Genomic DNA, 57,671 nt, shown 5'->3' on the forward strand with positions numbered 1-57,671 from the left:
CACTTCCTCTATTTTTTGTTGTTCTACCTCTTTATTTAAAGCAGAATTTAAGCGATCACTCACTTTTTCGCTAATTAACTGTGCAAATGCCTTACTCACTATGTCTTTAAACTCATCTAACACAGTAGCCGTTAGTCTGCCACTGTAAGCTCTGTGCGCAAATAAACGCACAAATTCTTGTGAGGGTGTTTGTAATTCTTGGTCTATAAGGCTTTTAATTTCTCTGGTATATTTTAAATGACTGGCATTGTCGACTATTTTAGAAACATCGAATTTCGACTTGTGGAACTTTTCAATTTCTTTAGCGGTGCTTTCTTTTAGGTTTGTTATATCAAATTCTAAAAATGGTTTTTCATCCATTTTGTTGGTTTCATCGAGATCGGTATAAAAGCGATAAATAATTCCATTTGTAAGCAATGCAAATCTGGTTTTTGTGACGTGAAAATATCTGAATAATTGTGAATTATGGACATCTAAGTCTTGTTTCCAGTTTTTACATTCTACAATTAGTATGGGGTCACCATTTTGAAAGATGGCATAATCTACTTTCTCTCCTTTTTTAAGTCCTAAATCGGCTGTGAATTCAGGGACGACTTCTGTGGGATTAAAAGCATCATAGCCTAAAATATTTATGAAAGGTAAAGTGAAAGCGTGTTTTGTGCTTTCCTCTGTTTCTATTTGGTCTTTTAGCTGTTCAACTTTGTCAGCAAGTGCTTTTAGCTGGTTATATAATTCCATATTTCACGTTTAGTTTAATTGTTGCTTTTAAAAGGGCTACCAAGAAATATCTACAGCATACGAAAGGTATTGTAAGACCATTACTTAGTAGCGAGCTCAATGTAAGTTATCCCTTTTGTCTTTTATTGAGGGAAACCGTAAACGCGAGATTATTCTGTAAAAAAAGAAAAGATAATTTTGTTTTGAGTGGAATATTTAGACTAAACTATTAGAAACGTCATTTAATTACTTGAGTAAAAAAAGCAGACTAAAATACAGGTAAAACGTAATCATTTGCTTTTCTTTAGTTACGTCCAAATACTGAAAATGGTATAGCTAATATTAAATGAGCAAGTGCTATATAGGCATACGTATCATTTTCTCCAAACATTTTAAACATCCAATAAAGTTCAGCCAGGAATGGCAGAAATAACGAAATTAGGCCACTTATAAAACCGCCTTCGGTAAAGGCTATTATTACTGTCCATATGTGGGTTATAATTGCCGTAATAGCAAATACACTGTATAAAGATCCGAAAATTGCTTTCATATTATTTACGTTTTAATGTTAATGATTTAATACCAAATAAAATGGCCACTATTATGTCTATCGGTACCCACACTGATTTATTATTGAAATAAACGGGAATAATAGGATTGAAAAGGATAGCAATTAATCCAAAAACGATTAACCAAAAATTCAGCTCTCCTTGATATTCTTTTACAATAATTGTAACAGCACCAATAGTAACAATTATCCTTAAAAAGGTATAATAGCCAATCGGTAAATTAGCTATACTTAAAAGTAAAAGTCCTGAACAAATTAAAAGGATTGTTTTCATATTTTAATTCATTATTAGTGATTACAGATTGTAAATACAGCTGTTTATATTCTCGAGAGCATTTGTGATAGTTGACGTTTAGTAGTGTTTAATACTCTGTAGTGTTCTTTGTTCGAGTTTTCTTTTAAGATTTATTCATTATAATGAAAAATATAAAATTTATTCTCGTCATTATAAGTTAGATTAATCTTTAAAATATTTCCTCCTTTAAGATATGCTTTCCATTCTGTATCTGATACAATAACATACTTTCTATTATAAGTTTCTACCTGTCCATTTAAGTATGGCATTTCGTCAACTATTTGCATACAAAAATTAGAAAGTTTTGTTTTCTTATCAAAATAGTATATAAAAGTTCCATAAATCATAAATGTGCTAATGTACTTTTCTCCATCATCGTTATATTCAACCTTAAAAGTTTTCTCAGAATGTAAATCCCTAATCTCTTTTTCAGTTGTTCCTAAATGTGCTTGTGCGCTACTTAAAAATGGTAAAAACACAATAAGTAAAAAAAGTAATCTTTTCATTGTCTTAAATTTTAGTATATAAATTTTTATTTTGTCTGGTAACAGCCTATCTACTCATCACCATACAAAACAATCCCTTAAATAGTTTTGCCGGCTGTAGTAGTGTTATTATTAACTATAAAGAAATACCATCAAAAACACAATGCAGGTTCGAAGATTAGTACTTAATAGCGGGCTCAATGTAAGTCATCCCTTTTGTCTTTTATTGAGGGAAACCGTAAAGGCGCGATTATTCTGTAAAAAAAAAGGGGTAGAAAGTAGGGGAGGTAATGAAGTGGTAATAAAGCATGCTGATTTTATTATTAAAGGCTTGTTCGTATTAAAAATGTATTAAAGTCTGTATATGTATGCACTATAAAATGAAAACAGGCTCTAAAGTAGAACCTGTTTTTTTAAGCTTGCGAATTAGGATCGCTTTTATAATTTTTGTTGCGCACTGATGGGGTAGGGACAGTTCCTTAAATAGTAAACCTATTTACCTCTTAATGCTGCCCGTTTAATGTTCTCTCTAAATAAACAGCTGTTTTACTGTGTTTATTTTTAGCAACTTTTTCTGGCGTTCCTTCCGCGATCACTTTTCCACCGTCTTCTCCGGCTCCAGGGCCAATGTCGATAACCCAATCGCTTCCTGCTACTATCTGCATATCGTGCTCTACTACAATTACGGTATTGCCGGCATCGACTAATTTGGCAAGTTGAAGTTGTAATTTTTCTACATCGGTAGGATGCAAGCCGGTAGTTGGCTCGTCTAAAATATAAAGTGTATTGCCACGACTTAGTCGCTGGAGTTCTTTTGCAAGCTTTATTCGCTGTGCTTCTCCACCGGAAAGCTCCGTTGCCGGCTGGCCTAAACGTAAATAACCCAAACCAACTTCTTGCAATACTTTAAGAGGACGGCTTACGCGGTCTTCTTTCTCAAAAAAATTAGTAGCTTCATTTACGGTCATACTAAGAACTTGGGCAATATTTTTGTCGTGATATGTCACTTCTAAAGTTTCGGGATTATACCGTGTGCCGCCACAAACAGAGCAGGGCGCATAGACACTTGGTAGAAATAACAATTCGACCATAACAAAACCTTCCCCCTCACAATTGGAACATCTACCCTTTCCTACATTAAAAGAAAAGCGACCGGCCGTATAATTTCGGGATTTAGCTAATTTTGTTGTTGCAAATAATTTTCGCACCACATCAAATAAGCCGGTGTAGGTCGCAAGGTTTGATCGCGGTGTTCTACCAATTGGTTTCTGATTGACCACAACCATACGCTTTATACTTTCTGAACCTGCAGTAATTTCGCCACCCAGAGTCGCTACAACGTCTTGTTGCAAGTCGTCTTCTGCTTCCTCTTCCTCCGGAGCAATATTTTTTCCTAATTGGGACGACATTAATTCTACCAATACTTGGCTAACCAAACTGCTTTTACCGGAGCCAGACACGCCCGTAACACTCGTTAATACACCTAAAGGAAAGGACGCTTCTAGGTCTACTAAATTATTTCTTGTCACCCCACTTAATGCCAACCATCCAGAAGGTTTTCGGGGTGTGGACTTTTTGAAAGGGAGGGTGTTAAAAAGATGTTGCCTGGTTTTAGATCGCGGACTATTTTCTAAACCGGCCGGTGGACCACTGTACAAAATGTCTCCACCACCATTACCAGCATCGGGACCTACGTCTACTATCCAGTCGGCATGGCGAATAACATCCAACTCATGCTCGACAACAAAAAGCGAATTACCGCAGGCTTTCAATCTGTCTAACGTTTTTAGTAAAGCTTCGGTATCTGCGGGATGGAGTCCTGCAGAAGGCTCGTCTAATACATACACCACTCCAAATAAATTACTACGCACTTGGGTTGCTAGTCTTAAACGCTGATGTTCGCCCGGAGAAAGGGTAGGGGTACTGCGCTCTAAAGATAAATAACCCAGTCCTAATTCCAATAAAACGGCAACTCTTGCCACTAAATCTTCGGCAATGCGTCGTGCTACCATTGCTTTCTCTTGGTGTTTTTCGCTAAATTTAGCTAAACCGGGCGCCGTGCCATCACCATAAGGTGTGAAAATAGTTAGCAACATTTTAAGCGGGAGCCGCGAAATGTCGGCAATATCATAACCGGCAAAAGTCACGGAAAGTGATTCGCGACGTAGGCGTTTACCGTTGCAACTAGGGCATTCGCTACTAAGCATGTATTGCGATACACGCTTTTTCATTAAAGGACTTTGCGTACTAGCAAAAGTATGGAGCACATAGTTTTTTACGCCCGTGAAAGTCCCCATATAACTAGGTTCCTTATTTTGTTTAATGGCAAGCTGTACCGCGTCTCTATCGAGTCCAGGGTATACTGGTACTTGTGGTTTTTCGTTAGTGAATAAGATCCAGTCGCGTTCTTTTTTTGGAAGATCTTTCCACGGGCTATCAATATCGTAGCCTAGAGTAGTTAAAATATTGCGAAAGTTTTGACCTTGCCACGCCTTAGGCCATGCAGCGATAGCTTTTTCCCGAATGGTTAGGGTGTCATCGGGAACCATACTTTTTTCTGTAACTTGGTGCACTCTACCCAATCCGTGGCATTCAGTGCAAGCGCCTTCTATAGTGTTCGTTGAGAATGAATCGGCATACAAAATAGATTGTCCCTTTGGATAATCGCCAGCTCGGGAATACAACATGCGCAACAAGTTCGACAATGTGGTTACAGAGCCCACCGAGGATCGGGTTGTTCCTGAACTTCGGTGTTGCTGTAAGGCAACCGCTGGCGGCAACCCTTCGATCTCATCGACTTCCGGAATGGGCATTTGATGAAAAAGGCGGCGTGCATAAGGCGACACAGATTCTAGATATCTTCGTTGCGCTTCGGCATATAGGGTGCCAAAAGCGAGAGAGGATTTCCCCGACCCAGAAACCCCTGTGAATACTACCAAAGCATCGCGGGGTATTTCTAGACTGACATCTTTAAGGTTATTTTGTCGTGCGCCACGTACAGTAACGAAGCCTTCTTTTGGTGTCTTAATTTCATTCGGTTGTTTCATATTTGCGTTGTGTTCAAAAATTATACCAAGAATAGACCTAATAACCAGGGGTGCCTTTGAAGGTTTTATAAGTGTGTGTGTTAAAATGTTTATGCTCTATTTTGTTGGCAATAAGTTTATTTAGAGCTGTTTGTAAATGTGGGTTACTATTGATTATTGTTAATAAAAACACTAAAAGTGAGATTATATCAAAAAAGGAGAGTGTTTTTATGGCGCCTTTCAATTATGGTCAATGATATCAATAAGCACACCCATTATAATAATTATAACTCTTTATAGATCGGTGCTTTTTAAGCCCTCTGATTTTTCTATTCGTTTTGATTGAAAATTATCTGATTGAATTCTATTTAGTTTCTTACCTTTTGTTGTGCGTTAATAGTATATTTTCGAAGATTTCATTGGCCTCTAAATCGCTTATAACAAGTCGCTTTATTACTATTAATTCCTATTTTGACCTTTTTGTGGTAAAACTTACAGACACAAACTATCTCAAAATCGCATAGGTTCTAGGTGTAATCTTCAATTTATAAGTGATTTTGCTTGCTATCTTTTAGTGCCTTTTTTAAGTGTTGTTTTTCTGTTGTGGATGCGTTTTTAAATATAAAGTGGGTTAGTATCTCAATATAATCATTTTCAGACATTATTTCCATTCCTAAGTTTTTGAGGTCCTCAAAATCTTTTTGTGTTGGAACCGAAAAATAGTGTCCATCGTTAAGATTTTGTTTTTGGGATTTGATTGGACTATCGCTCTTCATTTTTTTTAGAGCCGCAATAATTAATTCCGCTCCTAGAGGGTAGAGTTGTACGATATACCAAAATAAAGATCTGTCTTTATTAACGTTAAGCGTCGCTATGTCTATTATTTCCCCGGTGTCAATGCCATTATTAGGAATGGTGTGCAGTGTACAGCCAATGGTTTTGTTTTGTTCTTTAAGGGCGTGCAAGGTTCCCATAATCCCGCGGTAGTTGGGTAAAATTGCTGAATGTAGATTTAGAATTCCTTTTTTTGGGATTTGAATAATTTCATCTTTAAAGATCTTTCCAAAACGGATTGATATAAAGAGGTCGGGATTGAAATCTTTTATTTTAGCGATGAATTCTGCAGAATTTACTGTCGTACACTTTTCAATGGGAAACGATTTAAAATCCGCATCAAAAAACTCAAAAGCCGTTTCGAGGGGCTGTTCTTTTTGAATTTTTGGGAGGGTATTATAAATATACTCTTTTTCAAAATACTCCAACTGTAATAAATCAGCGGGTTTATTAAGCGGATTTCCGACGGTATCAGAATAGTAGATTTTTACCGTATGGTTTAACAGTTCTTTTTTTAATAGATTGTAAACGATGTTGGCTTCAAGGTCTTTGTTTAGGAATAATACGATGTTCATTTTTTACTGTCGGATTGCTTTTTGTGAGTATTACTTATCAATAGCTTTATTGAATAGCTCTGCGAAGTTTGTAAATAGAGTAATGATGGGCAATATAAGAAATACGGACTCCATTGTGTTGTCGAAACAAAAAATGTGCTATTGAATGAAAGTGGCAGACGGTTTTTTGTGTAAAGGAAACAGATAAGGAGGATAGGGTGGACATAAACCGCCAATAGCTTTTAAGTAAGTTAATGTCTCACAGTCTTCTTTACTGCCTTAAATAAACACCAATGTGTTCCCTTTTAAAGGGAATCGACTTTTCGATTATGCGATTACAATTAATGCCATTCGCTAGCAGAGACGAATTCTTTTTAGTTCTTTACTTGTGTTTAGTTTAGTGTAGTGTAGTGTAGTGAGGGTGTTATTTATTTGATAGTTTTTTACGCGCCCTTTTTTTATAGTTATATTTTCTTTTAGTCTTTATTAATTTATATCTAAAATCGTCGTAAAATAAGCTTATTAGTAAGATTACAGCACCAATAATAAGCGTATTTAATTTCAAATCGGCTGTAGAGTATAACAAGCCACCCAGTAATCCACCAGCAAAAAAGAATGAAATAATATAAATTCTAAGCTTAATATTTGCTTTTAATTTTTCTCTCTGCGGATAAGATTTAGGAAAGAATAACTGAGAAATATCGATACCTAAATCTGTAAACAGACCAGTTAAGTGTGTGGTGCGCACTACGGCATTCGATATTTTTGTTACAAAAGAGTTCTGTAAACCCATTGCAAATAGTAGTAAACAAACAATGACGTTAGGCGATTTAATTTCAATAAAATTGCTTGAGAGTCCGATGGCTATTAAAATGAGCGATTCTATTATTGTGGGGAGAACGAAAACATTAATTTTTCTATTACCTCTATATTTTTCTATGAGTAAACTGGATAAGAAGGATCCGAAAAGAAACGAGAAAATATATAGAAAATAGATGGTACCTTTCCAGAATTTAAAATTGGCAACATCATAAATAAATAGTGCAAAATGACCGGTAACATTCGTGGTTAACTCTTTAAACGATAAAAAGCCTGTAACATTTACAATACCTGCTACAAAAGAGAGTACCGTGGCAATGCGCAGATTGTGTTTTAAAGTCCTACTTTTACCTTGATGTCTAAACATTTTGTTTCATTACATTCTGAATTAAAAATTTCGAATACCGTGTTTTATAAGTGTTTCGCGGTTTTCTAAGAGAGTATAAAATAAAAAGAAGCAAAACACAATGCCTTTATTTCTGATTAAAATAAACGCAGATATTGGAGTTTACTACGGGTTTATAAAGGTATGAAAACACCGATGAATTAAGCACGTTCTTTCAATTCTTTGGGAAATGAGTAATGAAACTTTTTTTTTGTTTATCTTTGCCTGACAAAATTGGCAATGAGGTCTGCCTTAAACCGTTCCGCTTGGAGCTAATGACATCTACTTTTAATGGCTTACGCCACTGTGGAATCATTTATTTAAGGCACTATGAAAGCAAATAGAATTAAAAGTTTTTTATTCTCATTCGAGCAAATCCCCTCTTTTTTATATCTTTTAAAATGGATTTTAATCTGTTTGACTTTAGGCGTTATAGTAGGAAGTATATCTGCTTTTTTCCTATTGAGTTTAGAATGGGCAACACATTGGCGCGAATCTCATTTATGGATTATAGCACTATTACCAGTTGGTGGTTTTATCATTGGTTTATCGTATCATTTATATGGAAATAGTGTCGTAAAAGGCAATAATTTATTACTCGAAGAATTTCATACCCCAAAAAAAATCATTCCTTTTAGAATGGTGCCTCTAGTATTGTTTGGAACTATCTTAACCCATTTATTTGGTGGATCAGCGGGTCGTGAAGGAACAGCGGTGCAAATAGGTGGCGCCATTGCAGATCGATTTACAAAGGTTCTTAAACTGTCAAAACGCGATAGAAAGATTATTTTAATTGCTGGGATTAGTGCCGGATTTGCATCTGTATTTGGAACGCCGTTAGCCGGAGGTATTTTCGCATTGGAAGTTTTAGTCTTAGGAAGATTGCGATTGGATGCCATTATCCCCAGTTTTATGGCTGCGGTTTTTGCTGATTATTTTTGTAGCATTTGGAATATTTCTCATACACAGTACCATATAGATACGATCGCAGAAATGACACCAGTAAATGTACTGTGGTCTTTACTTGCTGGAATTATTTTTGGTCTTGTAGCAATGCTCTTTTCTAAATCTACACATTTTTGGAGTAATCTTTTTAAAAATAATGTAAACTATCCGCCTTTAAGACCGGTTATTGGTGGAACTATACTGGCAATAGCTATTTATTTTGTGGGAACGACAAAATACATAGGGCTCGGTATACCAACAATTGTGGACGCGTTTAATGTAAACCTTAATTCTTACGATTTTTTATTAAAATTAGTATTCACATCCTTTACACTTGGTGCGGGATTTAAAGGTGGAGAAGTAACGCCTTTATTTTTTATTGGTGCTGCCTTAGGTAATGTATTAGTTTGGTTTATTCCTTTGCCAATGGAGTTGCTCGCAGGAATGGGGTTTGTCGCTGTTTTTGCCGGAGCGACTAATACGCCAATAGCGTGTACTATAATGGGAATAGAGCTTTTTGGGATCGAACCAGGTGTTTTTATCGCACTAGCTTGCTGTACAGCCTATCTGTTTTCCGGGCACTCTGGCGTGTATTCTTCTCAAATTATAGGAAGTCCAAAGCATCATCTATTTCTACGTGAAAAAGGCTTGCATTTATCTGAAATTAAAAATAAAAGAACTAAAAAATGAAAGAGTTAATAACCGTAAGAATTTATTTTGAAAACGGACAAAAAATTCAAAATCAGTCCTTTTGGAAAAAAATGTATGCTTCAGATTTTTCAACAGAACTTTTAAAAAAGGCCAAGGCTTTTGGGTTACAACAAGTTTTGCATCTCAATGTGAGTAGGGGGTATTTCAACAATCAGAGTATAATTTGGGGTACAAGTGAAATGCGCCACCTTAAACACCCGCATCTTATTGAAATAATGGACACCCCGTTTAAAATACATCAGTTTCTTGAGGAACAAAAAGAACTGTTACAGGAAATTACAACGGTGATTGTTAAAAACGAGATTTTAATTAAGTAATTACTCGGTGCAACGAGCAGTATTGTTTAAGAAAGTAGTGGGCTTTAGGAACTAAATCCGGAATCCATCTCAAATCAGCTGTAAATATAAGGTTAGTTAAAGCAGAGCCACGCCGAACTTAAATAGAATGGCAACCGCAAAGGAACTGTGTTTGTATTTTTTATTTCGCTTTTAAAATTCCAATTGATTAAAAACCTAAAAAGCTACAACGTGATCTTTAGAAGAAAACGGTAAAGATTAAATAAGGGTTAAAAACGGTTTCTATTAGTACTCTTTTACTGCGCTATCTTTTACCACTTTTGTTTTCGATACATAATCGTGAAATCCGTTGTTGGTAAAGACAAACGAAATGCGGTCGAACGGAATTAAGCGACAAAAGGTGCGATTAATAATCTCGCCACTTTTGGGCTTTTCGCCATTTAGTTTTACCACTTTGGTTTTGGTGATAAACTTACCTACCGTTTTTTGAAACTTTAATTCCATAATAGCGTAATAGGCAAGGTAGGTTCCGAAAATGAGCGCATAAATTAAAAATGAAATCATCGATTGGCTAGAGGGGGCAATAAAGTACTCAATGATAAAGCTTCCTATAAATACTATAATTAACCAAACAATAAAATCGATTGTAAAATTTAAAAGACGAACTCCAGAATCCACACTACTCGTTTTTACTTCTTGCGTTTTTATAAGCGTTGCTTTTTCCTTAAGCTCCTCAAATTCGCTGGTATTAATAGCTCGTTTTTCAATTTCAGAATGTGCAGCTTCTATCGCTGTTGCATTGTAATTTGAAGTGTCGACAGTTACTATTTTTATTAATTCTTCATTAGACCTTTCGGACATCACTTTTGTAAATTCGTTTTCCATTAAAAGGATTGTGGTTTTTTGGGATAAGAGATTTCGGCTATTATAAACAACTAATTTAATACATTAAGAGCGAAAAAAAACCGGATTGTGGTGCGAATTTGTAAATGAGTTTCTATATAATGGTATAAAATAGTTGCGGTTATTCAATTTTATTTCGGTTTTCATCGTACAAGCCCACTAACAAACTGTTGCCTTCCCTGTCTATTTTTAGACCGCCATATTTAGCATTCTCGTACTTTTCTGCCGTGCCCTCTTGAAAGAAGAAAGATTCGGCACCAATAGTAATACCGTTCCATTGTCTCGCGTTGTATTCTATAAGAAACTCTTTTCTGTTAAGCGGAGTTTTATGGTTTTGGAGACGTACTCTTTTAGCAACTTTGTTATCATCTAAAGTAACAACGCAAAAGCCTCTTTTAGAGCTATCCTCATTGTCGTAATTGTCGTTAAGATTGTCTGAGATGGCATAGCGTAAATCCATATAATCGCCTTGCATTAACGAGCGTGGATCTACTGGAGTTAATTCTAATAAAATAAGCGTTCCATCGGTAAGTAAGGTTTCCTTTTTTACTACAGAATTGTTAAATACTACCAATACAATAATAAGGTTTAGTAGTATGATGATCCATTTATATTTTTTCATTAGAATTTAGCTGTTTTGAAGTGAATAGATAGAGTAAAATAAATACCATTCCAGAAGACATTAAAAGGATCGACTTGATTAGCAAGGTGAAATGTAAGTCGTAATAATACTGAATTGTAAAATATATAAAAGCGATTATACCGATGGCTAATCCTGTTTTATAGTTAACCAATACGCTTAATAATATAATTAAAAGTGTGCCAGAAATTGCTGGTAAAAATAGGGTAGAGCTTAGTATTAAAGCACTCAATATGTAAATAATTATTTTCGTTTTAGCCTCTGCGATCTCGTTTATTTTAATAATTATGGATATTAAATATAAAATTATAGCGATTATAGCGACAGACGATAGCCAAAGCATTTGCACGGACTCTGTAGTTAAAATGGTTTCACCAAGAGTGATAAAACCAAATAGCAAAGAGAAAATAAGCGCTGTTTTTAATGGATTATAAAGTTTCGATAGTTTTTTACTTGACACTATTATTTTAGCTTCATTTAGAAAGACATAGGTGAGTAGCAAAGTGCACATTGCAATATATAGATGAACGACAGTGTAAACGTCATTTAAAACGATTAAAGCAAGAAAACCTCCACTAATTATTAGTATAGAAATAAATGAAAACATATAATTCTGAGTAACATACAAAGCGCTAAATGCTATTATTATGAATAGCACAACAATAAAATTATAACCTAAATCCATACCGTATAGGCCAAAAGCTAATAGAATAAAACCAATGGCATACATAGAAAAGCTAATCGTATCGATAATAAGTTTAGAAACTGCTTTGTTTATTGCGGTTGCCGCAATGATAAATGAGGCTCCGAAAATTAAAAGCCCTATTTCAGAGTTATATAAACCAGTAATCGCCAGAAAGCCTATAAAGAAAAGTGATGCAAATAAACCTCCAAAAACAGAAAGTACCTTAATCGCTACACTGGAAGTGTTCTCTACTTTCTGTGTATACTCTTCAAGAATAGCCTCTTCGTTACATTCAAATGTTGCACCTTCCGATAAACGAATCGTATCTAATAAGACCTTTTTATGCGCTAATTTATCCATTTTTTCTGAAGATTGATTAGGTTTTTAATAACTAAGGTTACACTGGTAATAACGAATATGGTAATTAAGAAAAACATACCAAAATCATCAGATAATTTAATGAGCAATGCAGAAATAATAACGATTACACTAAACGGAATCACTGAGAGATAAAAACCATTTCTTGCTTTTAATCCGTACCATATTCCTGCACTATAAGCTAGTAGACTTACTGTAAGTAATACAAATAAAGTACCTTTAGAGTTATCGAATAAACCAAAACTAATACCAATTGTACTTGAAGTAACAACGGCCAATGCTAAGCTATTTGTAAACCAATGTGGCGGTTTTAAGGCGTTATTAATTTTGTTTATAAATAGAGTTGCTATTAAAAACACACTATTACAGGAGAATAGTAAAGTCGTTATAAAAACAAAAGACCAGTTATGTGCTATTTGTTGCGAATATAATACGATTGTGGTGTTTGTTAAGAGGATGAAAATAAGCCACAAAGGAGCGAAATTTGAAACAGCAACCCACAAGGTTATAAGTAAAGTCCAACCCAGAAAAAAGTCGTACGCATTAGCTCCTGTTTGATAAATCTGACCAAAAACTGCAAATAAAACACCTACTAACATTGCTGCGCCAGTAAGTATTATGTTTTTAATATCATGACTTAATTTAGAGAATAAAATTACTAAAGTAGTTGCGGTTATTAAACCTTCAACTAATCCAATTTTAAAGAATTTATCGAGGTGCGCCCAATTGTAAGCAAAAAAGAAAATAATTCCTGCTATTGTAAAGCTAACGCCTAAACTGATAAAGAATAGTCTAAGGAACTTCTGCCAAGCTTCTTTAGTGCTGTAGATGTTTTCTTTAAGCGTTTGGTCTATGTTTTTTACAGACCAATTACTATGTCGACTTATTATTTGGATGTCGTCTCTTTCAATTTTTGCCATTCGTTTAATTATTTGGACCGTTTTATTATAACGCCACAGTGTGATGTGTTATGAGTATCAATTTTTATATAAAAAAAACTAGACGTCACAACAATGCTGATCACTTTGGTAAAGTACTAAAACAGGTGTTTTATATATGTCGTATCTAAATTTTTGTTGTCTTTTGCCTAAAAGAGGTATAAAAACGATTTTGCAATAGCACAAATTATAACCACGACAAAAATTATAGCACCAGCAATTATTTGAAATTTTAAGTAATTGGAGACGGTATCCCAAAACGAATTATTTTTCATAGTTCATAGTAGTGCCTTTAAATTATATAAAGATTGTTTTTTTTGATGGATTCTTGATGTTTTTTTAGCATCATTTCATTCCTATTCAACGTGTCTAAAACTGTAAAAATGCCGTTAAAAACAGACGTGTAAAAATGGTGTATCATGTTAAATACTAAACTGATGGATTTCGTTTATCGACTTTAAATTTTCTTGAATATTTCATTTTATTACCATAATAATTACCTTCTAAAACCACGCGCCAAAAAATAGAAACATCCTTATAGTTTACCGATTGTAAGCCACTTTCTTGAGGGTAATTGAATTGTATGGTAGAGGTGTCTCTAAAATCTGTTAATGGTTTTTTATGCGATGTAAAGATGGTTTCTATAGCGGTCGACGTTGATGAGCCTCTAGAATCTGTGACTTCTTCTATAATTTCATAATAGAGCGTTTGGTTAGATAAATTAAATTTCTTGGTTTTGTAAATTTTGCAATAAAAGCCGTCGTCATTTTGTAACGTTTCTAGAGATACTTTTCCCAGCGCACCTTTAATAAATTGATTACTAACAAAAACTAAAAGAAAAACTAAAATAACACCTAAAACTATATATAGAGTATTAAAATCGGGTATATAATAGCTGTATATAGCGCCAAAAATTAAGATAAAAATTAAGGAGATAAACAAATTGGTCTGCAAATAAAACTTCTCCTTAATTTCAAATACTTCATAAGGTCTGTTTTTGTTTTCGAAGTTAAAATAATGCGTGGTTTTTATTTCATTTTTAGAGCTTACTACCGCTTTTATCTTGGCAAATGCGCTTCTTTCTATTGTACTGCTATCGTTTTCATTAATAGCCAGTATAATGTCGCAACTATAAGAAAAGCTCACGTTTTTACAGCTGTAGGATTCTATGCTGTCCGCAGGTAAATCAAAAGAAAAAGGAAGGGTATACGTTTTATTTTTATACAGAGCCTGGTCGTGCGCCAATTCTATAGTTAACACGTGTTCCTTTTGACTCGTCATTCGGCCTCTGGCTTCAAAATAAATCATTCCAGTGATTCCATCGGCGTGAATAGTTTCCGAAGCCAAAATAGTGCAGTAACCCGATACCACGTTTGCCGTAGACACGCTTTCTATTATAAACTCTTGTGTAAAGATCGTTTTAGTCATTGATAGGTTTCGTAAAGATGGTTAATAATTGCTCTGTAATTGTCTTTAAATTTTTTTATTAATACCGTGGAATCCTTTACCGAAAATAGATTTTCGCATTCTAGACCTTCAGGCGATGCTAAAAGTAAACGTTTATTTAGTATCAGCTGAAGTGTTTCTGGTTCAATCCCGTTAAATTGCAACGAATATATCTTTTTTTTAGCAATTAAACACTCCCATTTTCTGGTGTAATGTGTGGTGTAAACGATGGTTTTCTTCTGTTTAAATAATTGTAAGCGTTCCTTAATTTTTAAATGATGAATACTATCTATGAAAAGAATTTCTTTAGTATGGTTTAGTACTTCTGATGCTGAAGATTTCGCATTAAGAAACACGATAGGGAACCCTTTTAACTGTTGGTGCACAGACCTTAAATGTGTCGTTTTTCCGCGGCCTTGTTTCCCTAAAAACTCAATAGTAAATAATTCTTCGGGTTGTTTAATTTTTGAGATAAGGGTTTCCATATTAAATCGCGGCACGAGAACTGCGTTGATATCCTCGGCTAATAGACCAGAAAACGGATTGTATGTTAAGTTGGTTTTCAAAGGGGGTATTTTATAAAAAGAATCTTAAATTTTTACGCGTTTTCCATCTTTCGAAATGCGATACCAGTGCTCACTTTCCCAAGCCGTATATTCACCATCGTTAACTGTTTTGCAAGTGTTGGATACTTTTGCAAAGTGGCCTTCAAACGGATAAGCACATTCAAATTGAGGTTCTATTATAACTTCTCCTTTGGTATTGGCATAACCAATTTTTCCGTTTTTAAGGATTCTAAACAATCCGCTTTCTACAAAATCAGGACCATTATCGTATTTAAAAACCTCAAATATTTCATTGGCATTACGATCAATACCCAAAATTCTTCCCGTTTCTTTTTCAACGACCATTCCTAAATCGCGAATGGTGTCGGTAAAACAATAATCGTATTTTTCCACAGGAATAATTAAATCTCCTTTAGAATTCATATAGCCTGAAGACGCTCCGGTTTTATCAGAATTACTCAAGCTAAATTTTACTAAGTAATAGTCTTTGTTCGAGGTGCAAGCCACCATAAGGCATATAATAACAATTCCTGCAATGCGTTTTTTCATATTATTTTATAATTTAAGGCACCTAAAATAGATGACTATGGGTGTGCTCTTTAAAATAAGGATTCAAAATTATTGGTTCCCTTTTAATGCGGGTTAATTAGCGGGTTCAATATAAGTAATAGTTACTTTAAATTGTTGTAAAATACGCAACGAAGAGTGTTTTCTTCATAATGACAGTTGGAGATAGTAAATAGATATACTAGGTTTTATTTTTTTAAGCACTGTGACACTTATATTACTATTTTGTTTTTATTATTTGATAGATAAACCTTTATAATCGGGTATGTAATGGAATTTATTAAAGTATCTTTGCCGATTATTACTCATTTTCGATACTAATGATCTCTTTATAGCACTGTGGCCCATTGCTAAGAATTTATTTTTGACTATTTTGAATCGATCTTTTATCCATTATATTCAGTTAAAAAAGTAGATTAGTCGTTTTTACTTCTTAATCGAAAACAATACAATTATTTATGAGCACAGATATTACTATTAATAAACCTGCACCTTTTGTTCCGGAAAAACGTTTAGAATTATTTAATCGCGCGACAGATGTTAAACTAACTATAAAAGCTTTAGAAGCAGGGAAACATGTTTTAATTACCGCTTTTTATAGCAATGGATTGGTGCTTCTTAAAGCCTTACAAGACCATCTTAAAAAGCAGTTTCCTAATAAAACATTTTTAGAGCAGCGCAAATACCGATCGGAATACCGAAAACTATCGAATCTTATAGTCATAGAAATTGCAGATCATAAATTAATAGTAAAAAAAGCACCGGTAATTGGTTGGTTGGAAAGACTGTATCCTGAAACTTCTAATTTTTTATTGACTTTTCCACAAGTACAAGGCTTAAACAGCTCTTGGCAATGGTACGAAAAAGGGGTGTTAATTCCGGTGTTAAGAAATAAATTACACCCGTATTACGGCACGTACGTGCCGACTCGTTTTGATCATTTAGAGTTGTTCGATAATTGGTTGAAGCGCTATGAAGGAGCGAAAAAAACAGCGATCGATGTTGGGTTTGGTAGTGGCGTACTGTCTTTACAACTCGTAAAACACGGATTTCAGAAAGTCTTAGGAACCGATATTAACCCGAATGCCGTGGTAGGACTAACTGAGTTTATGGGCGACACGAAGTTATCTCGTAAAATAGAATTAGACCACGGATCTCTTTTTGGTAAATTTGAGCAGCAGACAGAACTGATTGTTTTTAATCCGCCGTGGTTACCAGAACCTCGCAGGGTGGATGCTCTTGATGAAGCTATATATTACCCTAAAAACTTGTTTCCTGATTTCTTTAAAGGTGCCAAGGAGCGTCTTTTAGACGATGGTCATTTGGTACTGCTTTTTTCAAATTTGGCTCAAATTACTAACGTTACCAAAGAGCATCCCATCGAAAGGGAGCTTGCGGAGGGCGGACGTTTTAAATTGCAACACTGTTATAAGAAAAGTGTGCGAGGCGCTTCAAAACAAACAAATCGCGACCAACATTGGCGTTCGGAAGAAGAAGTGGAGTTGTGGGTGCTTGTAAAAAACTAAGACTGTTATTGGTGGTTTTACCCACAGTATCTCCCGAGGTTTTGCTTCGGGTTCTACATTTAGATACTTAAGTTTTATGAAGAATTAAGAACTATAGCAATTTATTTTTTAACGTTATCCCTTTTCTTAAGCACACCTAATAGTTGCCCAATTCCAATTCCAAAATACGTTCGGTCTTTGTTTATTTGCACCATTGGCGATAGACTAAGTCCGTAGATTCGCGTAAATGGGAATTCTATTTTTGGGTTAATAATAAGACTTAGTGTTCGGTAACGATGGTATTGATAACTGTAATTTTTATCTAACAGGTAGGCTGAATCTCTTTGCCAATTTGTGGCCTCTTTTATAGTAGTAAGGCCTATGCCCATAGAAAGATTTAATCTAATACTCCCTTTGTTATTTAACTTAATAATCCGTCCAGCTCCTATTTGGTAATTTTCCATAGTATCGAAAGGGCCAATTAATCCAAGCGTAAAGAGACCTGGAAAACCCCTGCTAAAATCATCAGGTTGCCGTTTTGGTTTTCGCAAATTTCCAGTATACCCAATTTTAAAGGAATAGGTTTCGTTGTAAATGTAATTTGCGTTGAGATCAATTCCTATATAATTTCCTAAGTTATAATCCATTGATAAATACAACGCATTGTTTTCAGACCACTGCGCATTTACCGACGGCACAAAAATAGTCAATGTAAAAAGTAGTAGTAATTTTTTCATAGGTTTTAGTCCCTTGGGGTGAATTATAATATATAATACCAGCGGAAATATTAAATTTAATGGAAGCTAAGCGAATACAGCTAAATTGAAATGTTTTCTATTGTAACCGTATACTATCTAAAAATAACGTAAAAGATTCCTCTCTTTTATTACCAATTAAAAAACCAATTTCTTCAAAAGATTCTGCCGAAAAATTAGTCATCTCTAGCGTTCTTCCGCGAAAGGAAGGATACAAGTCTTTTAAAGGAATACTAATGTCTTCCCATTCTCCCGATGTTTTAAAAGTCGTAATATAAGAATGGACATCTGTCGCTTTTGTTTTTACTCTAAACTGATAGGTTTTTCCATCACCGCGAAGTCTTAAAACAATATTCGAAAATCCTTCTACGCTAGTTTTCTCTGTATTGAAACGCAAAGACGAAAAACCGCCATTATTTTTTAAAGAGACGCTGCCAGTGAAAACACCGTTGCCATCTTTGTTGAGAGAGAAAGTGCCGTTAGAGCGCCCTCCCATAACGACATCATCTACTACGCGCCAGTTTGTAATGTTGGAAGATGTATTAAAATTGAAAATTATAGCCATTGTTTGTGTGGTTGTTAAGATTATAATATACAGTAATAATTTCATAGTAGGAGTTGTTTTTGCCTTTTGTTGTGTCTTTCTTAAATAAAGTAAACAACAATTGAATTGCTAACTAAGATAAAGAAAATACCGTGACCCTAAATTAAGGTGTCGGCGTTTATTATTCTATAGCCGTCCCCAAAGCGACCAATGCTTTAAAATTATTTAAAAAAGGTATTCAGTCTATTTGTAAACTTTAGTTTATTACCCATTTAAGCGGTGTTAAATTAATGTATAGCGACAAATTATTAAAGACTAATAATTAACTATTCGGTAATTATATTTTAATGAGGTGCTAACTTTCTTTAGGGGAAAAAGAACGGAATTTGCATAAAAAACTATGGAATTATTCTTATTAAGTTTTGGTGCCTTATTCTCGATTATGAATCCTTTAGGAACTGTACCTGTTTTTGTGGGGTTAACGCAAGAACACAGTAAAAAGGAGCGCGCTATAACGGCCTTTTGGACGGCTTTAAATGTCTTTGTTATTTTGCTTTTATCATTTTTTGCGGGCAAGTATATCTTGTCCTTTTTCGGAATCAGTTTGAATGCGCTTAAAATTGCCGGCGGACTTATTATCGCGTCCTCTGGTTTTGCTTTGTTAACAGGGAAATTTGGAGAACATAAAGGAATGAAACGCGAGCGTGTGCAAAAAGATATACATTCGCGAGATTCTATATCGTTAACACCGTTATCTATACCAATGCTGGCAGGGCCTGGAACTATCTCGCTCTTGATCGCTTATAACCAAGAATATCAGAAAATATATGAAATATGGACGCTTTTAGGAGCGATGCTTTTAGTCACGATATGTATTTATGTAATACTAAAAAGCGCCCATTTCATCGTTAAATTCTTGGGCGCTTCTGGTATTAATGCACTTTCCCGAATTATCGGGTTTATCGTTATCGCCATAGGCGTAGAGTATATTATCGCCTCGGTGGTCGATATATTGTCTCGTATCGCTCTATAACGGAATATTTCCGTGCTTGCGTTTTGGTGTTTCGATCTGCTTGTCTTCTAGCATAGCGAAAGCTTTTATTAACTTTCGGCGGGTATCTTGTGGTAAAATAACTTCGTCTATAAATCCACGTTCTGCGGCACTGTACGGATTTGCAAAAAGAGCGGCATATTCAGCTTCTTTTTCTTTCCATTTGCCGTCGCTATCTTCGGCTGCAGAGATTTCTTTCTTAAAGATAATTTCCGCTGCTCCTTTAGCGCCCATTACTGCAATTTCAGCACTTGGCCACGCATAGTTCATATCGGCACCAATGTGTTTCGAGTTCATTACATCGTAAGCGCCACCGTAGGCTTTACGTGTAATAACGGTAATACGAGGTACAGTTGCTTCACTAAAAGCATACAATAATTTTGCTCCGTTAGTAATAATTGCGTTCCATTCTTGATCGGTTCCCGGTAAAAATCCAGGCACATCTTCTAAGACTAGTAATGGAATGTTGAAGCAATCGCAGAAACGGACAAATCGTGCCGCTTTTGTTGAACTATCAACATCTAAAACGCCGGCTAAATATAACGGCTGATTGGCAACAATACCAATGCTTTTCCCGCCCAACCGTGCAAAACCGACCACTATATTTTCTGCAAAATTCTTATGAATTTCGTAAAACGAGTCTTCGTCAATTATACCGTTAATAACGCTGTGCATATCGTACGGTTTATTTGCGTTATCAGGAATTATATTTGCTAATACCTCGCGCGTTTCCTCTTTTAATTCAAAAGGAAGGGCTTTCGTTTTTTCGGTATTATTCTGAGGAAGATAGCTCATTAATTTTTTAACGTCTTCCAAACATTCAATATCGTTAGCCGATGTAATATGAGTTACTCCCGATTTTGTGGAGTGTGTGCTCGCACCACCCAATTCTTCAGAGGTTACGGTTTCGTTAGTTACCGTCTTTACAACATTTGGGCCTGTTACAAACATATAACTGGTATTTTCTACCATAAGTGTAAAATCGGTCATTGCTGGCGAATACACGGCACCACCGGCACAAGGTCCCATTATGGCTGAAATTTGAGGAATTACTCCCGAAGCTTGAACATTTTTGTAAAAAATATCGGCATAACCACCAAGCGAGCGTACTCCTTCTTGAATACGCGCACCACCAGAATCATTAAGTCCGATAATGGGAGCACCTACTTTTACTGCTAAATCCATTACTTTACATATTTTTTCGGCGTGCGTTTCAGAAAGTGAGCCTCCAAAAACGGTGAAATCTTGGGCAAAAACATAAATCAATCTTCCGCTTATTGTTCCGTAACCTGTAACAACCCCATCACCATAAAACTGCTGATTTTCCATTCCGAAATCTTTAGTTCGGTGTGTGACTAACGCTCCAATTTCTTCAAAAGAACCATCGTCTAAAAGGTAAGTCACCCGTTCGCGTGCTGTTAATTTCTTTTTTTCGTGTTGTTTATCTATACGTACCTGTCCGCCACCCAAGTGAGCTAACGTCAGTTTTTTGTTTAAATCTTTAATTTTAGAATCCATTTTTCTAAGTGTATTTTAAAATGCGCGCTTAAAAGCACATTGCATTGTTTTTTATTGTGATGAGCGCTTATTTCGTTGGTACGCGTAGCACTTTTTGATCTTCAATATATTGTTTCAGAGCTATTTTCGCGGCTATTTTTGCTTCATTCTCTTGTTTTGCTTTTATAGCTTCTGGCGAATAAAACTGCTTAACGAAATGCGTATTGAAATGCCCTGAGGTAAACGCTTCGTGTTGGCAAACAAAAGCACCAAAAGGTAAAGTGGTCTGTATGCCTTCCACTTTATACGCGCTAATGGCTGTACTCATTAATTGAATCGCTTCAGCTCTTGTGTCGCCATAGGTTATTAATTTGGCCAACATTGGGTCGTAATAAATAGGGATATCCATTCCTTGCTCGAAACCATTATCCACTCTAATGTTTTCGCCCACTGGTAATTGGTACACGTCTAAATGCCCCACGCTAGGTAAAAAATCGTTTAATGGATCTTCGGCGTACACACGTAATTCGATAGCGTGTCCTTTAATTTTTAAATCGCTTTGTTTAAGTTGAAGCACTTCATTCCTTGCGACTCTAATCTGCAATTCGACTAAGTCGGTACCCGTAATAAGCTCGGTAACGGGGTGTTCTACTTGCAAACGCGTATTCATTTCTAGAAAATAGAAATTGAGGTCGTCGTCTAATAAAAACTCCACTGTTCCTGCATTTACATAATCGCAAGCTTTAGCTACTTCTATAGCGGCTTGTCCCATCTTCTCTCGCAATTCGGGAGTCAATACAGCGGAAGGAGCTTCTTCGACAACTTTTTGATGGCGCCGCTGTATACTACATTCTCGCTCGAATAAATGAATCACATTACCGTGATTATCGGCCATTATTTGTATTTCAATATGTCGCGGAGAGGCCACATATTTCTCGATAAATACGGAACCATCACCAAAAGCGTTTACAGCTTCACTGATGGCGCGATCCATTTGCGATTCGAAGTCCGCTTCCTTTTCTACCACGCGCATTCCTTTTCCTCCACCACCGGCAGAGGCTTTAATAATAATTGGAAAGCCAATGGTAGTAGCAATTTTTTTAGCTTCAGGAATATCGGTAATCGCTTCTGCGGTACCCGGAACCATTGGGATATCGTACGCTTTAACCGCTTCTTTGGCTGCTAATTTACTTCCCATTATTTTAATGGCTTTGGATTTCGGACCAATAAAAAGGATGTTATTTTGTTCTGCTTTTTCCGCAAATTCAGCATTTTCAGAGAGGAAACCATATCCTGGATGAATGGCATCGACATTTAAGCTTTTCGCAACTTCAATAATTTTATCGCCTAATAAATAGGATTGATTTGAAGGCGCTTCACCAATTAAAACGGCTTCGTCTGCATATTTTACGTGCGGCGCATTTCTGTCGGCAGTAGAATATACTGCGACCGTTTTAATGCCCATTTTTTTTGCTGTTCGCATGACACGAATGGCAATTTCACCTCTATTTGCTACTAGTAATTTCTTCATCTTAATTTTCAAATTCAATTAATAATTGATTTTTCTCTACGGCATCTCCCGTCTTCACAGCAATAGATTTAATAATGCCATCGCGAGGTGAATTAAATACATTTTCCATCTTCATTGCTTCTAAAATTAACAAAGGATCATTTTCTTTAACCTCCTGACCTTCGCTTACATTTAAAGATAAAATAAGGCCTGGCATCGGTGCTTTAATGTCGTTTATTGTTTTGGACGCTCCAATCTCAAATCCCATTTCTTTAATTAAATCATCGAGTTCGTCGTTTATTTGAACGGCGTAAGTGGTGTCATTGATTTCCACTTTATAACTCTTTTTATTAAAATCTGAAGCTAAAATCTGTGCCTTAAACGAGGTATTGTTCTCAAGAATATGAAACGTATTGTCCGCTGTTTTTAAAGCATCTAATGTTGAAACGCTGTCTTGCGATAACTCAAAATTATAGTTAGAATTGACGCTTGTTTTATATGTTTTACTCATAAAATTGTGTGTATTTCGAACCTTAAAGATAAGGTGTTATTTGGTATTTTTAAAAATGGATATGCTTTGATGTCTTTTTATAGCCTTTCGAGAGAGTAAAACACCTATGATTAATGAAACGAAAGCTCCAACCCAAATGCCTGGAATAAAGTCTATAAACAAGAAGAAATCGTAGGCGCCGTGAAATAAAACAGCTAATAATAAACCGGTTAAATTAAGTACTATTTTGTTTTTTGAAAACTTCGCTTTTCCCATAAAATAGCCCATTAGGATTCCAAAAGTAGCATGTGCTGGTACGGCAGTAAAGGCTCTTAAGAGAGCTGTTGATGCTCCGCCTTCTAAAACATATAATACATTCTCGGTAGCGGCAAAACCCATAGACACCATAACGGCGTAAACGATGCCGTCGAACCGTTCGTTAAATTCTTTTCGGCGTTGTGCAAAGAATAATACAATAAGGTATTTGCTAAATTCTTCTGAAAACCCAACGACCACAAAAGCTTGAATACATTGTTGTACTACATTGAGATTGTCGGTAACCGGTAAGGCGATTTTGAAGACACTATATAGAATAGTCGTTATAAAAATGCTAACTATAGCGCCCAATAGAAATGAAATGAGAAGTAGCCATTTCGGCTCTCTTTCATATTTATCCTTACTATAAATATAAATAATGATTATAAAAATAGGGGCGAGGGCTAGTAGAAGTAGAGTCATTTAGTTGCTGCGTTGTTCTATGGATTTTAAAACCTTTAGGTAGTACCTATAATTTGAAGCCACAAAATGCCCATTGGTTGTACTATGTTTCAATAGTACTTTGAACGCTTCAAAAGTTACTAATTTTAAAGCCTCCACTTCCTCAACTTGAGGTACAAGTTCTGATAGCGGTACTTTCAATTCCGCCATAAAGGTATGGTGAAATTCATTATCGATAATACCATTATTATATGATTTGAAACAGTCAAAAACACCAATTTTATGCAAATCGGAAGTCGTTATTTTCAAGCCAATTTCCTCTTGAGTTTCTCTAATGCCACCATTGGTAATGGATTCGCCAGCATCGACGTGACCAGAAACGGAAACATCCCAAAGTAGCGGGTATATTGCTTTTGATGCTGCACGCTGCTGTAATAATATATAACCGTCTTTGGTGTAAAACCAAATGTGGGCGGTATTATGATACAACCCTTGACTGTGAATTTCAGATTTTAAAGCTGTTTTACCAGTGGCTTCTCCCGTTTGGGTTACAATATCTATACACTCTTCTGTCATATCAAAAAGAGCCTCTAAAAAGAGGCTCGTAATTATTTTTAGTTAAATTCAGCTTCGCTGGCTATTCAAAATAGGAGAACGTTTCGCCGTCTTCAATTTTAAGTAAGGTTTCGTAAATTAATTTAATCACGTTTTCTACATCGTCTCTGTGCACGGTTTCTACCGTTGTATGCATATAGCGTAATGGTAACGAAATTAAGGCAGAAGCTACGCCGCCATTGCTATAGGCAAAGGCATCGGTATCTGTTCCTGTTGCGCGCGATAAAGCAGTACGTTGAAAAGGAATCTTGTTAGCATCGGCAGTATCGGTAATTAAATCACGTAATTTTTGTTGAACTGCTGGTGCGTAAGCTATAGCAGGTCCTTTACCAATTTCGCAATGTCCTTGCGCTTTTTGGTTAATCATTGGTGTTGTTGTATCGTGTGTTACATCGGTAACAATCGCCACGTTTGGCTTAATACGCTCACTAATCATTTGTGCACCACGCAAACCAATTTCCTCTTGTACAGAGTTGGTAATGTAAAGTCCGAAAGGTAATTCTTTCTTATTTTCTTTTAGTAAACGCGCTACTTCAGCAATCATAAAACCACCCATTCTATTGTCTAATGCACGACAAACAAAGTTGTTTTTGTTTAAAATATGAAATTCGTCTGGGTAGGTAATTACACAACCCACGTGTACGCCAAGGGCTTCAACTTCATCTTTAGTTTTACAACCACAGTCAATAAAAATATTATCAGGTTTTGGAGCCTCCTCTTTCGATTTATTTCTAGTGTGAATCGCTGGCCATCCAAAAACACCTTTTACAATGCCATCTTTAGTGTGAATATTTACTACTTTACTCGGTGCAATTTGGTGATCACTACCACCATTTCTTATCACGTAAATAAGTCCGTCGTCATTAATATAATTTACATACCACGAAATTTCGTCTGCGTGGCCCTCAATAACCACTTTATATTTTGCATCAGGATTAATAACTCCTACCGCGGTACCATACGTATCTGTAATAAATTCATCGACGTAAGGCTTTAGATAATCCATCCAGATTTTCTGGCCACCCCATTCGTAACCTGTAGGTGCAGCGTTATTTAAATATTTTTCTAAAAAGTCCATAGACTTCTCGTTAAGAATTGTCTTTTTTGCCATTATTTTTAATTTTGCACTAAAGTAGCAATAAACAATTATACTGACTATTAATTAGTAATTTTGTAACATAATAATTAAAAGTTTGGAACGATTTTAGCGTTTGGTGTTATATGAAAAACATGTTATTTCTATTACTATTTTTTTTACTGTATTCACCGCTATATTTATATGCGCAGATAGTACCCGTAGAAAATGATTCTATTGTATTAGAGTACACGTTAATTGATGGCGATTCTATACCTGTAAATGCTATTAATTTAAATGAAGTAATGCTTTTACACCAATTGCATTTTGGTTCCTCATTAGAGCGTAGAAAGTATGTAATATTACGCCGAAAAACATTAAAGGTTTACCCTTATGCAACACTAGCTGCAAATCGTTTAGAATCGTTGAGTGAACGCTTAAATTCTTTAGAGTCGAAACGCGACAAACGCGTTTATGCCCGAAGAATACATAAGTATATTGAAAGTGAGTTCTCTGAAGAATTAAAAAAATTAACCCGAACTGAAGGTCAGATTTTAGTAAAACTAGTTCACCGTCAAACGGGCAACACCACCTTCGATCTCATTAAAGAACTCCGTAATGGCTGGCGCGCCTTTTGGTTTAATACAACGGCGAGTTTGTTTAGTATTTCACTCAAAGAAGAGTTCGACCCCGTTAATGTTAAGGAGGATTATTATATAGAAGATATTTTGGAACGTAGTTTCCAGAGTGGGAGTTTAGAACGTCAAGAGCCCGCTATCCAATTCGATTTTTATGAATTATCTAATAAATGGTTAAAATAGAAACTAATTAATGCGTATTCAAACCCCTTTCGAAGAGAAACTTAACACACTATCGCACGCCATAACAGCCGTTTTGGGTGTTTTAGGACTCGTGTTTTTAATTTTTAAAGACACCAATAAAACCGATTGGAGTTTGTTTAGTGTCGTTCTTTATGGCTGCTCGATTATTGTGCTGTTTAGTGCTTCGGCATTTTACCATTACGAAAAGAAAGAATCGAGAAAGCATTATTTTAGAATTCTCGATCACATCAGTATTTATATACTCATTGCTGGAACGTATACGCCAGTTGTACTTATTACGCTATCCGATAGTTTGGGGTGGCCGCTGTTTTATGCCGTTTGGGGCATTGCTTTTTTTGGCGTGTTTTTAAAACTGTTTTATACGGGACGATTCGAAGTCTTTTCTACACTTTTATACTTAATAATGGGTTGGCTTATTGTGTTCGATTATACGCGGTTAGCAGAATTAATGCCTACTAACGGATTGCTTTTACTCGCTGCCGGTGGTGCAGCCTATACTTTTGGGATTGTGTTTTATAGCGTCGAAAAAATACCGTACAATCACGTGATTTGGCACCTATTTGTTATTGGCGGTGCCTTGTTTCACTTTTTTATGATTTATTTCTACGTTATTTAGTGACGGTCTCTTTTAGTTCATCATATCGGCAATAATAGGTTTTAATCCTGCAAAGAAGAATTCAACAGCAATAACCATTACAATTAAACCCATTAAACGCATCATTACATTATTCCCTGTTTCACCCAATATTTTAATGATTTTTGACGAACTATAAAGAATAACAAAAGTTAATAACATTACGACAACAATCGATAAAATTAAGACGACTTTTAATTCGATTGAATTGGCGTCTTCCATCATAACAATAGCGTTTGTTAGTGCCCCAGGTCCGCAAATCATAGGAATTGCTAATGGGGTTACCGAAATATCGCTAACATAACTTTTTACTTCCGCCGGATTTACTTTTACTTTTCCCAGTCGTGCTTGCAGCATATCCATTCCCATTAAAAAGAAAATTACACCCCCTACCACTCTAAAACTATCTACAGAAATTCCGAAGAATTTAAAGAGTAATTGCCCCGAAAAGGCAAAAATAACGATAGATATAAACGCCACGATCGATGCTTTTTTTGCTATTCGAGTTCGGTCGGCACTTTCGAGATCTCGCGTCATTGTCATAAAAATAGTCATCGTTCCTAGGGGATTGATTAACGTAAAAAAGGAGGTGAATGACAATAAGGCAAAGGATAAAATATCGTTCATAATATGCAATGATAATCAGTTTATAATTAATGCGTTATAATTTTAATGCGCGAAATTAATAAAAAAAGAAGGTTATGAGAACATAATTATTGGATTAATATAAAAATCTACTGTGAGATAAAGGATTTAGTACTGTCAATTTATTAATTTCGTCATCTTAAAATAAGAAGATGATTACAGTAGATAATATAGCCGTTGAGTTTAGCGGAACAACGTTGTTTAAAGATGTGAATTTTGTCATTAATGAAAATGACAAGATTGCTTTAATGGGGAAAAATGGCGCAGGAAAGTCGACAATGATGAAAATTATTGCGGGTGAACAAGCAGCGACTAGAGGTAAAGTAGGATGCCCTAAGGAGACGGTAATCGCTTATTTACCACAGCATTTATTAACTGAAGATGATTGCACTGTTTTTGAAGAAGCAGCAAAAGCATTTAAACATATCTTGGATATGGGCGTTGAAATGGATGCTTTAAATAAAGCACTCGAAACGCGAACCGATTACGAGAGTGACGCCTATATGTCGATTATTGAAAAGGTTGCCGACTTAGGTGAGAAATATTATGCATTAGAAGATATAAATTACGATTCTGAAGTAGAAAAGGCGTTAAAAGGATTAGGTTTTAAGCAAGCCGATTTTAAACGACAAACCAGCACATTAAGTGGTGGGTGGCGTATGCGTATTGAACTGGCTAAAATTTTATTACAAAAACCAGATTTAATTTTACTAGATGAGCCTACCAACCACATCGATATAGAATCGGTACTTTGGCTTGAAGATTTCTTAGTCAATAAAGCAAATGCTGTAATGGTTATTTCTCACGATCGCGCGTTTATTGATTCTATTACCAACCGCACAATCGAGGTAACAATGGGACGTATTCTCGATTATAAAGCGAATTATTCGCATTACTTGCAATTACGCGAGGACCGTAGAGCGCATCAAGTAAAAGCGTACCAAGAACAGCAAAAATTTATTGCCGATAATAGGGTGTTTATAGATCGTTTTAAAGGAACTTATTCTAAAACCAATCAAGTGACATCGCGAGAACGTATGCTCGAGAAGTTAGAAATTATTGAGGTTGATGAAATTGATAATTCGGCATTGAAATTAACCTTTCCACCAGCGCAACGCTCTGGAGATTACCCGATAATAGTCGATGAATTATCAAAAAAATACGGAGATAAAATTATTTTTAATGCGGCTAGTTTTTCTATCGCTCGTGGCGAGAAGGTGTCGTTTGTAGGACGGAATGGTGAAGGTAAATCGACAATGATTAAATCTATTTTAGGTGACATCGATTTTAATGGTACGTGTACTATTGGACACAATGTAAAAGTGGGCTATTTTGCACAAAACCAAGCGACCCTTTTAGATCCGGAATTAACAATTTTTCAAACGGTAGATTCGGTTGCTAAAGGTGATATGCGTACGCAAGTGAAAAATATTTTGGGGCGTTTTATGTTTAAAGGCGAGGAGATTGATAAAAAAGTAAGTGTGCTTTCTGGAGGAGAAAAGACACGTTTGGCGATGGTTAAATTATTATTGGAGCCTGTAAACGTTTTAATATTGGATGAACCCACAAATCACTTAGATTTAAAATCTAAAGATGTTTTAAAAGAGGCTTTGAAATCTTTTGATGGCACTCTAATTTTAGTTTCTCACGATCGCGATTTTCTACAAGGTCTCTCTCAAAAAGTATTTGAATTTAAAGACCAACGTGTCATTGAACATTTCGAAACGATTGATGCCTTTTTAGAGCGCAATAGAATAAAAAGTATTAAGGATATGGATTTAAAAATCTAATGTACCGACGTTTATTTCAGAAATTCCAATACCATTCAATTACTATATATAAAAGGGGAGCTGTGAGAACTTCGTCTCTTTTTTGTTGACTGTTATGGCATTGTTTTAATCATTTCAATAGCCTCTTTTACACCTAGAGTCGCTGCTTTAGCAATTACGGTGAGGTGCTTAGAGTTTTGAATATTCGGATTGGGATCTATAAAATAAACGGGTGTACCGTCGGGGATGTAATGCCTTAAACTTGCCGCAGGATAGACTTGCATCGAGGTTCCTACTATTATTAAATTTGTTGCTGAATTACAAATGGTCATTGCGGTATCGATCATTGGGACCGCTTCTCCAAACCAGACGATATGCGGTCGGAGTTGTTCGCCCGCGTCATTATAATCACCGTTATTTAAATCGGTTGTCCACGATACTATGTCGTTTTCATTGTTGATGGATCGTGCTTTTAGTAATTCACCGTGTAAATGAATCACATTTGTGCTTCCGGCACGTTCGTGTAAATCATCTACATTTTGAGTAATAATGGTCACTTTGTAATCGGCTTCTAATTCAGACAAATCAAAATGTGCTACGTTCGGTTGTACCTCCAATAATTGTCTTCGGCGCTGATTGTAGAACTCTAAAACTAAAGCAGGGTTTGCTTCAAAACCTTCAGGCGATGCGACGGCCATCACATCTTGGCCTTCCCATAATCCATTAGCATCTCTAAACGTTTTAAGTCCGCTTTCGGCACTAATACCAGCGCCAGTCAATACGACGATGTGTTTCATATTAATTTATTTAATATTGTTTAAAGATATATTAATTTTTATTCTGTTTAAAAGGAATTGAACAATACAAAAACATTGTTTAATTTAGTACTCTGAAAAAATATAAAAATACTATGAGAAAATCGCTATTAAACCTACTCTTTATGTGCCCCCTTTTATTATTTGTTGCCTGTGGAAACGATGATGATGCACCAATTCCTGAAGATATTGTGACACAATTGGCAAGTACAACCTACGATTTAGGTGCGGCATCAGATTTAGCTATTCAAGGGTTTATTACTGTCATTAAAAATTCTAATAATACAACCACATTATATATCGAACTTTCGGGAGATTTAAATGCTGCCGACCACCCTGCACAATTACGACTTAATACTGCAGCCGAAACAGGTGCGGTTGCTTTAGAGTTAGAAGCTATTAATAACGAAACAGGAATAAGTAGCACAACAACCAGCGCTTACACTTATGAGGACCTCATAGATTTTGATGGCTACGTGAATGTACAATTTAGTAATTTTGAATCTGATGGTCTATTAGTTCAGGGTGATATTGGGCAAAACGATTTAACAACAACTAGTATTACTTACGATTTACTTGAGAAAGATGTTTTGGGTGCTTCGGGTAATATTACTTTTACAAAGCGCTTAAATGGTGAAGCTTTAGCGGTTATTTCATTAAACGGAACGCCGTCCGGAGGGATTCATCCGGCTCATATTCATAGTAATGATGCTGCTACGACTGGGCCAATTATTTTTACCTTTAATACTGTAAACGGAACGACTGGCATTAGTAAAACCAACGTTTCTGCTTTAAACGACGGCGCGCCATTTTTATATGATGATGTGCTTACGGTAAACGGATATATTAATGTGCATTTAAGCGACAGCCAATTAAATGTAATAGTGGTGCAAGGCAATATAGGTGCCAATAATTAAACACTTATTTTTAACGACGTTAAAACCTGATGCCGCCATACCATCAGTTTATTTATTTTTATTTTATGATTGATAGAGCATTATTACAACATTTAGAAAGTTATTTAACCCCCCACCGGTTGGAGCGTTTTAACTACGTTATCAACAAGCGGACGAAACATTTCACAGTCGCCACCGAAGATGTTTATCAATTACATAACACCAGCGCCGTAATTAGAAGTTGCGATGTGTTTGGTATTCAAGAAGTGAATATAGTTGAGGAAATAAACTCTAAGCGTATTGATAGAGAAATCGCGATGGGAGCACAGAAATGGGTAGATTTAAATCGCTACCATTCTATTAAAGACTGTATTGCCGATGTAAAAAGTAAAGGATACCAAATTGTGGCAACGACACCGCATACCGACGATTGTGAACTTCACGATTTTGATGTGACAAAAAAATCTTGTTTTTTCTTCGGAAGAGAAACCGAAGGGTTGTCGCAAGAGGTTTTAGATGAAGCCGATGTGTTTTTAAAAATTCCGATGTCTGGATTTACTGAAAGTTTAAATATTTCGGTATCAGCTGCAATTATTTTACAACACGTTACCACAAAGTTGAAAAAGACCACTGTAGAGTGGGGTCTTACTGACGATGAAAAACTACAAAAACGATTAGATTGGTGTACGAAAACCATTAAAAGTCACGAAGAGATTATAGCTCGATTTTATAATAAATAGAATTGAAAGTCTATGTTATATCCTAGTAGAGAAATGTAAAAGCAGTAAATTGTAATAAAATCTACTACTCTTTTTATAGGATTTTTCTAGAATTTATTTCCATTAATTTAAAGCGGTTTTATACGTTTTTAAGCAACGTTCTCGTGCTTCTTTATGGTCGACCATTGGTTTTGGGTAGTTAAACTCTTGATAATTTGGCACCCATTTTTTAAGGTATTTATGGTCTTTGTCAAATTTTTCAATTTGTGTCGTCGGATTGAAAATCCTAAAATATGGAGCAGCATCGACGCCAGTACCGGCTGCCCATTGCCAGTTGCCAACGTTGCTGGCGAGTTCGTAATCGTGCAGTTTTTCGGCAAAATAGGCTTCTCCCCAACGCCAATCGATAAGTAAATGTTTACACAAAAAACTACCAACTAACATGCGCACGCGGTTATGCATAAATCCAGTGGTGTTAAGTTCTCTCATTCCTGCATCTACAAGTGGGTATCCCGTTTCTCCATCGCACCATTTTTTAAATTCGGCTTCGTTATTTCGCCAGTCAATTCTATCGTATTTAGGCTTAAATGCGTTTGTAGTTGTTTTAGGAAAATGCCATAATATCTGAATAAAAAATTCTCTCCAAATCAATTCTTTCCAAAAGGTATCGTTGTTTTCGGCTATTGCTTTTTTTAATATTTTACGAATGCTAGCTGTGCCAAAGCGTAAATGCGGTCCTAATCGTGATGTAGCATCTAGGCCAGGGAAATTACGAGTACTTTCATACGCCTCAATTAGCGTTGGAGTAATAGTATAGGGTGCAATAATTTGCTGAGATTTTTTAAATCCAATATCCGATAAGCTTAGATTTGGTAAGCGTGCGTTTTTTATAAGATTATCTAGATACTCATTTGTATAATAAATAGTTAAATCGTGTGTTTTAAACGCCTCTTTCCAAAGCTTCATATAAGGTGTGTATACCAAATACGGTTTACCATCGCTTTTTGTAACTTCCTCCTTCTCGAAAATAACGTGATCTTTGTACGTTTTAAAATCAATGTCATTACTTTTTAGTAACGACTCTATAGCAATATCGCGTTCTTTAGCATAAGGTTCGTAATCATGATTGGTAAACACGGTACCGATAGTGTAAGTTTCTATCAGCGTTTTAAAAACACGTTCTGGAGTTCCTTTAAAAATAGCTACACTACTATTATGGTGGTTCTGCAAAGTTTTACGCATTGCTTGTAATGTGTCGAAAATGAACGTAATTCTAGCATCGTCTTCTGGTAGGGGGTCTATTATTTCAGTATCAAAAATAAAGATGGGTACTACTGGATTATCCCCGTTTAAGGCTTCATAAAATCCCACATTATCATCTAATCGTAAATCGCGACGGAACCAAAAAATATTTATAGGCGGCTTCATTGTTAGCATTATTTTGACGAATAAGGACTAGTTTTAGTAATAACTAAGATCATTATAAATTGTTAATATTTTCCGAAAAGCGCTTCTAGCTTCTGTGTTCTGTATTCAAAAATTTCTTCAAGTTTTGGTTTAACTAAAAAAGGATGCACTAGCTGCCCTAAAAAACCAAACGGTACTTTATAATCTATAATATCTTCCATTTCAACACCTCCATCAATTACATTAATAAAGTGTTTATGATGCCATAAAGCGTAGGGGCCATAACGTTGCTCATCTACAAAATACTCTCCGTCTTTTACGTGTGTAATTTCGGTAACCCATTTCGTTTTTATTCCCATAACTGGCGTTACTATATATTGTATAATTTGTCCAGCAAACATTGGGCGGTCGGCTCCAGATAAGATATTGAATCCCATATAATCGGGAGTTATGGTTTTTAAATTCTTCGGACTTGACAAAAAGTCCCAAGCTTGTTCTTTTGTAATCGGTAACTTTTGCTTTTTATGGAAAGTGTAGATTTTCATATTTGAATTCTGAAATTAATTATTGACTAAAACATAAGCATTCAATGACGTTGCGATAACTAGCCATATCATATAGGGCAATAGGAGGTAAGTTATAGCTCTGGGTGCTGTCTTATACTTAAAAAAGAAGTAAAAAATAACAACGGTTAACGCTGTTATAGTTATTAATCCCATCAATACGAGATGTTGATTAAAAAATATAAAATTCCAAATGACGTTTAAAATTACTTGGAGTCCGAATATAACTTGTACTTTTTTAGAATTGTTACGATAAAATAAATAACTGAGGTAGATTGAAAAGCACACCATAATTGTACTCCAGGCCGCACCGAAAACCCAGCCCGGCGGCGTCCAAGGCGCTTTGTTTAAACCTAAGTACCATTGGGACCGCGGTCCATTATCCATTAACCAGCTTCCGATTCCTAAAGCTGAAAAATTAATGATTAAAAAGATGAAAAATAGTTTTAAACGTTTCATAATTTTTTTGTTATTTTTTTACTTAACGGGCTCGTTGTAGAGTAATAGTAGTCTAACAACTCACCTTTAGGATCTACTAAATACTTTTGGAAATTCCATTTTACTGAAGAGCTTTTAACGCCGTTTCTGCTCTCTTGCGTTAGCCATTTATACAATGGATGTTGATTTTTTCCTTTCACAGCAACTTTTTCTGTGATTAAAAAGGTAACGCCGTAATTGACTTCGCAAAACGTTTCGATGTCTTGAGAATTTCCAGGTTCTTGATTGCCAAACTGATTGCAAGGCACCCCAATAACAACCAATGCATCTTTATAGGTGTTACTCAAAGTTTCTAAATCTTTATACTGAGGTGTAAATCCGCATTTTGACGCTACATTAACAAATAGAATGTGTTTTCCTTTATAGTTTGTAAAATCAATGGTTTTACCCGTTAGGCTATGCATTGAAATATCATAGATGGATGATTTTTCAGCTTTAATATTAGAGCCCGATTGCGTAAAAAGTGTTGCGAAAAACGCTTTAAAAGGATTCATAAGTGATTATATTTTAAAGCTGACAATACCACAATCCATTTTTAAAACTTGTCCTGAAATGGCAGCAGCCTTTTCAGAAATTAAAAAAGCTGCCATATTGGCTACTTCTTCAGGGTTTAGAAACTTTTTAAGCGGGTGGCGATCCGTAATGTTTTCTATCATTTTTTCGTTGCGCAACAGTTTAGAAGCCAAATCGGTATCGGTAACTGTGGGAGCAATGGCATTAACACGAATTGTTGGTGCTAATTCTGCGCCGAGAGATTTCATTAAACCCTCAACTCCAGATTTTGAAGCTGCAACACTAGCGTGGAAGGGCATTCCTAAAGTGGTGGCTACCGTACTAAATAATAAGATAGAAGGTTTATTTCCCTTTTTTAATAGTGGGAGATAGTGCTGAATGGTTTTAACAGCACCAATAACGTTAATTTCGAAATCCTCTCGGAATTCGTCTAGAGATAATCGGGAGATAGGCTTTAGATTAATACTGCCTGGGCAGTAAATAATAGAATCTAAAGCGTCTAAATCAGGGAGGTCATCGGTTAAAATGTCTCCCTGAAAATGGTGTAAATTATTGTGACCAAAACTTGGTGCTGTACGGCTAAAATTGTAAACAGTATGGTGACTTACTAAATGTTGAACAATGGCGTTACCAATACCTTTACTTCCGCCTACTACTAATATTTTTTTCATAATTATATGGTTTAGATAGAGTAGAGCAGAAGCTGTTAACCTCGTCTAGCTACTCTTTGGTCGACCTTTAAGTCGTTTTTCAATTTTTTGTTTTATCACTGTAAGACGCTTCATAACGTCCATTAGCTCAGGGTCCTTATTTTCTTTGTAAATTTCGTTTAAGCTAAGAATAAGTTCTTTAGCTTCACGTGACGCAACTATTCGCTCATTGGTACTTTTAAACGAAGTGCCTTGTTGTTCAAATTCGAGTGCTTTTTTTAGAGTATCCATCATTAGTCTTTTAAGTAATTCTGCAATTCAGCAATTTTGGAGGGCTGACCTAAATTGTCCTCTAAAAAAGAAGTTACTGTTGCCTATGTGCCATCTCTAATACCTCGAGATGAACCATATAAATGTTTGGCATCAATAATTACGGCAACGTCTTCTGTGCTTAGAATTGTGTGTAATTTGTTTGCTATTTTATTTGTTAACGGTTCTTGTATTTTTAGTATTATTTTATAATGTTGTACAAAACGGTTTGCTCTAAACAATCCAATAACCTTGCCAGAAGAGTTGTATGACACGTCTGCTTTTTCTAAAGTGGGAACAAAAAGATGTTCGCAATTAGAATAGAGCGCACTACTATTTTCTACGCGTATTTGGTTATTCAGATATTTATTTTCAAATAAAGCAATTTTTACAATATTTTGAGGCTTTAATCCAAAAAATATTTTACAAACTAATCTTCCAACATCGTAATTTGCAATTTTTATCCAGGAATTATTTAAAAAATTAAGTCCCAAAACAGCTATTTTATCAGCACATAAACGGATTGTTCTTACGTTTTTATCAGTATTTAACTCAAAAGAACGTGCAGTACTAAATGAAAATAGCATAGTATTAATAGGTGTCCCGCGTAAACGAGCCGTTGCCGGTAGCGGTAAGATTTCAATACTACTGTTTTTCATAGCAATTTTATCGTTTTGAAATGGATTTATTGAAAATTAGTTTTGTATAAGTTGAAATTCAAACTATTTACTGTTTTAAAGCTTTTCAGCTAGACCTAGCACATTAACTTTTTTTTAAGCACTATTATTTAGTTTCATTCTTTTAGGTTATAGTCGTGATAACCTGCAAAGCCTCGGCTTAAAGGACAGTGTTTTTTTTAGTTAAATTACTTGTTTGGTCGCAATCGCCTATAGTAAATTAGTCACGGATCAATATGTTGAAATTTATACTTTTCGTCGAATTTTAATTTTTCAGACAATAGTTTATCAAAAAATCTTTTGTTTTCTTTAAATGTGATATTATTTTTAAAATGAATATATTTTCCCTGAGCATGAATGCTTGTTCCGTTCGTTTTGTAAATTACAAGCTGATAAAAAGGAATTACCCAGGTGAAATTTGAAAGTCCTTTGGTTATGTAAATTAAAATACCTTTAGAACGCAGCTCTATACTTGCATAATTTATATCTGAAACTCTGTTAATAATAGGGCGTAAATTCGGACTAACTTCTTCAATAATCATCCGTTTAGAACCGGTACCTTTCAATTTAATACGTTCTAAAAAACCATAAGAATTACCGACCATTTTATCGATAGTTTTTAAGTTGTCTTTATTTTTATACGTTGTGTTGAATAGCATAGTTATGTTATTAATTACATCAAATTTACGAAATGTTTAAGATTTAACCTAAATAGTTAAACAAAATTTTTATAGCGTTACTATTTTACTGTCATAAACTATAGATGCCTGTTTTGAAAGCGTTTCTAGAGTAATAAAATGGTGTTATTAGTTGCGTTAGGCATCGGCTAATTTATTAATCATTCCGTTGAAGATTAAACCGTGAAATGGAAAAACGCTATACCAATATAATCGTCCTGCAATCCCACGCGGTCTAAAAACGGCACGTTGATAAATAACACCTTTTTCAACTTTAAACTCTAGCCACGCTTCCCCTGGAAGTTTCATTTCGGCAAAAAGTAGGAGGCGCCCTTCTTCTTTATCAGCTAAAAGTACACGCCAAAAATCTAAAGCATCGCCGGTATTTATTGTCGTTTGATTGGTACGTCCTCTGCGCAATCCAATACCGCCGACAAGCTTATCTATGGCGCCTCTAAATTTCCATAAAACAGTACCGTAGTACCACCCGTTTTCTCCTCCAATCGCCCATATTTTTTCTAAAGTTCGTGCTTCATTTTTCACGTTACGTTGTTTAATATCTTTAAAGCAGCCGTATTCAGGTACATTGATGTATTTAGCTGACACTCTCTTTTTTGATCGACTACTTACAAAGGAATCTTTCCAACTTGAAGCAATACTGTTTTGCTCAATCTTTTCGAAGGCTAATTTTACAGCTTTATCGTAAGACATTGGGTTAACATCCAAGAGTTGATTGATGTCACTAGATTTTCCAATAATTTCTACTCCCATACTGTTTACTAGTGTTTGCGCTAGTTTGTATGAGGTCGACGTTACGAAATACAACCAATAACTAGATAACTTTGGCGTCATTATAGGAACGGTTATAATGTAGCGTTTAAATTTTCTTACTGCGGCAAAACGTAAAAGCATTTGTTTATAGGTTAGCACTTCTGGACCAAAAATATCGTGAGAGGTATTGTATAATTCTTCCTTGCCTAAACCCCTAGTTAGAAAACTTAAAATATCGCGAATGGCAATAGGTTGTGTTTTAGTGTTTAGCCACTTTGGAGCAATCATTACCGGAAGTTTCTCGATTAGATCCCTAATAATTTCGAAAGAAGAACTGCCTGATCCCACAATAATTCCGGCTTTAAAAACCGTTAAAGCGTACACCTTAGATTGCAGTGTTTTTTCAACATTTTGTCTCGAAATTAAATGCTTAGATAATTTGGTGTCATTTGTAATTCCGCTTAAGTAAATAACTTGTTTTACATTGGTAGTCTCTATATAGCGTTTAAAATTGATGGCGCAGTCTTCTTCCATTTTCTGAAATTGGCTCACCGAATTGGACATAGAATGAATTAAATAGTAAGCAGCATCTATATCTTTGGGGATGTTATTTAGTGAGTCTGCATCTAAAAAATCGGCTTCTACAATATGCACATTGGCTTCACCTGTATATTGTTTTTCGGTTCGTAATTTACCACGAACTGCACAAACAACGGAGTGACCTCTCTCTAATAACAAGGGTATTATACGTTTGCCTATGTATCCTGAAGCTCCTGTGACTAATATTCTCATTTTATGTTTTATTTTTAGGATTCATAACGATTATTTTTGAAAACACCACGTAGCCCTTTTACATTAAAGAAACATAATTTATGCTTTAATTTCAAGAAACTGATACAATCTTAGTATATTTAACACTAAAAATTATAGCAATGAAAAAGATCTTAGCACTAATTGTTTTAGCACTAATTTTAATTACGGCTGGGTATTACACCTTTATATACTATGTTCCTTTTAGCGAGGGGACACGCTCGGGTGAATTAATTAAATTTAGTAACCGAGGACTGATCATAAAAACGTGGGAAGGAGAAATCAGCCAAGGAATTTCTGGTGCGCAAATATTTTCGTTTTCTGTTGAACAAGACAAGATAGATGTTATTAAAGATTTACAAGATTTTCAAGGTAAATATGTTAAGGTATCCTATCTTGAACGCTACGGCTCTTTCTTTTGGTTAGGTGATACTAATCACTTTATAACGTCTGTTGCATTGGAAAAATCACCACATTCTCCAACACTTAGGGCTACTGTTCCTAAATAAAATGATAAAACTATAGCGTGAGCGCTCGATTAAGCACTTATTTTGGTCGTTGATAGTGTAATCGTTTTTCTAATACTGGAATCGTGTAGGCGTCCAAGCCATTTATAGCCGCGATTTTGGCTTTCGCAAGATTAATGAAGCCGTCATTTTCTAATAAGTCGTCATTTAAATACAAACTTTGTATTTCTCCAAGAACTAAAATAGTATTATTTGCTTTAATATGATATTCTTCAACAAACTTCATTTCTAACTGTACTGGAGCGTATTTTACAAAAGGAGCAAAGCACTTACTTTTATATTCAGAAGTGAGTTCTGTTTTGTCAAATTCTGAAATATCCTCGTCGTATTTTGCCGAGGTATGGTGCGCGGCTTCAAAATTGTCTTCAGTAATATGATTAATCGTATAAAAACCTGTGGCTTTAATGTTATTGTAAGTGTCTCGTGTAGCAGTGGTTGGCCGACAGAAAAAACCTAATAACGGGGGGTGAGACCCTATGTGCGTCACCGAACTGAAAACGGCTACATTTTCGACGCCCGTTTCAGATTTTGTTCCTATTAAGTTAGCAGATTTAAAACCAGAACAACTATTAATCAGGTTTATTTTATAAAGATGGTGTAAGTTGTTTATGTCTTTATTACTAAAGTAAGCCATATTACAAGGTCTTATAATTGTTAATTTTAATATTTTGAGCTTTTAAATCGAACATTAAATTATAGAGTCCGAAAAAGGTTCTATTAATATAAATAAAATGTTTCGAACCACGGTTTCCATTCATTTTTCTCAATTCTGTACTTTTACTAAAACGTTCTCCAAAATCTGCAATAGACTTAAAAAATGAGGGATCTGAGAAGTCGAAAGTTTCGTCGTGAAATGGTTTTGTAAACAAACTTAGCATACCATAAAATAAGTCTGTAAAAAAGTCTAATTCCACTTTGGTATCTTCAGGACGTAAAATCTCTAACGTGTACATTTTTTCTTTAAATACTTCTGGATCGTCAATGTTTTCTTTTTTCGCTAACTCAAAGTAGGGTACATAAAAATCGTCCGGAACCTCTTTCATACATCCAAAATCTATGGCGATTAAATCGTTGTCTTTAGAAACCATAAAGTTTCCTGGATGCGGATCTGCGTGTACTTTTCTTAGCACGTGCATTTGGTACATATAAAAATCCCATAACGCCTGACCTAATTTATTTGCTGTTTCTTGATCGGTATTTCTTTTAGTAAACTCAGATAAATGTTCGCCATCCATCCAGTCCATTGTAATGATACGTTCCGAAGAAAGGGCTTCGTAATAATTAGGGAATTTTAAATTAGGGATGTGCTTGCACGCTTTAACAACTGCCATACTTTGCTGCAATTCTAAGATGTAATTTGTTTCCTCAATTAATTTGTTTTCGACCTCTTTAAAATATTTGTCAGAGTCTTTTCCTTTAATATTAAACATTTTCATAGCTATTGGCTTTACCAAAGCTAAATCCGTTGAAATACTATCAGCAACGCCTGGGTACTGAATTTTAACAGCCAATCTCTTGCCATCTTTTTCGGCTAAATGCACCTGACCAATACTCGCAGCATTTACCGATTCTAAGTTAAAAGTGTCGAACATATCACTAGGCGTTTTCCCGAAGTATTGCTTAAACGTTTTTGCAACCAGTGGTGCCGACAAAGGGGGGACAGAAAACTGTGCTAGCGAGAATTTTTCGACATAAGCTTGCGGTAATAAGCTTTTTTCCATACTTAACATTTGTGCGACTTTTAAAGCACTTCCCTTAAGTTGTTTTAAGCTGTCGTAAATATCTTCCGCATTATTTTTATTTAAACGTTCTTTAGCTTCTATTTCTGTTTTTGTTAGCTTATCGCCGTAATATTTTAAATAATTAACGCCGACTTTAGCACCTGTAGATACTAATTTTGAAGCTCTTTGTATTTTCGAAGTCGGTATTTTGTCTATAGTTTTCAATAGTTGTGAGATGTTAAATTAGTGGCTACTAAATTTTTCCTTATATATAAATTTACCAAAGTCTATAAGACTTTTTAAAGGTTTTATATCTAATAGATCGAAGCTTGTATTAACCGCTTTTTCAATAAAGATATCTGTTTTCATAAAAGAAGCAGAGGTGTCATCAAGCCAAAACTTCATAGTTAATAGTAACTGAAGCCAAGCTGTTTCTCGTAAAGAGCGCTGTTGTAATTTCTCTAGTCGATCTTCTTTAATATCTAACGTTTCAATATCTAAATGCTCTATATAATTACAGAACCCTGCTTTTAAATCGGTGAGAACGGTTAAAGATTTTAAACTGCCTTTGTGCTGTTTTAAGGCATAAACTACATAACTTCTATTGGCTGTTAAGTTTTCGAAAAAAGTGAAGTAGAAACTGAGTAGTTTATCTCGAGGATCAAATTTCTGGTAATCTTCATTTGCTTCCAACACCAAAAGAGTATTAGTCAAAAATGCTTTAAACACGCCTTTCTCTAAAGTTTCGAATGTACTAAAGTGTTCATAAAACTTAGATTCTTCAAAATTGTTCATTTTAGAAAAAGCATAAACAGACTTAGGCTGCTCGCTATGTTCTAAAACGTAGTCCATATAAAATGCTATAAGGTCTTGCTCTGTAGTATTTTTCTTTTTTGCCATTGTTATTGTTTTAAAGTATAAAGATACAAAATGTTTAACTATTTTTAATTAATGTTAAACAGAATAAAATGTTAAATTAAGTTTTCTATAATAGAGTAAACTTTCCCATTGATATTATACACCGCCTTTTATTTAAGATTTTGTTAACGGACTAAAGGTTCTTAATGCTTAAATTTACAGGTTAATAACCTTAATAAAAAACACTATTATGAAAAAATTACTTTTACTAGCTGTTGTTTTCTCTGCCTCTTTCGCAATGAAGGCGCAGATTGAAATACCACAACCTAGTCCATTTTCTAAAGTAGAGCAGAAGGTAGGATTAACCGATGTAACTTTAGAATATTCAAGACCTGGAATGAGAGATCGTGAGGTTTTTGGGAACTTAGTACCTTATGGAAAAGTATGGAGAACAGGAGCGAATATAAATTCTAAAATTACATTTAGTGAAGATGTGATGGTTGGTGGTAGCGATGTTAAAGCGGGTTCTTACGCAATTTATACAAAGCCTAATGTAGATTCTTGGGAGATTTATTTGTATTCTACTACCCAAAATTGGGGACTTCCAGAAAAATGGGACGATTCTAAAGTAGTAGCGACCGTAAAAGCTGAAGCTTACAAATTGCCAATGCAGATAGAAACATTTACAATGGGTTTCGATGATTTAACCAGTAGCTCGGCGCTATTAGGTATTATGTGGTCAGATATTTACGTAGGTCTTCCTTTTACTGTACATACTGATAAAACAGTATCTACATCTATAGATAAGGCGTTAAACGGGCCATCGGCTAGCGATTACTATTCGGCTGCAACGTATTACCTAGAAGAAGGTAAAGACGCTAAAAAAGCTAATGAGTGGATGCAGAAAGCTATTTCTATGATGAAAGATCCTCAGTTTTATCAACTAAGAAAACAATCTTTAATCTATGCAGCTGTTGGCGATAAGAAAAACGCGATTAAAACAGCAAAAATGTCTTTAGCAAAATCTAAAGAAGCAGGGAATATGGATTACGTTAAAATGAATGAAGATTCTTTAAAAGAGTGGGGCGCTTTATAAGCTACATTATTAAATAGAATTATACTAAAAAAGCGAACTTTTAAAGGTTCGCTTTTTTTATGAGATGTAGTGATTGAAACGTGATAATGAAGTTTAAAAACGCATTGACGTTTTCACGTTAAATACACGTGGCGTTAAGTAGTTTGGAATCGCGTATTGGCGCTTACTATAAACATCTCTTACCCACGTATTGGTTATGGAGTTCTGATTGTCGAACACGTTAAAAATTTCGAAACCTAAAGACAATTCTTTAAAAGGTTTTTTCCATCCGCTAGCAAACTGCTTCTTGGCATCGACTACTACAAACTGAAACCCAATATCTGCACGTTTGTAATCTGGTAATCGGCTTTGGTATTGGTACGGATCGGTGTAACTGGGTGAACCTCCCGGCAAGCCGGTATTGTAAACTACGTTTAAATACATTTTAAAGTTTGGTAAATTGGGCACGTAATCTTGAAATAAAGCAGCAAATTTTAAGCGTTGGTCTGTTGGACGGGCAATATAACCGCGATTATCTATGTTTTCTTCGGTTTTTAAAAACCCAAAACTAAACCAACTTTCTGTTCCGGGAACGAATTCTCCGTTTAAGCGTAAGTCCAATCCGTAGGCATACGCTTCCGCGGAATTGTTAGCGCGATACCTGATGCGAACGTTTTCAACTGAATATGGATTTACATCCGACAGTTTTTTGTAATACACCTCACTTGTAAGTTTAAAGGGACGCTCCCATATATTAAAGCTATAATCGTTTCCTACTACTAAATGAATAGATTGTTGTGCTTTAACGTTAGGTTGCACCACGCCATTGGCATTACGTAACTCTTTATAAAATGGCGGTTGGTAATAAAATCCGCCGCTGATTCTAAATAACATATCAGCACTCCAATTCGGTTGTAATGCAAATTGCGCTCGTGGACTAAATACGGTTTGCGATTGCGAAGTAATGTCGTCGCCTTTTACCGTCCAACTATGCGATCTCACACCAGCATTGTACCATACATCGTGTTCACCGATACTAGATTTTTTACTCCATTGCACATAAGATTGTAACCGGTTAATTTGTGTGCTATTTCTAGCATTTACATTCTGAAAAGCCGCTAAAGGCCCTTCGTAAGGCGTATAGGGTTGGTCATTAAACGCATCGACAGTTGGTGGATTTATAGAAAAACCTGCCGAGTCAATTACTTCCCATTCAATTAACCGGTCTCTAATATCTTCATTGGTATATTTAATAGACCATTTAAAATCGTTGTCGTTTTTGGTATATGTTCCTTTGTGTTCTAAAGTGGTGATTAAGGCATCCAAATCGTTTCTTCCGTGGTTTAATTGTCCGCCAATACCTTCAGAAAATTCCACTTCACCTAAATCTTCATCGCCAATATTAGTATTGACCTGCCCTAATCGGTATTGTGCTAAAATATCAAAATGCTCTTCTTCGGTGGTATGATAGGTAGAAGCGACCAAGTTTAAATTAAGATGCTCATTAACGTCATAGCTTCCTTGAAGCGCTCCAAATAAGGTTTGGTACGAATCGTGCTCTTGGCCTTCATAATACACTAATAAAGCTAACGGATCGGCTAATGTTCCAAAATTTGTTTGTCGCGTTTGTGGTTCGTAATTGTATTTGTTTAAAGAGGCATTTCCTAAAAAGCGCAATTCTAATTTATCATTCACTTGATAGGTGAAATAACTTTGCACATCGGCAAATTTCGGGTCGTAATTGGTTTCCGTTTCCTTTGCTTTTACTAGTAAACTATTATCACGGTAACGCACACCAACAATACCTGTAAATTTCGAGTCTTTGCTTGCGGTTTCTAAAGCGAGACTTCCACCAAGTAGACTTAAATCGGCAGACACCCCAAACTGGGTTGGTTTTTTGTATGTAATATCTAAAACCGACGATAATTTGTCGCCATATTTTGCTTGGAATCCACCCGCAGAAAACGCGATGTTCTCTACTAAATCACTATTTACAAAGCTTAAGCCTTCTTGCTGACCACTTCGCACCAAAAACGGGCGGTAGACTTCAATGCCGTTAACGTACACTAAATTTTCGTCGAAATTTCCACCACGTACCGAGTATTGCGTACTTAATTCATTATTACCACTAACGCCTGGTAAGGTTTTTAATAAGTTCTCGACACCGGCATTCGCTCCAGGAATTTTTCTAATTACAGCTGGTGAAATGGTGATAATACCTTCAATATCTTTTCGTTTTTTACCGCTAATTACAACCGTAGAGATTTGCTCGATGCTGACGTTTAAAATGGGATTAAACTCTAAAACTTCACCGTTATTCAAATTTAAAGTAGCTTTCACTTTTTTGTGAGAAATATGAGTGAACTCAATATCTACATCTATATTTGCAGGTATTTTGAGTTCGTAAAAGCCATTTTCGTTTGTTTTAGTCCCATTGATAAAGGTTTTTATATTTACGTTTTCTATTGGGGATTCCTCTGAGTTTAAAATAACACCAGTTATAGTTGCGGTTTGTGCCAAGGCAAAAACAGGTAATAAAAAAACGAGCAGTTGTAGTAAGTTGGCTTTAGTTGTCAATATGTTGGGTTTTATTTTCTGTAAAATGTAGCTTCAAATGTAGTACTATTTCCTACGTTATCTGTAACAATTACTTTTAAATTATTTTTGGTTGCTTTACTTACGGCATCGTTAAAGTCGTAGGTTAATAGTTTGGTTTTATAGTCGTACTCCATTAAAACCCAGTGGTCGTTAATGGTGGCGCGGTAATTAGAAATGCCTGTAGTTTTATCGTTTATTTTTAGTTTTAAATAACGGTACTTACTTAGCCAAGCACCATCTTTAAAACGAATAGGTGCAATTGTTGGTGCATCGTCGTCTATAGCAATAACGTAAGTACCTAAGTTTTTAGTGCGCGTGGTAAACGTGGTCCCCTTTTTTATGGTGTTAGAATAGCTTGGAAAATCATTCCAGCCCACAAGTCTCGCAATGTATAATTGCTTAAGATCTTCAGCTTTATATTGCTCTAGATTATAAGTAATGCTAAAATATTTTTTTAATGGAATAATGGGTTCGTGAAGAATAAGCGTGTCATTTTCAACTTTAAAATCTATAAAGAAGCTGTCGTAAAATGATTCACGAGGGAATTCGACTTTAATATTATCTTTTTCAAGAATATTCTCTTGGTTGGCTAAAATGTAATGTGGTGTAATTTTAAGGTCTAAAGAATCAGTAGGCACCGTGTCTAAGCCCTTAATTTCTAAATTCACCGCGGTAATATTGTTCTTAAAATCTCTAATTTCAATTTTATAAATAGAAGCGGTACTATCTGCTATGGTTACGTAACCATCGTCAATACTGTTAGTATATAAACTTAATGGATTATTAGATTCAATAAATAATTTCTGAAGCTTGTCTTTTTCATTTTTATACACTTCGTAATCTACCAAACGATTAATGTGATTGGTTTCGGCAAACGAAAAGCGTCTAAAATCAATTTCGAAATGCTGTGCACCGTTAAAGAAGGATTGTATATTGTAGACGCCATTTTTATTGGCAGCCAGATCTTGTCTGTCAATGGTTTCTACAGCGAATCCTATTTTTCCAAAAGCGGTTATGTTTTCCACTTTATAATCACCATCTTTTTGAGGAATTATACGCAGTTTTTGCTTTTTCACAGAGCCGTTAATGTGCGCATCATCACTTATTGGGTAAGCGTACACATTGCTCACTAATGGTTTTGTGTTGTCTTGCACATCAATGCCAAAAAGTAAGGGATTTATTGGGCGCTCGTTGTTGTCTCTAATTTCGAAATGTAAATGAGGCCCCCCCGAACTTCCTGTATTTCCAGAATAGGCGATAAGTTGAGTATTTATAATAGGTAATTCAGTGGGGGTAGGGAAGACTTGAATTTCGAAAGACTCACGCTCGTATTGTAATTTTTTTATGTAGGCTTCAATCTCAGGACTAAAATTTTGTAAATGGGCGTATACCGATGTGTAACCGTTGGGATGCGTTATATATAGTGCTTTTCCGTAACCATAATGTGCAATTTTAATCCGACTAATATATCCGTCGGCAATAGCTAACACCTTTTGTCCTTGTACTTGTTTCGTTTTAATATCTAATCCAGAATGAAAGTGATTAGAACGTAATTCGGCAAATGTACCCGACAAAATAATAGGTATCGCTAAAGGGGAACTAAAATAATCTTGAGGATAGGGATTTTGACTAAAAACAGTAGCGGTAAATAGGAAAAATAATAAAAATATTCTCATAAAAAGGAATTGTTATGGCTAAAATAGAAATTAGAATCCGATTATCAAACATAAATTAAAATAGGAGGCCCTAAGTTAGTTTTGGGCTTTACTATTTTTTTTTAAAATTTATGAAAAAACAATTGCAAAATATATCTAGTTTATTAACTTTGTAATAATAAGTATTGAAATTTGTGAATGAGTAATATTGAAGATATAGTAGATGCTTTAGAAGACAAAATTGGGAAAATCTTGCATAAGTTAGACACTTTACAGCAAGACAATTTAAAATTATCTGAAGCACTAAAAAGCTCTCAAAGCACCATTCAAAGTCAAAATAAGCAATTGCTAAATTGGCAAGAGGAGTATGAGACACTCAAAATGGCAAATACAATATTAGGCAGTGAAGATGATAAAAGAGAAACAAAACTCAAAATAAATGCATTAATACGGGAAATAGATCATTGTATTGGTCAGCTTTCTGAATAATGCAACATAGCGAAATATATGGCTGAAAAGCTAAAAATAAAGCTTTCGATAGCGAATAGAGTGTATCCTTTGACTATTTTACCGAGTCAGGAAGAGGGATTGCGCATTGCAGCTAAAAAAATTGACGCTATGATATCGCAATTTGAGCAAAGTTATTCTGTAAGAGATAAACAAGATGTTTTGGCAATGTGTGCCTTGCAATTTGCATCTCAAGTAGAACAGAAAACTTTAGATAATGAACATATAAGTGAGCATATAGAGGATAAACTGGAAGGTTTAAACACTATATTAGATTCGCATTTAAGTTCTTAAAACGTTCTTACAAATAAAACTAGGTTACTGCCTACATTAATTATTTTTTTGATAAACTCAACGTTAATTCTTTAAAAAGGGTGAGTTTAAGTTGTAAAAGCGAGCTGCTAGTACTATTTATTTAGGACTCGAGCAGATACTTGATCAGCTTGTTAGCCCTAAACTTGTTTTTAAGGAGTTTATACAAAATCGAAATTAGTGTAGGCTTTTTTTATATATACTAACACTAAATAACTAATGGATAATACAATTTTAATAATTGTTACAGGTGTTGCAGTTGGATCCTTAATAGGGTTTATTATTGCAAAAATACTGGAACGTAATAATGCTTCTAAGCTTATTAAAGGCGCGAAAAAAACGGCCGCAAATATCTTAAGAGATGCTAAAAGTAAAGGGGATAGCATTAAAAAGGATAAAATTCTTCAAGCAAAAGAGAAGTTCATCGAGCTTAAAACAGAACACGAAAAGGTTATCTTTTCTAGAGATAAAAAGATAACGGACATAGAGAAAAGAACACGAGATAAAGAGTCGCAGATATCTAACGAACTTTCAAAAACAAAAAAAATAAACTCAGATGTAGAGTTTAAAATAAAAGAGTACAACTCTAAATTAGAGTCTTTAGAAAAGAAACAAGACGAGGTTAATAAAATACATAAAAGTAAAATTGAGCAATTAGAAGTGATTTCTAGTTTAACGGCTGAGGAAGCTAAAGCACAATTAGTCGATTCCTTACGTAATGAAGCTAAAAGCGATGCTATGGCTTACATTCAAGATAAAATGGAAGAGGCTAAATTAACCGCTCAGCAAGATGCTAAAAAAATAATTATTAATACTATTCAACGTATTGGTACAGAAGAGGCCGTAGATAATTGTGTGTCTGTATTTAATATAGAGTCTGATGATGTTAAAGGACGAATTATTGGACGAGAAGGTCGTAATATTCGTGCTATTGAAGCAGCTACAGGTGTCGAAATTATTGTTGATGATACTCCGGAAGCTATTATTTTATCGTGCTTCGATTCTGTACGTCGTGAGATTGCGAGACTATCGTTACACAAATTAGTCACCGATGGACGTATACATCCAGCACGTATTGAAGAAGTCGTTAAGAAAACGCAAAAACAAATAGAACAAGAAATTATAGAAGTAGGTAAGCGTACGGTTATCGATTTAGGAATTAATGGTTTACATCCTGAATTAATAAAAATGGTAGGTCGTATGAAATACCGTTCATCTTACGGGCAAAATTTACTACAGCACTCGCGTGAAGTGGCTAAACTATGTGGTGTTATGGCGGCCGAATTAGGGTTAAATCCAAAATTAGCGAAACGAGCTGGTTTACTACACGATATTGGTAAAGTGCCAGATGCGGAAGCCGATATGGAAACACCACACGCTATTTTAGGTAAGCAATGGGCAGAAAAGTATGGTGAAAAAGAAGAAGTATGTAATGCTATTGGAGCACACCACGACGAAATAGAAATGACCTCATTATTATCGCCGATCGTACAGGTTTGCGATGCTATATCTGGAGCGAGACCTGGCGCAAGACGTCAAGTATTAGATTCTTATATACAACGTTTAAAAGACTTAGAAGAGGTAGCCCTTGGATTTGGCGGTGTTAAAAAAGCATATGCTATTCAAGCGGGTAGAGAACTTCGTGTAATAGTTGAAAGTGAAAAGGTTAACGATCTAAGAGCATCGGAATTATCATTTAGTATTTCGCAAAAAATTCAAACGGATATGACATATCCTGGGCAGGTAAAGGTTACCGTGATTAGAGAAACGAGAGCTGTTAACATTGCAAAATAAAGTACACAATCATTATTTAAAAAAAAATCCAACTTCCTTAAGTTGGATTTTTTTTGCTTGGTATTGTTATAGTAAATACAGTTCCTACATTTACTTTACTACCTATTGCAATGGTACCACCAAAAGCTTCAACTTGATTTTTAATAAGATATAAGCCGACGCCTTCAGAATTTTTATTGGTATGAAACGTTTTGTATAATTTAAAAACATCGTTCCCAAATTTATCCAAATCAATTCCTAAACCGTTATCTGAAACTTTAATTATTATACAGTCTTTTTTGGTAAAGGACTGAAGTCTAATTATGGGATCTCTATCGGGATGTTTGTATTTAATAGCATTCGATAATAAATTTTGAATAATACTTTCTAAGTACGCAGAATTGTAATAGATATGAACGTTTTTACTAACTCGGTTGTATATTTTTGCCTTATTCTTAATTATAATAACATCCAAGAGCTTTAAACTTTCTTCTATAAAGTCATTGAGGTTTAAACATTCTGTATTCGTTTCTTTTTTAGATTGTACGGACACAATCTGTTTGAGGTTTGTAATCGTATTGTTTAATGAACCAGCAACTTGATTGAGATGATTAATAACCTCGTTTTTTTCGGTATCGTCTTCCGCTTCGTCATAAAAACCTAATAAGCTTTCGAAGTTTGCAGCGTGTTCTTTTAAGTTATGCGTTACAATATGCGCGAAATTTTTAAGTTTTGTGTTTTGCTCGGTGGCGATATTAAGCGCATCATTTATTTTAATTTCTGTTTCTACCTGATCGGTGATATCGATATGTGTACCAATAAAACGAACGTAATTACCGTCAGCATCGCGCTCTACCACCTGGCCTTTATCTAGAATCCATTTATAAGCGCCATTTTTACATTTAATTCTATGCTTGCTTACATAATACGGTTTTAGACCTTGTATGTGATCGTTGAAATCTTTGTGGTATTTATAGCGGTCATCTGGATGAATTAAATCGTTCCAATCATTAATATCCTCACCAAAATGGGGGTCGTCCAAGCACCCCAAAATATCTTTTGAGGAATCTGAAAAAAAGAAGCTATTTGTTTTAGCGTTATATACCCACATTCCAATTTTGGAAATACTTAAAGCAATTTCCCATTTTATAGCGTCAAAATGGTTTGTTTTATGGTTTGTTTTCTGGTGCATTGAGGTTGTTTAACTAATAATTATTTCCTGCACAATTATTAAATATTACAATAATTTAACAAAATAATTAACGTAAACCCAATATAATCGGCTAAAAGATGTTTTTTTGACATTAAAGGTAATAAATACAAGGTAGTTTATGGTCTAGGGTGAAAACTCTTCATTACGGTGGTAAGGTGCTTTCTATCGATGTGCGTATAGATTTCTGTACTTGTAATGCTTTCGTGTCCTAACATTAATTGTATAGCTCTCAAATCTGCTCCATTCTCTAATAAGTGAGTAGCAAAAGAATGTCTAAAGGTATGTGGAGAAATTTTCTTGTTTAAATTAATTTTTATGGCCAACTGCTTAATTATAGTAAAAATCATTGCTCTGGTTAATTGTTTGCCATTTCTGTTTAAAAATAAAATATCGCGTTGATCGTCGGCAATGGTTTGATGATTTCGAATACCATCCTTATATATAGCGATGTATTTAACAGTAGAATCTACAATGGGCACAAAACGTTGTTTATTGCCTTTACCTGTCACTTTAATAAAGCCTTCTTCAAAATATAAATCAGAGATATTAAGATGCGTCAATTCGCTAACCCGCAAACCACAGCCATATAAAACTTCTAAAATGGCACGGTTACGTTCGCCTTGCGGAGTACTTAAATCTATAGCCGCTATAAGTCGGTCTATATCGGTTTCACTTAAAGTATCGGGGAGTCTACGGCCTATTTTAGGGGAGTCGATAGTATCTAAGGGATTCGTTTCTCGATACCCTTCAAAAATTAAATAATTAAAAAAGCCTTTTAAACCTGATATAATTCTCGATTGAGAACGCGGATTAACCGTTTTTGCAATAGCATAAATACAATCTTGTACGGTGCTTTTAGAAATTTGAATAGGAGATATTGTTATCTCATTATTTTGTAAATATTTACTAAGCTTAGTAACATCGAGACGGTAATTATTAATAGTGTTCTCAGACAATCCTCTTTCTATTTGTAGGTATAAACAGTAGTCTTTTAAGGCGTGTTCCCATTTCATAAAATCAAAGGTATTCATTAATTAAGAATTAATTCAAATTAATTTATAACTACTTGATTATAAAGGCTTAAGTGGGTAACGGTTAGTAACTATGTTAATAACTAAGAATAAATCGTTAAAATTATGATAATTTTTACTTATTTTGCGTTAGTTTAATCAATTAAAAAATAATAATATTATGAAAAAAATTATTTTATGTGCTGCAGTAGCAGTATTTGGATTTTTAAGTGTTAGCGCACAAGGACAATTTAAAGTAGGTGCTAATATAGGATTACCAGTAGGTGATTTTAGTGACTTTTACTCATTAAGTGCAGGTTTAGATGTCGCTTACTTAGTAGACGTGTCAGACCAGTTTAAAGTGGGTGCTGCGACCGGTTTTATGAATGTTTTTGGAGAAGATTTAGAAACTACTTTTGGAGAATTTACTGTTACAGCTGAAGCTGAAGACGCTCAATTTGTACCATTAGCCGCTGCTGCTAGATTTATGGCATCAGATAATTTTTATGTTGGTGCAGATTTAGGATACGCAATCGCCGTAGATAGTGAAGGAGAAGGTGGTCTTTATTACCGTCCACGTGTAGGTTATAATTTTACTGAAATGATTGGAGTTAACTTGTCATATACAGGAATCTCTAACGATGGCAACTCCTTAAACAGTGTTGGACTAGGAGTAGAGTTATCTTTCTAAGAAACATTGTAAATTAATATTAAAACCGAAGTCTACCGCTTCGGTTTTTTTGTATTTTCCATTTGTTAATACTAACTAAGAAATTCTTAAATTTTCGGTAAATCTGTGTTAACAAAAGTTTAAAGCATATCTGAATATCTTTATTAATTTGTTGCTTTGTATCGAACAACTTAAAACAGATATTATGAAAAATTTATGTATGGCTGTGGTAATTACGGCTTCTAGTTTATTTAGTGTTACGGCACAGAATACCAATCCAACAAGAGATGTACAATTTGGAGTTAAGGGTGGAGTTAACTTTTCTACTATAACCGGAGATAATTTTGATGATCTAGATTCTAGAACAAGTTTTAATGCCGGTTTGGTTGCAGAAATACCTATAACAGAACGATTTTCAATTCAGCCAGAAGTATTCTATTCGGGACAAGGTTTTGACATTAAAGAAATAGATCAAGACAATGTTTTTGATACAGATCAAAATATAGAATACCAACTAGATTATATACAAGTACCAATTTTAGCTAAGTTTTATTTAGTTGAAGGGTTAAGTATTGAAGCCGGTCCGCAATTCGGATTTAAAATTAATGAAGAAATCGATAGTCAACCAAACTCAGACGGTGGAGATACTGATATAAGTAATGAGAATTCTTCTGTAAAAGATTTTGAAACTAGTATAACTGGTGGGTTAAGCTATAAATTTACTAATGGATTCTTTATATCTGGTAGATATACTTATGGATTAACGAATCTTTTTGATGATGATTCTATCTTAAAAAACGTGGATGCTAAAAATGCAGTGGCACAAGTAGGTCTTGGCTTTATGTTTTAAGACCATTATCACTTTTAAAACGATATCTATAGTTTTATAACGCTAATTACGTTTAAACCTGAACAGTACTTTTACTGTTCAGGTTTTTTTTGTTTTTACCGATAATAGATACAAAACGTGTTCAATTGTTAAAAAAATCTAGCATAAGGCTCTGGTGTTTTTTAGCACTTAATTCTTACGCTTATTAACAATTTGAATCTTAAGTTGTTAGACATAGCGCGACTTAACACGGTCTTAAAAGTCTGTTAATTTAGTGATTTTGGGTGTTAAAAATTATTCTACGACCTTGAATATGCTCTAACTTTGCAACTTCAAAATAAAATAAACATATTATGAAAAAATTATTTTTTGCTGCTTTATTAGCAGGATTTGCATTCAATACAGCGAGTGCTCAGGACGAAGAAGGAACTAAAGGTTTTGCAAAAGGAGATGTTTTTATGTCTGGAAGTGTAGGATTTGAAAGTGATTCTCAAGGTGACACATCATTAAAAGGTTTTACAGTAGCACCTAGAGCGGCTTACTTTATCTCTGATAACATTGCTTTAGGAGCAAAATTAGGGTATACTTCGTCTAAAGAAGAAGATGAAGGTTTCGCAACAACACAAGAAACTGAAGTGACAGCTATCGAAGCTGGTGTTTTTGGACGTTACTATTTTACACCTGCTAGCCAATTCTCTATTTTTACAGAGCTGGGTGCGGGGTATGTTCACTCTAAATATGAAGAGACTGGTGATCCAGAAATTAAAGCAGATGGTTTTAACGTAGCATTCGCTCCAGGAGTTAGCTACTTTATCTCTAATAACTTTGCTTTAGAAGCCTCTTACGGTTTAATTAGCTACAACTCTGATAAAGTTGATGTTGATGGCGCGGAGTCTAGAGATCGTTTTAATGCTGGTTTAGATTTAGGAGACATTAACTTAGGGCTTGTTTACAAATTCTAATTAGTATCAAACTATTTATTATAGAAAGCCGAAGTTTAAATACTTCGGCTTTTTTTGTACCATAACTTTTGTATTTTTGGTTAGACGCATAATATCTAACCACAGATTATAAATTAATAGCAGCTATGAAAAAACTAATTATAATAAACGGCCCGAATTTAAATCTATTAGGCAAACGCGAACCCAATGTTTACGGTAGTTTATCGTTCACCGATTTTTTTGACGCTGTACAAAAAAGGTACCCAAATTTAGCTATAGAACATTTTCAATCTAATATAGAGGGGGAGCTTATTACAAAACTACAAGAATGTGGCTTTACGTACGACGGTATTATTTTAAATGCTGCAGCGTACACACACACATCGGTAGGTATTGGCGATGCCGTAAAAGCAATAGAAACACCAGTGGTAGAAGTGCATATCTCTAATACTTTTGGTCGCGAGGAATTTAGACATCAGTCGTTTGTATCGCCAAATGCCAAGGGCGTTATTCTAGGTTTTGGATTGCAAGGGTACGAGCTCGCTATAGAAAGCTTTATGTAAGTAGCTAGATGCTCTTGTAGCCTCTAGAATTACCAAAAGGTGATCTACTATAAGTTATTCGAAAGGGCATTAGCACCGTTTTGTTAAGCACTTATGTTAGAGTGTAATAATCCTTAAAAACGACTATCTTATTAGCGACCAAAATAGTTAATTAAAATGGCTATCTCAATTTCTGTTTTATTTTAACTTGCAGCAAAACTATAAAGTATACAAACAAAAAAAATGCGATTGTTTCCAATCGCATTTTTTAGTATTTAAAGGCCGTGAATTACACGATAATGTTATAAATGTATTACTTCGCCGTAAGCATCTGCTACCGCTTCCATAACCGCTTCACTCATTGTAGGGTGAGGGTGAACCGTTTTTAATACTTCATGACCAGTAGTTTCTAGTTTTCTCCCTAAAACCGCTTCCGCAATCATATCGGTAACACCAGCACCAATCATATGGCAACCTAGCCACTCACCGTATTTAGCATCAAAAATTACTTTTACAAATCCGTCTTTCGTTCCTGCAGCACTTGCTTTTCCAGAGGCCGAGAAAGGGAATTTTCCAACTTTAATATCTAATCCTTTTTCTTTTGCTTGTTTTTCGGTTAAACCAACACTAGCAATTTCAGGAGACGCATACGTACATCCTGGAATGTTTCCGTAATCTAAAGCTTCAACATGTTGTCCAGCAATTTTTTCAACACATAAAATACCTTCAGCACTTGCTACGTGAGCCAGGGCTTGTCCCGGAGTCACATCACCAATTGCATAATAGCCAGGAATATTTGTTTGGTAGTAATCGTTAACCAATATTTTATCTCTATCTACAGCAATGCCAACGTCTTCTAAACCAATACCTTCAATATTTGTTTTAATACCAACCGCACTAAGTACGATATCGGCTTCTAAAACCTCTTCGCCTTTTTTAGTTTTTACAATTGCTTTAACGCCATCGCCAGAAGTATCAACATTTGTCACTTCGGCGCTTGTCATTATTTTTATACCACTTTTCTTAAATGATTTTTCTAATTGCTTAGATATATCAATATCTTCAACCGGAACAATGTTTGGTAAATATTCTACAACGGTAACCTCTGTTCCCATAGCGTTATAGAAGTAAGCGAACTCAACACCAATCGCACCAGAACCCACAACAATCATTTTCTTAGGCTGTTTCTTCAAGGTCATTGCTTCGCGGTATCCAATTATTTTTTTTCCATCCTGTGGTAAGTTTGGCAACTCACGAGAACGTGCTCCAGTAGCTACAATAATATGGTCGGCACTATATTCTTTACCATCAACGTCTACTTTTTTACCAGGTTTTAGTTTCCCAAACCCCTTTATAACGTCAATTTTATTCTTTTTCATTAAAAACTCAACCCCTTTGCTCATCCCTTGTGCCACATTACGGCTACGGTTAACAACAGCGTCAAAATCTTTATCGTACTCTTTAACCACTAAACCATAATCGTTAGCGTGCTTTAAGTATTCAAAAACTTGTGCAGATTTTAATAAAGCTTTTGTTGGGATACATCCCCAGTTAAGGCAAACGCCACCAAGGCTTTCCTTTTCAATGACAGCGGTTTTTAAACCTAATTGCGATGCTCTAATGGCAGTAACATAGCCTCCAGGACCACTTCCAAGAACAATAATATCGTATTTACTCATTGGTAATTTTTTAATTTGTTTAAAGAAGCTACGAATTTACAAAACTAAGCGCTAATATTAAATTGTACGTCTACATTTATTTGGGCGTGCCCTAAAGGTCGTGCTTTACGCTCTATCTTTTTATCGAAAAAATAAAAAGGATGCCGCTGCAATCACTCACGCAACTAGAACTTGGTGTACTATTCAATTTTAAAGATGTTTTACTGAGATTTACAGTAGTATTTATAGCGCCGTATTTCATCATATTACAATCCGCAATTTATTTGTTAGTGCTTATTTTTACTCCTCTTTTACTACACACGGCACGAGTAATCCTATAAACAGTTTTTCAAGATTAATTTTTTAGAAACTATTATTTCTTCAAAATGGCAAACAATATATTGCAAAAATAAGGTGGCTTATTTGCTTAGTTTTAGAATTCTGAGTGCCCCTTGAATTACTAAAACAAAAACAATAATACCAATAATTAAATCGGGTTTGTTAGAGCCCAACCAATGCACCATAACTCCTGCAGTGATTACGCCCAGATTAATAATAACGTCGTTAGAGGTAAAAATAAGACTCGCTTTCATGTGTGCATCATCTTTGCTTTTCGATTTTTGTAAGATATACAGGCAAATTCCATTCGCCAAAAGTGCAAAAATGGACACAATAATCATTGTCGAAAAATCAGGAAGTGTTTCTGTACCAAAAAAGCGTCTTAAAACCTCTAAAAACCCTATAATAGCAAGCGTAATTTGAAAGTATCCAGCAATTTTAGCAATGCGTTTTTTTTTAATAAGTGATCCGCCTACCGCAAATAAGCTAATTCCATAAACAAAACTATCGGCGAGCATATCTAAACTATCGGCAACAAGACCCATCGATTTAGAAATTAACCCCGTTGTCATTTCTATAATAAAAAACACAAAATTAATAACTAATACAGACCATAACAGCGTTTTCTGATTAGTGTTTTCCTCAAAATCTGTTTGAGTGGTAGCTTCGGTAGAGATTCTGTGTCCTCCTAAATTTAGTCCACTAATGGAAGCTTCAATGTCTGTTACCTC

The 57,671-nt window shown here is 35.1% G+C and carries 60 protein-coding genes, 1 other RNA gene and 1 riboswitch (2 of these 62 running past the window's edge); of the genes, 19 read left to right on the plus strand and 42 right to left on the minus strand.

Features of this window, described 5'->3' with window-relative positions; genetic code table 11:
* The 7 genes from ES677_RS01550 to ES677_RS01580 form a co-directional block, all read right to left on the minus strand.
* Positions 1-738, minus strand: partial view of a type I restriction endonuclease gene (locus ES677_RS01550; protein ID WP_148370357.1) — the 5' portion only. 318 nt of this gene lie to the left of the window's left edge; the window shows 738 of its 1,056 coding nt (coding positions 1-738); the start codon lies at positions 736-738; its stop codon lies off the left edge, out of view.
* Between the two features lie 283 nt (positions 739-1,021).
* Entirely contained in the window at positions 1,022-1,267 is a 246-nt protein-coding gene (locus ES677_RS01555; protein WP_148370356.1) for a hypothetical protein, read from the minus strand.
* Position 1,268: 1 nt separating this feature from the next.
* A complete protein-coding gene (locus tag ES677_RS01560; RefSeq protein WP_148370355.1) occupies positions 1,269-1,559 on the minus strand; it encodes a DUF6804 family protein in 291 nt (96 codons plus the stop codon).
* A 131-nt stretch (positions 1,560-1,690) separates the two neighbouring features.
* The gene (locus ES677_RS01565) at positions 1,691-2,086 is read right to left on the minus strand and encodes a hypothetical protein (protein ID WP_148370354.1); all 396 of its coding nucleotides are present in this window, start codon (positions 2,084-2,086) and stop codon (positions 1,691-1,693) included.
* Positions 2,087-2,568: 482 nt separating this feature from the next.
* A complete protein-coding gene (gene uvrA, locus ES677_RS01570) occupies positions 2,569-5,112 on the minus strand; it encodes an excinuclease ABC subunit UvrA (protein ID WP_148380228.1) in 2,544 nt (847 codons plus the stop codon).
* A 524-nt stretch (positions 5,113-5,636) separates the two neighbouring features.
* Positions 5,637-6,500, minus strand: coding sequence for a formyl transferase (locus ES677_RS01575; RefSeq protein WP_148380229.1), 864 nt, complete (start codon positions 6,498-6,500; stop codon positions 5,637-5,639).
* Positions 6,501-6,903: 403 nt separating this feature from the next.
* On the minus strand, positions 6,904-7,665 hold the full coding sequence (locus tag ES677_RS01580) for a YoaK family protein (protein WP_148380230.1): 762 nt from the start codon (positions 7,663-7,665) through the stop codon (positions 6,904-6,906).
* 245 nt (positions 7,666-7,910) lie between these two features.
* A riboswitch (Fluoride riboswitch) is annotated at positions 7,911-7,975 on the plus strand.
* 38 nt (positions 7,976-8,013) lie between these two features.
* Here ES677_RS01580 and ES677_RS01585 point away from each other — a divergent pair.
* On the plus strand, positions 8,014-9,318 hold the full coding sequence (locus tag ES677_RS01585; protein ID WP_148380231.1) for a voltage-gated chloride channel family protein: 1,305 nt from the start codon (positions 8,014-8,016) through the stop codon (positions 9,316-9,318).
* Positions 9,315-9,656: a DUF190 domain-containing protein gene (locus tag ES677_RS01590; protein ID WP_148380232.1), complete on the plus strand. Its 342-nt coding sequence runs from the start codon at positions 9,315-9,317 to the stop codon at positions 9,654-9,656. Before ES677_RS01585 ends, ES677_RS01590 begins: the two co-directional genes overlap by 4 nt.
* 264 nt (positions 9,657-9,920) lie before the next feature.
* On the opposite strand, the gene ES677_RS01595 is transcribed toward ES677_RS01590, so the two are convergent.
* The 7 genes from ES677_RS01595 to ES677_RS01625 form a co-directional block, all read right to left on the minus strand.
* Complete coding sequence (locus ES677_RS01595; protein ID WP_148380233.1) at positions 9,921-10,520, minus strand: RDD family protein; 600 nt, start codon at positions 10,518-10,520, stop codon at positions 9,921-9,923.
* A 139-nt stretch (positions 10,521-10,659) separates the two neighbouring features.
* Positions 10,660-11,160: a GDYXXLXY domain-containing protein gene (locus tag ES677_RS01600; protein WP_148380234.1), complete on the minus strand. Its 501-nt coding sequence runs from the start codon at positions 11,158-11,160 to the stop codon at positions 10,660-10,662.
* A complete protein-coding gene (locus tag ES677_RS01605; RefSeq protein WP_148380235.1) occupies positions 11,147-12,223 on the minus strand; it encodes a DUF4401 domain-containing protein in 1,077 nt (358 codons plus the stop codon). Before ES677_RS01605 ends, ES677_RS01600 begins: the two co-directional genes overlap by 14 nt.
* Positions 12,211-13,161, minus strand: coding sequence for a DUF2157 domain-containing protein (locus tag ES677_RS01610; RefSeq protein ID WP_148380236.1), 951 nt, complete (start codon positions 13,159-13,161; stop codon positions 12,211-12,213). The genes ES677_RS01605 and ES677_RS01610 overlap by 13 nt, the downstream gene beginning before the upstream one ends.
* A 447-nt stretch (positions 13,162-13,608) precedes the next feature.
* Entirely contained in the window at positions 13,609-14,607 is a 999-nt protein-coding gene (locus tag ES677_RS01615) for a hypothetical protein (protein WP_148380237.1), read from the minus strand.
* Positions 14,604-15,191, minus strand: coding sequence for a hypothetical protein (locus tag ES677_RS01620; protein ID WP_148380238.1), 588 nt, complete (start codon positions 15,189-15,191; stop codon positions 14,604-14,606). Before ES677_RS01620 ends, ES677_RS01615 begins: the two co-directional genes overlap by 4 nt.
* Positions 15,192-15,215: 24 nt before the next feature.
* Positions 15,216-15,740 (minus strand): WG repeat-containing protein, encoded by a 525-nt coding sequence (locus tag ES677_RS01625; protein WP_148380239.1) that lies wholly within the window; start codon positions 15,738-15,740, stop codon positions 15,216-15,218.
* A gap of 476 nt (positions 15,741-16,216) precedes the next feature.
* On the opposite strand from ES677_RS01625, the gene ES677_RS01630 reads away from it, so the two are divergent.
* A complete protein-coding gene (locus tag ES677_RS01630) occupies positions 16,217-17,284 on the plus strand; it encodes a methyltransferase (protein WP_148380240.1) in 1,068 nt (355 codons plus the stop codon).
* Between the two features lie 101 nt (positions 17,285-17,385).
* On the opposite strand, the gene ES677_RS01635 is transcribed toward ES677_RS01630, so the two are convergent.
* Together ES677_RS01635 and ES677_RS01640 are read right to left on the minus strand one after the other, a co-directional pair.
* Positions 17,386-18,000 (minus strand): hypothetical protein, encoded by a 615-nt coding sequence (locus ES677_RS01635; protein ID WP_148370340.1) that lies wholly within the window; start codon positions 17,998-18,000, stop codon positions 17,386-17,388.
* A gap of 97 nt (positions 18,001-18,097) precedes the next feature.
* Positions 18,098-18,628 (minus strand): CIA30 family protein, encoded by a 531-nt coding sequence (locus ES677_RS01640; protein WP_148370339.1) that lies wholly within the window; start codon positions 18,626-18,628, stop codon positions 18,098-18,100.
* 334 nt (positions 18,629-18,962) lie between these two features.
* On the opposite strand from ES677_RS01640, the gene ES677_RS01645 reads away from it, so the two are divergent.
* Entirely contained in the window at positions 18,963-19,595 is a 633-nt protein-coding gene (locus tag ES677_RS01645; protein ID WP_148370338.1) for a MarC family NAAT transporter, read from the plus strand.
* Here the strand turns inward: ES677_RS01645 and ES677_RS01650 are convergent.
* From ES677_RS01650 to ES677_RS01675, 6 genes are all read right to left on the minus strand, one after another.
* Positions 19,590-21,131 (minus strand): acyl-CoA carboxylase subunit beta, encoded by a 1,542-nt coding sequence (locus ES677_RS01650; protein WP_148370337.1) that lies wholly within the window; start codon positions 21,129-21,131, stop codon positions 19,590-19,592. The genes ES677_RS01645 and ES677_RS01650 overlap by 6 nt on opposite strands.
* 67 nt (positions 21,132-21,198) lie before the next feature.
* Positions 21,199-22,641 carry an acetyl-CoA carboxylase biotin carboxylase subunit gene (locus ES677_RS01655; protein ID WP_148380241.1) on the minus strand — a complete coding sequence of 481 codons (1,443 nt, stop codon included), beginning with the start codon at positions 22,639-22,641 and terminating at the stop codon, positions 21,199-21,201.
* A 1-nt stretch (position 22,642) separates the two neighbouring features.
* Complete coding sequence (locus tag ES677_RS01660) at positions 22,643-23,131, minus strand: biotin/lipoyl-containing protein (RefSeq protein WP_148370335.1); 489 nt, start codon at positions 23,129-23,131, stop codon at positions 22,643-22,645.
* A 36-nt stretch (positions 23,132-23,167) separates the two neighbouring features.
* A complete protein-coding gene (locus tag ES677_RS01665; protein ID WP_148380242.1) occupies positions 23,168-23,848 on the minus strand; it encodes a PrsW family intramembrane metalloprotease in 681 nt (226 codons plus the stop codon).
* Positions 23,849-24,403 (minus strand): NUDIX hydrolase, encoded by a 555-nt coding sequence (locus tag ES677_RS01670; RefSeq protein ID WP_148370333.1) that lies wholly within the window; start codon positions 24,401-24,403, stop codon positions 23,849-23,851.
* A 61-nt stretch (positions 24,404-24,464) separates the two neighbouring features.
* Positions 24,465-25,553, minus strand: a complete 1,089-nt coding sequence (locus ES677_RS01675) for a M42 family metallopeptidase (RefSeq protein WP_148370332.1) — start codon at positions 25,551-25,553, stop codon at positions 24,465-24,467.
* Positions 25,554-25,663: 110 nt separating this feature from the next.
* Between ES677_RS01675 and ES677_RS01680 the strand changes: the two genes are divergently transcribed.
* Together ES677_RS01680 and trhA are read left to right on the plus strand one after the other, a co-directional pair.
* The gene (locus ES677_RS01680; RefSeq protein WP_148370331.1) at positions 25,664-26,338 is read left to right on the plus strand and encodes a DUF4294 domain-containing protein; all 675 of its coding nucleotides are present in this window, start codon (positions 25,664-25,666) and stop codon (positions 26,336-26,338) included.
* Between the two features lie 10 nt (positions 26,339-26,348).
* The gene (gene trhA, locus ES677_RS01685; protein ID WP_148370330.1) at positions 26,349-26,975 is read left to right on the plus strand and encodes a PAQR family membrane homeostasis protein TrhA; all 627 of its coding nucleotides are present in this window, start codon (positions 26,349-26,351) and stop codon (positions 26,973-26,975) included.
* A 12-nt stretch (positions 26,976-26,987) separates the two neighbouring features.
* Here trhA and ES677_RS01690 read toward each other — a convergent pair whose 3' ends face one another.
* Positions 26,988-27,620, minus strand: coding sequence for a MarC family protein (locus ES677_RS01690; protein ID WP_148370329.1), 633 nt, complete (start codon positions 27,618-27,620; stop codon positions 26,988-26,990).
* A gap of 170 nt (positions 27,621-27,790) precedes the next feature.
* Here ES677_RS01690 and ES677_RS01695 point away from each other — a divergent pair, with 170 nt between their 5' ends.
* On the plus strand, positions 27,791-29,428 hold the full coding sequence (locus tag ES677_RS01695) for an ABC-F family ATP-binding cassette domain-containing protein (RefSeq protein ID WP_148380243.1): 1,638 nt from the start codon (positions 27,791-27,793) through the stop codon (positions 29,426-29,428).
* A 92-nt stretch (positions 29,429-29,520) separates the two neighbouring features.
* Here ES677_RS01695 and ES677_RS01700 read toward each other — a convergent pair whose 3' ends face one another.
* Positions 29,521-30,204: an SIR2 family NAD-dependent protein deacylase gene (locus ES677_RS01700; protein WP_148380244.1), complete on the minus strand. Its 684-nt coding sequence runs from the start codon at positions 30,202-30,204 to the stop codon at positions 29,521-29,523.
* A gap of 113 nt (positions 30,205-30,317) precedes the next feature.
* On the opposite strand from ES677_RS01700, the gene ES677_RS01705 reads away from it, so the two are divergent.
* Together ES677_RS01705 and ES677_RS01710 are read left to right on the plus strand one after the other, a co-directional pair.
* Entirely contained in the window at positions 30,318-31,139 is an 822-nt protein-coding gene (locus ES677_RS01705) for a CHRD domain-containing protein (RefSeq protein ID WP_148380245.1), read from the plus strand.
* Between the two features lie 65 nt (positions 31,140-31,204).
* Complete coding sequence (locus tag ES677_RS01710) at positions 31,205-31,858, plus strand: TrmH family RNA methyltransferase (RefSeq protein ID WP_148370325.1); 654 nt, start codon at positions 31,205-31,207, stop codon at positions 31,856-31,858.
* A 102-nt stretch (positions 31,859-31,960) separates the two neighbouring features.
* On the opposite strand, the gene ES677_RS01715 is transcribed toward ES677_RS01710, so the two are convergent.
* The 9 genes from ES677_RS01715 to ES677_RS01755 form a co-directional block, all read right to left on the minus strand.
* Positions 31,961-33,265, minus strand: coding sequence for a cryptochrome/photolyase family protein (locus tag ES677_RS01715; RefSeq protein WP_148380246.1), 1,305 nt, complete (start codon positions 33,263-33,265; stop codon positions 31,961-31,963).
* 62 nt (positions 33,266-33,327) lie between these two features.
* A complete protein-coding gene (locus ES677_RS01720) occupies positions 33,328-33,789 on the minus strand; it encodes an SRPBCC family protein (protein WP_148380247.1) in 462 nt (153 codons plus the stop codon).
* A 15-nt stretch (positions 33,790-33,804) separates the two neighbouring features.
* On the minus strand, positions 33,805-34,266 hold the full coding sequence (locus ES677_RS01725; RefSeq protein ID WP_148380248.1) for a TspO/MBR family protein: 462 nt from the start codon (positions 34,264-34,266) through the stop codon (positions 33,805-33,807).
* Positions 34,263-34,799, minus strand: a complete 537-nt coding sequence (locus ES677_RS01730) for a glutathione peroxidase (protein WP_148380249.1) — start codon at positions 34,797-34,799, stop codon at positions 34,263-34,265. The genes ES677_RS01725 and ES677_RS01730 overlap by 4 nt, the downstream gene beginning before the upstream one ends.
* 6 nt (positions 34,800-34,805) lie before the next feature.
* The gene (locus ES677_RS01735) at positions 34,806-35,489 is read right to left on the minus strand and encodes an SDR family NAD(P)-dependent oxidoreductase (protein WP_148380250.1); all 684 of its coding nucleotides are present in this window, start codon (positions 35,487-35,489) and stop codon (positions 34,806-34,808) included.
* 45 nt (positions 35,490-35,534) lie between these two features.
* Complete coding sequence (locus ES677_RS01740; protein ID WP_148370379.1) at positions 35,535-35,759, minus strand: hypothetical protein; 225 nt, start codon at positions 35,757-35,759, stop codon at positions 35,535-35,537.
* An 83-nt stretch (positions 35,760-35,842) separates the two neighbouring features.
* Entirely contained in the window at positions 35,843-36,436 is a 594-nt protein-coding gene (locus ES677_RS01745) for a GTP cyclohydrolase I (protein WP_148380251.1), read from the minus strand.
* A 242-nt stretch (positions 36,437-36,678) separates the two neighbouring features.
* Complete coding sequence (locus tag ES677_RS01750; RefSeq protein WP_148380252.1) at positions 36,679-37,113, minus strand: hypothetical protein; 435 nt, start codon at positions 37,111-37,113, stop codon at positions 36,679-36,681.
* A 156-nt stretch (positions 37,114-37,269) separates the two neighbouring features.
* Entirely contained in the window at positions 37,270-38,694 is a 1,425-nt protein-coding gene (locus tag ES677_RS01755) for an SDR family oxidoreductase (RefSeq protein ID WP_148380253.1), read from the minus strand.
* Positions 38,695-38,834: 140 nt separating this feature from the next.
* On the opposite strand from ES677_RS01755, the gene ES677_RS01760 reads away from it, so the two are divergent.
* A complete protein-coding gene (locus tag ES677_RS01760) occupies positions 38,835-39,221 on the plus strand; it encodes a 6-phosphogluconate dehydrogenase (RefSeq protein ID WP_148380254.1) in 387 nt (128 codons plus the stop codon).
* A 37-nt stretch (positions 39,222-39,258) separates the two neighbouring features.
* On the opposite strand, the gene ES677_RS01765 is transcribed toward ES677_RS01760, so the two are convergent.
* From ES677_RS01765 to ES677_RS01775, 3 genes are read right to left on the minus strand one after another with little or no spacing between them, the layout of a single operon-like run.
* On the minus strand, positions 39,259-39,873 hold the full coding sequence (locus ES677_RS01765; protein WP_148370315.1) for a flavin reductase family protein: 615 nt from the start codon (positions 39,871-39,873) through the stop codon (positions 39,259-39,261).
* A gap of 1 nt (position 39,874) precedes the next feature.
* Complete coding sequence (locus ES677_RS01770) at positions 39,875-41,185, minus strand: ABC1 kinase family protein (protein WP_148380255.1); 1,311 nt, start codon at positions 41,183-41,185, stop codon at positions 39,875-39,877.
* A gap of 18 nt (positions 41,186-41,203) precedes the next feature.
* Positions 41,204-41,860: a TetR family transcriptional regulator C-terminal domain-containing protein gene (locus ES677_RS01775; protein WP_148370313.1), complete on the minus strand. Its 657-nt coding sequence runs from the start codon at positions 41,858-41,860 to the stop codon at positions 41,204-41,206.
* A 208-nt stretch (positions 41,861-42,068) separates the two neighbouring features.
* Between ES677_RS01775 and ES677_RS01780 the strand changes: the two genes are divergently transcribed.
* Positions 42,069-42,914: a DUF2911 domain-containing protein gene (locus ES677_RS01780; protein ID WP_148380256.1), complete on the plus strand. Its 846-nt coding sequence runs from the start codon at positions 42,069-42,071 to the stop codon at positions 42,912-42,914.
* A 93-nt stretch (positions 42,915-43,007) separates the two neighbouring features.
* Here the strand turns inward: ES677_RS01780 and ES677_RS01785 are convergent, their stop codons facing one another.
* Both ES677_RS01785 and ES677_RS01790 read right to left on the minus strand, forming a co-directional pair.
* The gene (locus ES677_RS01785; protein ID WP_148380257.1) at positions 43,008-45,470 is read right to left on the minus strand and encodes a TonB-dependent receptor plug domain-containing protein; all 2,463 of its coding nucleotides are present in this window, start codon (positions 45,468-45,470) and stop codon (positions 43,008-43,010) included.
* Between the two features lie 11 nt (positions 45,471-45,481).
* Entirely contained in the window at positions 45,482-47,167 is a 1,686-nt protein-coding gene (locus tag ES677_RS01790; protein ID WP_148370310.1) for a M23 family metallopeptidase, read from the minus strand.
* A 177-nt stretch (positions 47,168-47,344) separates the two neighbouring features.
* Here ES677_RS01790 and ES677_RS01795 point away from each other — a divergent pair, with 177 nt between their 5' ends.
* From ES677_RS01795 to rny, 4 genes are all read left to right on the plus strand, one after another.
* Positions 47,345-47,635, plus strand: a complete 291-nt coding sequence (locus ES677_RS01795) for a hypothetical protein (protein ID WP_148370309.1) — start codon at positions 47,345-47,347, stop codon at positions 47,633-47,635.
* Positions 47,636-47,653: 18 nt separating this feature from the next.
* Positions 47,654-47,947: a cell division protein ZapA gene (locus ES677_RS01800; protein ID WP_148370308.1), complete on the plus strand. Its 294-nt coding sequence runs from the start codon at positions 47,654-47,656 to the stop codon at positions 47,945-47,947.
* Between the two features lie 55 nt (positions 47,948-48,002).
* Positions 48,003-48,128: non-coding RNA, 6S RNA (ssrS, locus tag ES677_RS01805), on the plus strand.
* 56 nt (positions 48,129-48,184) lie between these two features.
* Entirely contained in the window at positions 48,185-49,759 is a 1,575-nt protein-coding gene (gene rny, locus ES677_RS01810; RefSeq protein ID WP_148370307.1) for a ribonuclease Y, read from the plus strand.
* Between the two features lie 37 nt (positions 49,760-49,796).
* On the opposite strand, the gene ES677_RS01815 is transcribed toward rny, so the two are convergent.
* Together ES677_RS01815 and xerD are read right to left on the minus strand one after the other, a co-directional pair.
* Positions 49,797-50,930: a sensor histidine kinase gene (locus ES677_RS01815; RefSeq protein ID WP_148380258.1), complete on the minus strand. Its 1,134-nt coding sequence runs from the start codon at positions 50,928-50,930 to the stop codon at positions 49,797-49,799.
* 137 nt (positions 50,931-51,067) lie between these two features.
* Positions 51,068-51,964, minus strand: a complete 897-nt coding sequence (gene xerD / locus ES677_RS01820) for a site-specific tyrosine recombinase XerD (RefSeq protein ID WP_148370378.1) — start codon at positions 51,962-51,964, stop codon at positions 51,068-51,070.
* A 178-nt stretch (positions 51,965-52,142) separates the two neighbouring features.
* Between xerD and ES677_RS01825 the strand changes: the two genes are divergently transcribed.
* The 4 genes from ES677_RS01825 to aroQ all read left to right on the plus strand — a co-directional run bounded on the left by ES677_RS01825 (position 52,143) and on the right by aroQ (position 54,964).
* A complete protein-coding gene (locus ES677_RS01825; RefSeq protein ID WP_148370305.1) occupies positions 52,143-52,652 on the plus strand; it encodes an outer membrane beta-barrel protein in 510 nt (169 codons plus the stop codon).
* Between the two features lie 184 nt (positions 52,653-52,836).
* A complete protein-coding gene (locus tag ES677_RS01830; protein WP_148370304.1) occupies positions 52,837-53,481 on the plus strand; it encodes a porin family protein in 645 nt (214 codons plus the stop codon).
* A 332-nt stretch (positions 53,482-53,813) separates the two neighbouring features.
* Complete coding sequence (locus ES677_RS01835) at positions 53,814-54,422, plus strand: porin family protein (protein WP_148370303.1); 609 nt, start codon at positions 53,814-53,816, stop codon at positions 54,420-54,422.
* 125 nt (positions 54,423-54,547) lie between these two features.
* Positions 54,548-54,964 carry a type II 3-dehydroquinate dehydratase gene (gene aroQ / locus ES677_RS01840; RefSeq protein WP_148370302.1) on the plus strand — a complete coding sequence of 139 codons (417 nt, stop codon included), beginning with the start codon at positions 54,548-54,550 and terminating at the stop codon, positions 54,962-54,964.
* 281 nt (positions 54,965-55,245) lie between these two features.
* Here the strand turns inward: aroQ and lpdA are convergent, their stop codons facing one another.
* Entirely contained in the window at positions 55,246-56,622 is a 1,377-nt protein-coding gene (gene lpdA / locus ES677_RS01845) for a dihydrolipoyl dehydrogenase (RefSeq protein ID WP_148380259.1), read from the minus strand.
* Between the two features lie 398 nt (positions 56,623-57,020).
* Positions 57,021-57,671, minus strand: the 3' portion of a protein-coding gene (locus tag ES677_RS01850) for a cation transporter (RefSeq protein WP_148370300.1). It continues 144 nt past the right edge of the window; the window shows 651 of its 795 coding nt (coding positions 145-795); its start codon lies beyond the right edge, outside the window; the stop codon is at positions 57,021-57,023.

The sequence above is a fragment of the Bizionia gelidisalsuginis genome (assembly GCF_008086185.1).
GTDB lineage: Bacteria > Bacteroidota > Bacteroidia > Flavobacteriales > Flavobacteriaceae > Bizionia > Bizionia saleffrena.

What these genes read in the sequence shown, in the direction of transcription:
- ES677_RS01745 (WP_148380251.1), bottom strand. Translation starts at nt 36,436, where the DNA reads ATGAAAAACAGTAGTATTGAAATCTTACCGCTACCGGCAACGGCTCGT.
- ES677_RS01625 (WP_148380239.1), bottom strand. Translation starts at nt 15,740, where the DNA reads ATGAAAAAACGCATTGCAGGAATTGTTATTATATGCCTTATGGTGGCT.
- ES677_RS01800 (WP_148370308.1), top strand. Translation starts at nt 47,654, where the DNA reads ATGGCTGAAAAGCTAAAAATAAAGCTTTCGATAGCGAATAGAGTGTAT.
- ES677_RS01590 (WP_148380232.1), top strand. Translation starts at nt 9,315, where the DNA reads ATGAAAGAGTTAATAACCGTAAGAATTTATTTTGAAAACGGACAAAAA.
- ES677_RS01815 (WP_148380258.1), bottom strand. Translation starts at nt 50,930, where the DNA reads ATGCACCAGAAAACAAACCATAAAACAAACCATTTTGACGCTATAAAA.
- ES677_RS01705 (WP_148380245.1), top strand. Translation starts at nt 30,318, where the DNA reads ATGAGAAAATCGCTATTAAACCTACTCTTTATGTGCCCCCTTTTATTA.
- ES677_RS01825 (WP_148370305.1), top strand. Translation starts at nt 52,143, where the DNA reads ATGAAAAAAATTATTTTATGTGCTGCAGTAGCAGTATTTGGATTTTTA.
- ES677_RS01610 (WP_148380236.1), bottom strand. Translation starts at nt 13,161, where the DNA reads ATGGCAAAAATTGAAAGAGACGACATCCAAATAATAAGTCGACATAGT.
- ES677_RS01690 (WP_148370329.1), bottom strand. Translation starts at nt 27,620, where the DNA reads ATGAACGATATTTTATCCTTTGCCTTATTGTCATTCACCTCCTTTTTT.
- ES677_RS01730 (WP_148380249.1), bottom strand. Translation starts at nt 34,799, where the DNA reads ATGAATCCTTTTAAAGCGTTTTTCGCAACACTTTTTACGCAATCGGGC.
- ES677_RS01580 (WP_148380230.1), bottom strand. Translation starts at nt 7,665, where the DNA reads ATGTTTAGACATCAAGGTAAAAGTAGGACTTTAAAACACAATCTGCGC.
- ES677_RS01675 (WP_148370332.1), bottom strand. Translation starts at nt 25,553, where the DNA reads ATGGCAAAAAAGACAATTCTTAACGAGAAGTCTATGGACTTTTTAGAA.
- ES677_RS01710 (WP_148370325.1), top strand. Translation starts at nt 31,205, where the DNA reads ATGATTGATAGAGCATTATTACAACATTTAGAAAGTTATTTAACCCCC.
- ES677_RS01830 (WP_148370304.1), top strand. Translation starts at nt 52,837, where the DNA reads ATGAAAAATTTATGTATGGCTGTGGTAATTACGGCTTCTAGTTTATTT.
- ES677_RS01790 (WP_148370310.1), bottom strand. Translation starts at nt 47,167, where the DNA reads ATGAGAATATTTTTATTATTTTTCCTATTTACCGCTACTGTTTTTAGT.
- ES677_RS01660 (WP_148370335.1), bottom strand. Translation starts at nt 23,131, where the DNA reads ATGAGTAAAACATATAAAACAAGCGTCAATTCTAACTATAATTTTGAG.
- ES677_RS01700 (WP_148380244.1), bottom strand. Translation starts at nt 30,204, where the DNA reads ATGAAACACATCGTCGTATTGACTGGCGCTGGTATTAGTGCCGAAAGC.
- ES677_RS01680 (WP_148370331.1), top strand. Translation starts at nt 25,664, where the DNA reads ATGAAAAACATGTTATTTCTATTACTATTTTTTTTACTGTATTCACCG.
- ES677_RS01605 (WP_148380235.1), bottom strand. Translation starts at nt 12,223, where the DNA reads ATGGATAAATTAGCGCATAAAAAGGTCTTATTAGATACGATTCGTTTA.
- ES677_RS01645 (WP_148370338.1), top strand. Translation starts at nt 18,963, where the DNA reads ATGGAATTATTCTTATTAAGTTTTGGTGCCTTATTCTCGATTATGAAT.
- rny (WP_148370307.1), top strand. Translation starts at nt 48,185, where the DNA reads ATGGATAATACAATTTTAATAATTGTTACAGGTGTTGCAGTTGGATCC.
- ES677_RS01795 (WP_148370309.1), top strand. Translation starts at nt 47,345, where the DNA reads ATGAGTAATATTGAAGATATAGTAGATGCTTTAGAAGACAAAATTGGG.
- trhA (WP_148370330.1), top strand. Translation starts at nt 26,349, where the DNA reads ATGCGTATTCAAACCCCTTTCGAAGAGAAACTTAACACACTATCGCAC.
- xerD (WP_148370378.1), bottom strand. Translation starts at nt 51,964, where the DNA reads ATGAAATGGGAACACGCCTTAAAAGACTACTGTTTATACCTACAAATA.
- ES677_RS01720 (WP_148380247.1), bottom strand. Translation starts at nt 33,789, where the DNA reads ATGAAAATCTACACTTTCCATAAAAAGCAAAAGTTACCGATTACAAAA.
- ES677_RS01565 (WP_148370354.1), bottom strand. Translation starts at nt 2,086, where the DNA reads ATGAAAAGATTACTTTTTTTACTTATTGTGTTTTTACCATTTTTAAGT.
- uvrA (WP_148380228.1), bottom strand. Translation starts at nt 5,112, where the DNA reads ATGAAACAACCGAATGAAATTAAGACACCAAAAGAAGGCTTCGTTACT.
- ES677_RS01665 (WP_148380242.1), bottom strand. Translation starts at nt 23,848, where the DNA reads ATGACTCTACTTCTACTAGCCCTCGCCCCTATTTTTATAATCATTATT.
- ES677_RS01635 (WP_148370340.1), bottom strand. Translation starts at nt 18,000, where the DNA reads ATGAAAAAATTACTACTACTTTTTACATTGACTATTTTTGTGCCGTCG.
- ES677_RS01595 (WP_148380233.1), bottom strand. Translation starts at nt 10,520, where the DNA reads ATGGAAAACGAATTTACAAAAGTGATGTCCGAAAGGTCTAATGAAGAA.
- ES677_RS01630 (WP_148380240.1), top strand. Translation starts at nt 16,217, where the DNA reads ATGAGCACAGATATTACTATTAATAAACCTGCACCTTTTGTTCCGGAA.
- ES677_RS01725 (WP_148380248.1), bottom strand. Translation starts at nt 34,266, where the DNA reads ATGAAACGTTTAAAACTATTTTTCATCTTTTTAATCATTAATTTTTCA.
- ES677_RS01600 (WP_148380234.1), bottom strand. Translation starts at nt 11,160, where the DNA reads ATGAAAAAATATAAATGGATCATCATACTACTAAACCTTATTATTGTA.
- ES677_RS01615 (WP_148380237.1), bottom strand. Translation starts at nt 14,607, where the DNA reads ATGACTAAAACGATCTTTACACAAGAGTTTATAATAGAAAGCGTGTCT.
- ES677_RS01575 (WP_148380229.1), bottom strand. Translation starts at nt 6,500, where the DNA reads ATGAACATCGTATTATTCCTAAACAAAGACCTTGAAGCCAACATCGTT.
- aroQ (WP_148370302.1), top strand. Translation starts at nt 54,548, where the DNA reads ATGAAAAAACTAATTATAATAAACGGCCCGAATTTAAATCTATTAGGC.
- lpdA (WP_148380259.1), bottom strand. Translation starts at nt 56,622, where the DNA reads ATGAGTAAATACGATATTATTGTTCTTGGAAGTGGTCCTGGAGGCTAT.
- ES677_RS01835 (WP_148370303.1), top strand. Translation starts at nt 53,814, where the DNA reads ATGAAAAAATTATTTTTTGCTGCTTTATTAGCAGGATTTGCATTCAAT.
- ES677_RS01585 (WP_148380231.1), top strand. Translation starts at nt 8,014, where the DNA reads ATGAAAGCAAATAGAATTAAAAGTTTTTTATTCTCATTCGAGCAAATC.
- ES677_RS01750 (WP_148380252.1), bottom strand. Translation starts at nt 37,113, where the DNA reads ATGCTATTCAACACAACGTATAAAAATAAAGACAACTTAAAAACTATC.
- ES677_RS01740 (WP_148370379.1), bottom strand. Translation starts at nt 35,759, where the DNA reads ATGGATACTCTAAAAAAAGCACTCGAATTTGAACAACAAGGCACTTCG.
- ES677_RS01670 (WP_148370333.1), bottom strand. Translation starts at nt 24,403, where the DNA reads ATGACAGAAGAGTGTATAGATATTGTAACCCAAACGGGAGAAGCCACT.
- ES677_RS01760 (WP_148380254.1), top strand. Translation starts at nt 38,835, where the DNA reads ATGAAAAAGATCTTAGCACTAATTGTTTTAGCACTAATTTTAATTACG.
- ES677_RS01695 (WP_148380243.1), top strand. Translation starts at nt 27,791, where the DNA reads ATGATTACAGTAGATAATATAGCCGTTGAGTTTAGCGGAACAACGTTG.
- ES677_RS01775 (WP_148370313.1), bottom strand. Translation starts at nt 41,860, where the DNA reads ATGGCAAAAAAGAAAAATACTACAGAGCAAGACCTTATAGCATTTTAT.
- ES677_RS01735 (WP_148380250.1), bottom strand. Translation starts at nt 35,489, where the DNA reads ATGAAAAAAATATTAGTAGTAGGCGGAAGTAAAGGTATTGGTAACGCC.
- ES677_RS01715 (WP_148380246.1), bottom strand. Translation starts at nt 33,265, where the DNA reads ATGAAGCCGCCTATAAATATTTTTTGGTTCCGTCGCGATTTACGATTA.
- ES677_RS01640 (WP_148370339.1), bottom strand. Translation starts at nt 18,628, where the DNA reads ATGAAATTATTACTGTATATTATAATCTTAACAACCACACAAACAATG.
- ES677_RS01655 (WP_148380241.1), bottom strand. Translation starts at nt 22,641, where the DNA reads ATGAAGAAATTACTAGTAGCAAATAGAGGTGAAATTGCCATTCGTGTC.
- ES677_RS01765 (WP_148370315.1), bottom strand. Translation starts at nt 39,873, where the DNA reads ATGGCTTACTTTAGTAATAAAGACATAAACAACTTACACCATCTTTAT.
- ES677_RS01755 (WP_148380253.1), bottom strand. Translation starts at nt 38,694, where the DNA reads ATGAGAATATTAGTCACAGGAGCTTCAGGATACATAGGCAAACGTATA.
- ES677_RS01780 (WP_148380256.1), top strand. Translation starts at nt 42,069, where the DNA reads ATGAAAAAATTACTTTTACTAGCTGTTGTTTTCTCTGCCTCTTTCGCA.
- ES677_RS01650 (WP_148370337.1), bottom strand. Translation starts at nt 21,131, where the DNA reads ATGGATTCTAAAATTAAAGATTTAAACAAAAAACTGACGTTAGCTCAC.
- ES677_RS01555 (WP_148370356.1), bottom strand. Translation starts at nt 1,267, where the DNA reads ATGAAAGCAATTTTCGGATCTTTATACAGTGTATTTGCTATTACGGCA.
- ES677_RS01560 (WP_148370355.1), bottom strand. Translation starts at nt 1,559, where the DNA reads ATGAAAACAATCCTTTTAATTTGTTCAGGACTTTTACTTTTAAGTATA.